This is a genomic window from Rhodococcus sp. NPDC060084 (assembly GCF_042730335.1).
Lineage (GTDB): Bacteria > Actinomycetota > Actinomycetes > Mycobacteriales > Mycobacteriaceae > Rhodococcus.
Genome location: NZ_JBHWWX010000034.1, coordinates 1 through 47,725, shown reverse-complemented (window position 1 = coordinate 47,725; position 47,725 = coordinate 1). Strand labels below are relative to the sequence as shown.

Annotated in this window: 45 protein-coding genes and 1 tRNA gene; 29 read left to right on the top strand and 17 right to left on the bottom strand. The window is 67.5% G+C overall.

Features of this window, described 5'->3' with window-relative positions; translation table 11 throughout:
- The first annotated feature begins 67 nt into the window (after window positions 1-67).
- Both ACFWBU_RS16485 and ACFWBU_RS16480 read left to right on the top strand, forming a co-directional pair.
- The gene (locus tag ACFWBU_RS16485) at window positions 68-499 is read left to right on the top strand and encodes an SRPBCC family protein (RefSeq protein WP_169621130.1); all 432 of its coding nucleotides are present in this window, start codon (window positions 68-70) and stop codon (window positions 497-499) included.
- Between the two features lie 340 nt (window positions 500-839).
- The gene (locus ACFWBU_RS16480) at window positions 840-1,697 is read left to right on the top strand and encodes an aldo/keto reductase (RefSeq protein ID WP_296549412.1); all 858 of its coding nucleotides are present in this window, start codon (window positions 840-842) and stop codon (window positions 1,695-1,697) included.
- Window positions 1,698-1,735: 38 nt separating this feature from the next.
- Here the strand turns inward: ACFWBU_RS16480 and ACFWBU_RS16475 are convergent, their stop codons facing one another.
- Both ACFWBU_RS16475 and ACFWBU_RS16470 read right to left on the bottom strand, forming a co-directional pair.
- Window positions 1,736-3,913 carry a molybdopterin-dependent oxidoreductase gene (locus ACFWBU_RS16475; RefSeq protein WP_378528750.1) on the bottom strand — a complete coding sequence of 726 codons (2,178 nt, stop codon included), beginning with the start codon at window positions 3,911-3,913 and terminating at the stop codon, window positions 1,736-1,738.
- A gap of 98 nt (window positions 3,914-4,011) precedes the next feature.
- Window positions 4,012-4,632: a TetR/AcrR family transcriptional regulator gene (locus ACFWBU_RS16470; protein WP_169651870.1), complete on the bottom strand. Its 621-nt coding sequence runs from the start codon at window positions 4,630-4,632 to the stop codon at window positions 4,012-4,014.
- A 92-nt stretch (window positions 4,633-4,724) separates the two neighbouring features.
- Here ACFWBU_RS16470 and ACFWBU_RS16465 point away from each other — a divergent pair, with 92 nt between their 5' ends.
- The 9 genes from ACFWBU_RS16465 to ACFWBU_RS16425 all read left to right on the top strand — a co-directional run bounded on the left by ACFWBU_RS16465 (window position 4,725) and on the right by ACFWBU_RS16425 (window position 14,847).
- Window positions 4,725-6,080 carry a cytochrome P450 gene (locus tag ACFWBU_RS16465; protein WP_378528749.1) on the top strand — a complete coding sequence of 452 codons (1,356 nt, stop codon included), beginning with the start codon at window positions 4,725-4,727 and terminating at the stop codon, window positions 6,078-6,080.
- A 50-nt stretch (window positions 6,081-6,130) separates the two neighbouring features.
- Complete coding sequence (locus tag ACFWBU_RS16460) at window positions 6,131-8,410, top strand: ATP-dependent DNA ligase (protein WP_296549409.1); 2,280 nt, start codon at window positions 6,131-6,133, stop codon at window positions 8,408-8,410.
- Between the two features lie 45 nt (window positions 8,411-8,455).
- The gene (locus tag ACFWBU_RS16455) at window positions 8,456-9,133 is read left to right on the top strand and encodes a response regulator transcription factor (RefSeq protein WP_169651867.1); all 678 of its coding nucleotides are present in this window, start codon (window positions 8,456-8,458) and stop codon (window positions 9,131-9,133) included.
- The gene (locus tag ACFWBU_RS16450) at window positions 9,114-10,319 is read left to right on the top strand and encodes a sensor histidine kinase (RefSeq protein WP_378528748.1); all 1,206 of its coding nucleotides are present in this window, start codon (window positions 9,114-9,116) and stop codon (window positions 10,317-10,319) included. Before ACFWBU_RS16455 ends, ACFWBU_RS16450 begins: the two co-directional genes overlap by 20 nt.
- Window positions 10,316-11,383 (top strand): hypothetical protein, encoded by a 1,068-nt coding sequence (locus ACFWBU_RS16445; protein WP_378528747.1) that lies wholly within the window; start codon window positions 10,316-10,318, stop codon window positions 11,381-11,383. The genes ACFWBU_RS16450 and ACFWBU_RS16445 overlap by 4 nt, the downstream gene beginning before the upstream one ends.
- A gap of 134 nt (window positions 11,384-11,517) precedes the next feature.
- Window positions 11,518-11,778 carry a LuxR C-terminal-related transcriptional regulator gene (locus tag ACFWBU_RS16440; RefSeq protein ID WP_169621123.1) on the top strand — a complete coding sequence of 87 codons (261 nt, stop codon included), beginning with the start codon at window positions 11,518-11,520 and terminating at the stop codon, window positions 11,776-11,778.
- A gap of 66 nt (window positions 11,779-11,844) precedes the next feature.
- Window positions 11,845-12,174, top strand: a complete 330-nt coding sequence (locus ACFWBU_RS16435) for a YnfA family protein (protein WP_072701618.1) — start codon at window positions 11,845-11,847, stop codon at window positions 12,172-12,174.
- Between the two features lie 118 nt (window positions 12,175-12,292).
- On the top strand, window positions 12,293-14,062 hold the full coding sequence (locus ACFWBU_RS16430; protein ID WP_378528746.1) for a thiamine pyrophosphate-requiring protein: 1,770 nt from the start codon (window positions 12,293-12,295) through the stop codon (window positions 14,060-14,062).
- A gap of 41 nt (window positions 14,063-14,103) precedes the next feature.
- The gene (locus ACFWBU_RS16425) at window positions 14,104-14,847 is read left to right on the top strand and encodes an MBL fold metallo-hydrolase (protein WP_296549407.1); all 744 of its coding nucleotides are present in this window, start codon (window positions 14,104-14,106) and stop codon (window positions 14,845-14,847) included.
- A 22-nt stretch (window positions 14,848-14,869) separates the two neighbouring features.
- Here ACFWBU_RS16425 and ACFWBU_RS16420 read toward each other — a convergent pair whose 3' ends face one another.
- On the bottom strand, window positions 14,870-15,457 hold the full coding sequence (locus tag ACFWBU_RS16420; protein WP_169651864.1) for a TetR family transcriptional regulator: 588 nt from the start codon (window positions 15,455-15,457) through the stop codon (window positions 14,870-14,872).
- A 141-nt stretch (window positions 15,458-15,598) separates the two neighbouring features.
- Here ACFWBU_RS16420 and ACFWBU_RS16415 point away from each other — a divergent pair, with 141 nt between their 5' ends.
- The 3 genes from ACFWBU_RS16415 to ACFWBU_RS16405 all read left to right on the top strand — a co-directional run bounded on the left by ACFWBU_RS16415 (window position 15,599) and on the right by ACFWBU_RS16405 (window position 18,047).
- Window positions 15,599-15,841: a ferredoxin gene (locus ACFWBU_RS16415; protein WP_169621118.1), complete on the top strand. Its 243-nt coding sequence runs from the start codon at window positions 15,599-15,601 to the stop codon at window positions 15,839-15,841.
- A gap of 4 nt (window positions 15,842-15,845) precedes the next feature.
- A complete protein-coding gene (locus tag ACFWBU_RS16410) occupies window positions 15,846-17,126 on the top strand; it encodes a cytochrome P450 (RefSeq protein ID WP_378528745.1) in 1,281 nt (426 codons plus the stop codon).
- A gap of 81 nt (window positions 17,127-17,207) precedes the next feature.
- A complete protein-coding gene (locus ACFWBU_RS16405) occupies window positions 17,208-18,047 on the top strand; it encodes a mycofactocin-coupled SDR family oxidoreductase (RefSeq protein WP_378528744.1) in 840 nt (279 codons plus the stop codon).
- A gap of 76 nt (window positions 18,048-18,123) precedes the next feature.
- On the opposite strand, the gene ACFWBU_RS16400 is transcribed toward ACFWBU_RS16405, so the two are convergent.
- Window positions 18,124-18,196: transfer RNA gene (locus ACFWBU_RS16400), tRNA-Arg, on the bottom strand.
- Between the two features lie 247 nt (window positions 18,197-18,443).
- On the opposite strand from ACFWBU_RS16400, the gene ACFWBU_RS16395 reads away from it, so the two are divergent.
- Entirely contained in the window at window positions 18,444-19,253 is an 810-nt protein-coding gene (locus tag ACFWBU_RS16395; protein ID WP_378528752.1) for a M23 family metallopeptidase, read from the top strand.
- Between the two features lie 75 nt (window positions 19,254-19,328).
- Window positions 19,329-20,837: a glutamate-cysteine ligase family protein gene (locus ACFWBU_RS16390; RefSeq protein WP_378528743.1), complete on the top strand. Its 1,509-nt coding sequence runs from the start codon at window positions 19,329-19,331 to the stop codon at window positions 20,835-20,837.
- Between the two features lie 41 nt (window positions 20,838-20,878).
- Here the strand turns inward: ACFWBU_RS16390 and ACFWBU_RS16385 are convergent, their stop codons facing one another.
- Window positions 20,879-23,164 carry a M28 family peptidase gene (locus tag ACFWBU_RS16385; protein ID WP_378528742.1) on the bottom strand — a complete coding sequence of 762 codons (2,286 nt, stop codon included), beginning with the start codon at window positions 23,162-23,164 and terminating at the stop codon, window positions 20,879-20,881.
- Window positions 23,165-23,306: 142 nt separating this feature from the next.
- Entirely contained in the window at window positions 23,307-23,885 is a 579-nt protein-coding gene (locus tag ACFWBU_RS16380) for an SLC13 family permease (RefSeq protein WP_346765306.1), read from the bottom strand.
- A gap of 275 nt (window positions 23,886-24,160) precedes the next feature.
- On the opposite strand from ACFWBU_RS16380, the gene mgtA reads away from it, so the two are divergent.
- Window positions 24,161-26,869: a magnesium-translocating P-type ATPase gene (gene mgtA / locus ACFWBU_RS16375; RefSeq protein WP_378528751.1), complete on the top strand. Its 2,709-nt coding sequence runs from the start codon at window positions 24,161-24,163 to the stop codon at window positions 26,867-26,869.
- A 19-nt stretch (window positions 26,870-26,888) separates the two neighbouring features.
- Here the strand turns inward: mgtA and ACFWBU_RS16370 are convergent, their stop codons facing one another.
- Together ACFWBU_RS16370 and ACFWBU_RS16365 are read right to left on the bottom strand one after the other, a co-directional pair.
- Window positions 26,889-28,112 (bottom strand): globin domain-containing protein, encoded by a 1,224-nt coding sequence (locus tag ACFWBU_RS16370; protein WP_378528741.1) that lies wholly within the window; start codon window positions 28,110-28,112, stop codon window positions 26,889-26,891.
- Between the two features lie 9 nt (window positions 28,113-28,121).
- Window positions 28,122-28,580 carry an Rrf2 family transcriptional regulator gene (locus tag ACFWBU_RS16365; protein ID WP_169621111.1) on the bottom strand — a complete coding sequence of 153 codons (459 nt, stop codon included), beginning with the start codon at window positions 28,578-28,580 and terminating at the stop codon, window positions 28,122-28,124.
- A 145-nt stretch (window positions 28,581-28,725) separates the two neighbouring features.
- Between ACFWBU_RS16365 and ACFWBU_RS16360 the strand changes: the two genes are divergently transcribed.
- The 3 genes from ACFWBU_RS16360 (at window position 28,726) to ACFWBU_RS16350 (ending at window position 31,694) form a co-directional block, all read left to right on the top strand.
- The gene (locus tag ACFWBU_RS16360) at window positions 28,726-29,652 is read left to right on the top strand and encodes a universal stress protein (protein WP_169621110.1); all 927 of its coding nucleotides are present in this window, start codon (window positions 28,726-28,728) and stop codon (window positions 29,650-29,652) included.
- Window positions 29,653-29,722: 70 nt separating this feature from the next.
- Window positions 29,723-30,763 carry an LLM class F420-dependent oxidoreductase gene (locus ACFWBU_RS16355; protein ID WP_296550577.1) on the top strand — a complete coding sequence of 347 codons (1,041 nt, stop codon included), beginning with the start codon at window positions 29,723-29,725 and terminating at the stop codon, window positions 30,761-30,763.
- A gap of 28 nt (window positions 30,764-30,791) precedes the next feature.
- Window positions 30,792-31,694 carry a universal stress protein gene (locus ACFWBU_RS16350; RefSeq protein ID WP_378528740.1) on the top strand — a complete coding sequence of 301 codons (903 nt, stop codon included), beginning with the start codon at window positions 30,792-30,794 and terminating at the stop codon, window positions 31,692-31,694.
- Between the two features lie 37 nt (window positions 31,695-31,731).
- On the opposite strand, the gene ACFWBU_RS16345 is transcribed toward ACFWBU_RS16350, so the two are convergent.
- Window positions 31,732-31,995, bottom strand: a complete 264-nt coding sequence (locus ACFWBU_RS16345; RefSeq protein WP_378528739.1) for a hypothetical protein — start codon at window positions 31,993-31,995, stop codon at window positions 31,732-31,734.
- A gap of 78 nt (window positions 31,996-32,073) precedes the next feature.
- The gene (locus tag ACFWBU_RS16340; protein ID WP_296550579.1) at window positions 32,074-32,997 is read right to left on the bottom strand and encodes a nitroreductase family protein; all 924 of its coding nucleotides are present in this window, start codon (window positions 32,995-32,997) and stop codon (window positions 32,074-32,076) included.
- A gap of 194 nt (window positions 32,998-33,191) precedes the next feature.
- On the opposite strand from ACFWBU_RS16340, the gene ACFWBU_RS16335 reads away from it, so the two are divergent.
- The gene (locus tag ACFWBU_RS16335) at window positions 33,192-33,839 is read left to right on the top strand and encodes a response regulator transcription factor (protein ID WP_169621105.1); all 648 of its coding nucleotides are present in this window, start codon (window positions 33,192-33,194) and stop codon (window positions 33,837-33,839) included.
- Window positions 33,840-33,854: 15 nt separating this feature from the next.
- Here ACFWBU_RS16335 and ACFWBU_RS16330 read toward each other — a convergent pair whose 3' ends face one another.
- From ACFWBU_RS16330 to ACFWBU_RS16320, 3 genes are read right to left on the bottom strand one after another with little or no spacing between them, the layout of a single operon-like run.
- Window positions 33,855-35,510: a GAF domain-containing sensor histidine kinase gene (locus ACFWBU_RS16330; protein ID WP_169621104.1), complete on the bottom strand. Its 1,656-nt coding sequence runs from the start codon at window positions 35,508-35,510 to the stop codon at window positions 33,855-33,857.
- On the bottom strand, window positions 35,507-36,169 hold the full coding sequence (locus ACFWBU_RS16325; protein ID WP_378528738.1) for an alpha/beta family hydrolase: 663 nt from the start codon (window positions 36,167-36,169) through the stop codon (window positions 35,507-35,509). Before ACFWBU_RS16325 ends, ACFWBU_RS16330 begins: the two co-directional genes overlap by 4 nt.
- Before the next feature lie 54 nt (window positions 36,170-36,223).
- The gene (locus tag ACFWBU_RS16320; protein WP_169621103.1) at window positions 36,224-36,634 is read right to left on the bottom strand and encodes a RidA family protein; all 411 of its coding nucleotides are present in this window, start codon (window positions 36,632-36,634) and stop codon (window positions 36,224-36,226) included.
- Between the two features lie 71 nt (window positions 36,635-36,705).
- Between ACFWBU_RS16320 and ACFWBU_RS16315 the strand changes: the two genes are divergently transcribed.
- Entirely contained in the window at window positions 36,706-37,320 is a 615-nt protein-coding gene (locus ACFWBU_RS16315) for a TetR/AcrR family transcriptional regulator (RefSeq protein ID WP_169621102.1), read from the top strand.
- Here the strand turns inward: ACFWBU_RS16315 and ACFWBU_RS16310 are convergent.
- Window positions 37,313-38,179, bottom strand: coding sequence for an Fpg/Nei family DNA glycosylase (locus ACFWBU_RS16310; RefSeq protein WP_169621101.1), 867 nt, complete (start codon window positions 38,177-38,179; stop codon window positions 37,313-37,315). The genes ACFWBU_RS16315 and ACFWBU_RS16310 overlap by 8 nt on opposite strands.
- Window positions 38,180-38,260: 81 nt before the next feature.
- Here ACFWBU_RS16310 and ACFWBU_RS16305 point away from each other — a divergent pair, with 81 nt between their 5' ends.
- The 3 genes from ACFWBU_RS16305 to ACFWBU_RS16295 are packed head-to-tail and all read left to right on the top strand — an operon-like array spanning window position 38,261 to window position 39,910.
- Entirely contained in the window at window positions 38,261-39,061 is an 801-nt protein-coding gene (locus ACFWBU_RS16305) for a thymidylate synthase (protein WP_169621100.1), read from the top strand.
- A complete protein-coding gene (locus tag ACFWBU_RS16300; protein ID WP_169621099.1) occupies window positions 39,061-39,549 on the top strand; it encodes a dihydrofolate reductase in 489 nt (162 codons plus the stop codon). Before ACFWBU_RS16305 ends, ACFWBU_RS16300 begins: the two co-directional genes overlap by 1 nt.
- A gap of 34 nt (window positions 39,550-39,583) precedes the next feature.
- Window positions 39,584-39,910 (top strand): cupin domain-containing protein, encoded by a 327-nt coding sequence (locus ACFWBU_RS16295; protein ID WP_169621098.1) that lies wholly within the window; start codon window positions 39,584-39,586, stop codon window positions 39,908-39,910.
- On the opposite strand, the gene ACFWBU_RS16290 is transcribed toward ACFWBU_RS16295, so the two are convergent.
- Window positions 39,894-41,429, bottom strand: coding sequence for a carboxylesterase/lipase family protein (locus ACFWBU_RS16290; protein WP_296550583.1), 1,536 nt, complete (start codon window positions 41,427-41,429; stop codon window positions 39,894-39,896). The two genes, ACFWBU_RS16295 and ACFWBU_RS16290, sit on opposite strands and share 17 nt — an antisense overlap.
- 54 nt (window positions 41,430-41,483) lie before the next feature.
- On the bottom strand, window positions 41,484-42,353 hold the full coding sequence (locus tag ACFWBU_RS16285; RefSeq protein ID WP_378528736.1) for an NAD(P)H-binding protein: 870 nt from the start codon (window positions 42,351-42,353) through the stop codon (window positions 41,484-41,486).
- Window positions 42,354-42,443: 90 nt separating this feature from the next.
- Between ACFWBU_RS16285 and ACFWBU_RS16280 the strand changes: the two genes are divergently transcribed.
- Window positions 42,444-43,217, top strand: a complete 774-nt coding sequence (locus tag ACFWBU_RS16280; protein WP_378528735.1) for a helix-turn-helix transcriptional regulator — start codon at window positions 42,444-42,446, stop codon at window positions 43,215-43,217.
- Here the strand turns inward: ACFWBU_RS16280 and ACFWBU_RS16275 are convergent.
- Window positions 43,208-44,431 carry a hypothetical protein gene (locus tag ACFWBU_RS16275; RefSeq protein WP_296550585.1) on the bottom strand — a complete coding sequence of 408 codons (1,224 nt, stop codon included), beginning with the start codon at window positions 44,429-44,431 and terminating at the stop codon, window positions 43,208-43,210. The two genes, ACFWBU_RS16280 and ACFWBU_RS16275, sit on opposite strands and share 10 nt — an antisense overlap.
- Before the next feature lie 74 nt (window positions 44,432-44,505).
- Here ACFWBU_RS16275 and ACFWBU_RS16270 point away from each other — a divergent pair, with 74 nt between their 5' ends.
- The 3 genes from ACFWBU_RS16270 (at window position 44,506) to ACFWBU_RS16260 (ending at window position 47,576) form a co-directional block, all read left to right on the top strand.
- Entirely contained in the window at window positions 44,506-45,102 is a 597-nt protein-coding gene (locus ACFWBU_RS16270) for a TetR/AcrR family transcriptional regulator (RefSeq protein ID WP_169651846.1), read from the top strand.
- Window positions 45,099-46,721 (top strand): acyl-CoA dehydrogenase family protein, encoded by a 1,623-nt coding sequence (locus tag ACFWBU_RS16265; RefSeq protein ID WP_378528734.1) that lies wholly within the window; start codon window positions 45,099-45,101, stop codon window positions 46,719-46,721. The genes ACFWBU_RS16270 and ACFWBU_RS16265 overlap by 4 nt, the downstream gene beginning before the upstream one ends.
- 72 nt (window positions 46,722-46,793) lie before the next feature.
- Window positions 46,794-47,576 carry an FAD:protein FMN transferase gene (locus ACFWBU_RS16260; protein WP_169621092.1) on the top strand — a complete coding sequence of 261 codons (783 nt, stop codon included), beginning with the start codon at window positions 46,794-46,796 and terminating at the stop codon, window positions 47,574-47,576.
- Window positions 47,577-47,725: the final 149 nt, after the last annotated feature.

Genomic DNA, 47,725 nt, shown 5'->3' with positions numbered 1-47,725 from the left:
CCCCGAAAGGGGCGGGCCTTCGGTCGCGTACGGCCCGCCACAGTGCCGGTCGTCTAGGCTGCCGCTCATGGCAAAACTCGAGGTGTCGACCGAACTCCCCATGGACCCGCACCGTGCGTGGGAGAAGGCATCCCGGCTGCAGAGCTTCGACGAGTGGCTGACCATCCACGACGGCTGGCGCAGCGAACTCCCGGACACCCTCACCGCGGGCACGACACTGCAATCGGTGGTCTCGGTCAAGGGCCTGCGCAACCGCGTCACGTGGACGGTCGTGGAACTCGACGCACCGCACCACGTGGTGCTCCGCGGGACGGGCAAGGCCGGGACGAAGTTCTCGATGCGGCTCGCCGTCACCGCCGCCGGCGAAGGGTCTCGTCTGACGATGAAGATCGACCTCGGGGGAGCGCCGCTGTTCGGACCCATAGGGTCGGGAGTCGCTCGCGCGCTTCAGGGCGACCTGCAGGCGTCGCTCGACACGTTCGCGCGACTCTACGGCTGACCGGGCACGCTCCCGCCATTCTTCTGCGCCGCATTTTTTGCGCCGCACCCGCCTTCTTTCGCCGCTCCCGCCGTGGTGGTGCCTCGTCGCCGGTCATGATCGCTACGTCTGCAGCCCCGTTGTTCTTCGCCGATCGTGCATACCACGCCCTCCGTGCGGGGAAGCTTGATAGTGCGGGAGTACAGGCAGAGTCCGGCGCATGCCCCCGTGACGCGCACGGCGCCCGAGCGGATTCGTGGTTCCCGCACGTCGCTGTCAGCAGGCGGCGAGAACGGCAGCCGATGGCTCCGACCGCTACCGACGAGGTGTACGGCGGGCTGTCGAGGAACGGAGCGAGAACATGAGCATCCTGAACGAGACCTACACGCTTTCGAACGGCGTAACCATCCCCAAGCTCGGCCTGGGCACCTGGTTCATCGACAACGACAAGGCCGCCGACGCGGTGCGAGCCGCACTCGAGATCGGCTACCGCAACATCGACACCGCGCAGGCCTACGGGAACGAGCGCGGCGTCGGTGAGGGCGTCCGCACCTCCGGAATCGGACGCGAGGAACTGTTCGTCTCGACCAAACTGGCGGCAGAGATCAAGGACTACGACGCTGCCGCGGCCGCGATCGACGGCTCGCTGGATGCGCTCGGTCTCGAACGCATCGACCTGATGCTGATCCACAGCCCGCAACCCTGGAAAGACTTCCGCGGCGGCGACTACACCGACGGCAACCGCCAAGCATGGCGCGCGCTGGAGGACGCCCATCGGGCAGGCAAGCTCCGGGCGATCGGCGTCTCGAACTTCCTGCAGGAAGACCTGGAAAAGCTCCTGGAGGGTAGTGCTTCCGTCCCGCACGCGAACCAGGTACTGGTGCACGCGGGCAACACGCCGAGCGAGTTGATGGCGTATTGCGCCAACAGGAACATCCTCGTCGAGGCGTACTCGCCGATCGCACACGGCGAGATCCTGCGCAATCCGGATGTACAGGCGATGGCCGGCAAGTACGGCGTTTCTGTGCCGCAGCTGTGTATCCGGTACACGCTGCAGCTGGGCGCCGTGTCACTGCCGAAGACCGAGAACCCCGACCACATGCGCTCCAACGCCGACGTCGACTTCGTGATCGCAGAATCGGACATGATTGCGCTCCGGGAACTTCGTGCCCGGGACTACGGCGCGTCGAGCGTGTTCCCGATATACGGCGGCAGCTAGGAACGACGCCGTGACGACGTACCAGCCGTCACGACGCACTACAAGGCTCTTGACGTCCCAGGAGAAGCCGTCGCGGCGACGTTCACCATCGTCGCGTTCACCGCGGCATTGCCGGTGAACGTATCGGTGACCGCCGGGTCGTGCAGCAGGTTGACGTTGGCGCCGGGATGCGCGGCGGCGGTGAACCAGCCGACACCCTTCTCAGCGTGACCCCACCCGTGCGGGATGGCGACCGTGCCGGCCCGGATTTCGTCGCTGACCTCGACGGGCACCACGATGCTCCCGATTCGGGAGCGCACTGTCACCGGCTGACCGTGCACGAGCGACCGGGACGCCGCGTCGTCGGGATGCATCAGGACCGTGCACCGGTCTCGGCCCTTCACCATGGTCGGAACGTTGTGCAACCACGAGTTGTTCGATCGCAGGTGGCGTCGCCCGACCAGCCGGAGATCGAATTCCTCTTCCCGGGAGCCGTTCTCGGCGTCGGTGAGCAGGCGACGTGTCTCCTCTACGAACTCCGGCGGCGCCACGTGCACGCGGCGATCCCGCGTAGCCACCAGGGACCGGAGCCGTGGTTGCAGCGGCCCGAGGTCGATTCCGCCGCGGGCGCGCCGGATCCGCCCGAGTGTCAATCCTCGACGCCCGCGACGCAGGACTCCGTGCGGTCCTGCCAGGACGCCGAACGCGCTCAGCCGTAGTGGGCTGAGTCGGCCGAGCAGAGCGCGGAAAGGACGAGCCGACCAGCTGCGGAAGGGAAGCGGAAGTACCTCGAGGGTCAGGCGCGACATGATCTGCCAGTCCTCGAGCGCGTCGGCCGCAGGTTCGAACACCCGTGCGCTGAACCGTGCGTTGTTCCGGACGGAGAAGACCGGGAACAGGAAATCGAACTCGTCCCGTTCGAGGTGGGATACCGGCGGAAGGATCAGGTCGGCGTGCCTGGATGTCTCGGTGAGGTACATGTCGACCGCGACGAAGAAGTCGAGGCTGTCGAGGGCCTCGTCGAGACGGCCGCCGTGCGGGGTGGACAGCACCGGGTTTCCGGCGTAGGTGACCAGAGCGCGTACCGGACCGGCGGAATCCTGTGCCTCACCGAGGATCTCGTCCGCCAAGCCCACCACCGGCAGTTCCGTGCGGAACGACTTGTGCTCGCCGGTGCGGTTGCTCCACATGCCGTATCCGGAACCGAGTCGCCGCAGAAGACGCGCCGCGTCGATCGGAGGTGAGGAAAACATCTGACCGCCCGGCCGGTCGAGATTTCCGGTCACGGCGTTGAGGGTGTTCACCAGCCAGTGGGTGAGGGTGCCGGTGACCTGATGGCAGACACCGATGCGGGCGTATGCGACCGCGGACCGTGCCGAAGCCTGGTCGCGGGCGAGTCGTCGGATCGTGTCCGCGTCCACCCCGGCGCGCGGCGCCATCTTCTCGGGTGTGCAGGCCGCGACCAGCTGGGCCAATTCCTCCGTGCCGGCCAGGGGCACGGTGCCGGGGGCCTGGCGGATACCGTCGGCGAAGATCGTGTGCAGCATTCCGAGCAGCAGGTACGGATCGCCGCCCGGAGATACCGCGACGTGTTCGTCTGCGAGCCGCGCGGTCTCGGTGCGCCGCGGGTCGACGACGACCACCGAGCCGCCGCGGCGACGGATCGCGGCGATGCGTCCGCGGGCGTCGGGCATGGTGGTGACCGAGCCGTTGGACACCGCGGGGTTGGCCCCCAGGATCAGGAGGCGGTCGGTGCGATCGACGTCTGCGATCGGCATCAATACGTTCGAGCCGAACATCTTCCACGCTGCGAACTCCTGCGGGAATTGATCGATCGAGGACGCCGAGTAGAACTTCCTGGTGAGGAGGGCGATACGCAGGGCGATCCCGTAGAGGACAGAGGAGCTGTGTGCCGCGGGGTTGCCCAGGTACATCGCGATCGCGTCGCGGCCGTGCCGTCGCTGGACGGTACGCAACCGGTTTCCTGCGAGGGCGAACGCCTCGTCCCAGCCGATCTCTTCGAAGCTGTCGCCGACCCGCCGTATCGGGCGACGCAGCCGGTCCGGGTCGTAGTGCAGATCCGCGAGCGCGGTCGCTTTCGGGCAGATGTACCCGTGTGAGAGCACGTCGTCGGGATCCCCCTCGATGCGGGTGACCCTGTCGTCGTCGACGGTGACGAGGATTCCGCAGTGCGCTTCGCACAGGGTGCATTGGCGAGCGACAGTACGTGTGGACACGGCGGCTCCCTCCGCGGTCGTGTGCGCAACGTAGCACTGTCGCGAGTCGCTTGTGAACGATCGCGGCGGAGGGCAACAACCCCAGGAGCCGGGCTATGTCAGCGATGGGCCGTGGACGTGAACTGGTGAGTCGCCGCGTCGACGATTTCTTCGGGAGTAATCGCGATTTCGTCGTTCAGCCACGCGGTCACCAGTTCGGCCAGGCCGCCGACGAACAGCAGTCCGTTGATCTCGCCCTGGTGCGGGGGCCACGCGCGGTCCCCGTACATCAGCGTCGCTTCGTCCGCGACCATCTGGGCGAACCCGCGCAGTGCCGCGCGTCGATGCGAGCGCAGAGGCTCGAACGCTGCGGACTGGATCATCGCGACCCGTCCCTTGCGCGGATCGTCGGTGAGGATGGTGACGAACGCCGTGATCGCGTTGCGCACGCGCTGCTCGAGCGTTCCGGTGCTCGTCCGCAGTGCACTCAGGCCGGCGTCGCGGATCTCGTCGGCGATCCGGTCCAGCACCGCCTGTAGCAATTCGTCTCTGCTGGTGAAGCTTTCGTAGAAGTAGCGCTCGGTCAGTTTGGCCTGCGCGCAGATGGCGGTCATGGTGGCGCCGCTCTGCCCGGCGGCCGCAAACACCTCCAGCCCTGCCTCGAGCAGGCTCTCGCGCCGTGATGCCGCGCGCTGCTCGCCGGTCAGGCCCGCATACCGGCGGGGCGTAGGAGATGTCATACCCCGATCTTGACAGACGGGATCGGTGTGACACACACTACAAACATCTGACAGAGCGTCCTGTCAGATCAATTCGGGAATGAGGGTTCATCGTGACGAAGATCCTGGCCGCTCCACCCGCCGACTCGCAGTTGCAGCCGATCCCGGGCCACGCGGGTCCGCCCCTCGTCGGCCACGCGCTCGAGTACATCCGCGATCCGCTGACGATGATGCAGAAGCGGTGGGACGCCTACGGCGAGGTTTCGTGGTTCACGATGATCGGCCGGCGCTGGGTTGCCGTCCTCGGTCCCGACGCGTGCCAGGAAGTGCTCCAGAACAAGGATCGGGCCTTTGTGAACAGCGACGGGTGGTCGGCGCTGATCGGCCCCTTCTTCCACGGCGGCCTCATGCTGCTCGACTCGGACGAACACCTGCGGCACCGCCGGATCATGCAGCAGGCGTTCACTCGCTCACGCCTCGAGAAGACGGTCGACGCCCTCCACCCGGCCATCGGTGCCGCACTCGACACGTGGGTGCCCACCGACGGGCTCCGTGCCTACACCGAACTCAAGACACTCACGCTCGATCTCGCCACGGACATCTTCATGGGCGGGGCGGAAGGCAGTACCGAGCGTGAGATCGACGCAATCAAGAAGGCTTTCGTCGACTGCGTCCAAGCGGCGACCTCGGTGATCCGCTATCCCGTCCCCGGCACGCGGTGGAAGCGGGGACTCGACGGCCGCCGTCTCCTCGAAGAGTTCTTCCGCCGGTACCTCCCGGCGCGCCGCACCCACGAGACCGACGACCTGTTCTCCGTGCTCTGCCACATCGAATCCGAAGCAGGACAACGCTTCAGCGACGACGAGGTCGTCGACCACATGATCTTCCTGCTCATGGCCGCGCACGACACGTCCACGATCACCCTCTCCACGATGATGCAGTACCTCGGTCAGCATCCGCAGTGGCGGGAGAGGTGCCGGGCGGAGTCGCTCGCACTGGGCACATCGACACCCGGTTACGGGGACCTCGACGGTCTGGTCGGTCTCGATCTGGTCATGAAGGAGTGCCTCCGTATCGTTGCCCCCGTGCCGGTCATGGCGCGCCGGGCGGTGCGCGACACCGAGGTGCAGGGGCATTTCGTGCCCGCGGGAACGTACGCCGCAGTGGCGCCGCACTTCACTCACCACATGCCGCAGTACTGGCCGGACCCCGAACGATTCGACCCCGAACGCTTTGCGGAGCACCGGCGCGAAGACAAGGTGCATCGGTACGCCTGGGAGCCCTTCGGCGGAGGTGTGCACAAATGCCTGGGAATGCACTTCGCCGGCGCCGAGATCAAAGCGATCATGCATCACCTGCTGCTGCGCTTCGACTGGGATGTCGACCCCGGCTACGTCGCGCCACTGAATTTCACGTCCCTGCCGTTCCCCTCCGACGGCCAGCCCGTGGATCTGCGCGTACGGGACTGAACTCGTCCGCAATCCGGCCGATCCGGGCACGGGCACGGCATTATGAGGTGATGCCGACACGCACGGTCGACGGGCACCGCATCACGCTCACCAATACCGACAAAGTGCTGTATCCGCGGACCGGCACGACGAAGGGCGACGTCATCGCCTACTACGAGGCCGTCGCCGACGCGATGCTTCCGCACGTGGTGGGCCGGGCCGGTACCCGGAAACGCTGGCCCAACGGCGTCGACGAACCGGCGTTCTTCGAGAAGAACCTCGCCGAGCACGCCCCGGTATGGATCGACCGCCGCACGCTGCACCACAAGCAACGCCGGGTCACGTACCCGCTCTTCGATTCGGCTGCGAGCCTCGTCTGGCTCGGGCAACAGGCCGCGCTCGAACTGCACGTTCCGCAATGGCGCTTCGACGACGACCACGCCGGTCCCGCCACCCGGATCGTGTTCGACCTCGACCCGGGGCCCGGAGCGGGCCTACCCGAATGCGCGGTCGTGGCCCGGTACGTCCGCGACACCGTGGCCGAACTGGGCTGGACGGCGTATCCGGTCACGAGCGGCAGCAAGGGGATTCACCTGTATGTCCCGCTCGATCGGATACTGAGCACCTCCGGGGCCTCGACCGTCGCCAAGCAGGTCGCGACCAACCTCGCGTCCGCGTACCCCGACCTGGTGACCGCCACGATGTCGAAGTCGGTGCGGCCCGGAAAGGTGTTCGTCGACTGGAGCCAGAACAACGGGGCGAAGACCACCGTCGCACCGTATTCGCTGCGTGGACGCGAGGAGCCGTGGGTCGCGGCGCCGCGCGCGTGGGACGAACTCGACGACCCGGACCTGCGGCACCTGCGGTTCGACGAGGTGCTCGACCGCCTCGGCGAATACGGCGACCTGCTCGAAGGCCTCGATCCGCCACTCGATACCCGGGGTTCCTCCGACGCGCTCGAGGCGTACCGGAGCAAACGCGACGCGTCGCGCACTCCCGAACCCGTGCCGCGCGGTATTGCGGGGGACGGCTCCGGCGACCGGTTCGTCATCCAGGAACACCATGCCCGGCGACTGCACTTCGATCTGAGGCTCGAGCGCGACGGGGTCCTCGCATCCTGGGCCGTCCCGAAGAACCTGCCCGACAGTCCTGGTCGCAATCATCTCGCCGTCCACACCGAGGACCACCCGATCGAATACCTCACCTTCCACGGCACGATCCCGAAGGGCGAATACGGCGGCGGGACCATGACCATCTGGGACACCGGCACCTACGAGACCGAGAAGTGGCGCGACGACGAGGTGATCGTCCACCTGCACGGAACCCGGATAGACGGACGGTACGCACTGATCCGTACCGAGAAGGACCAGTGGCTGGCACACCGTATGAAGGAACAGTCGTCGGGTGCCCGCGCGTCCGCGTTTCCGCGCGACATCGCTCCGATGCTCGCGACTCCCGGCGAGGTAGCCGGCTTGGACGCCGAACACTGGGCCTTCGAAGGCAAGTGGGACGGTTATCGTGCGATTGCCGAGGTCTGCGACGGCACATTGCGCCTTCACAGCAGATCGGGACGCGACATCACGGGGGAATACCCTCCGCTCGCCGAGTTGGCGACGATCCTCGAAGGCCACGACGCGGTGCTCGACGGTGAGATCGTGGCCGTCGATCCCCAAGGCGTCACCAGCTTTTCGCGCCTGCAGCAAGGGGTGAAAGCGGAGTACCGGGTTTTCGACGTGCTCTACCTGGACGGGGTGTCACTGCTGCGCAAGACGTACGACGACCGGCGCCGGGTGCTCGGCGCGCTCGCCGCCGCGACCGACGGGCTGCTCGTCCCCGACCAGTTGCCCGGTGACGGGGCAGAGGCACTCCGTCGCAGCCGGGACGCGCGCTGGGAAGGTGTGATCGCCAAGCGTCGCGACTCGGTGTATCTGCCGGGAAAGCGGGGGAGCGCCTGGATCAAGGAGAAGAACTGGCTCACCCGATCGGTTCTCGTCGGCGGCTACCAGCCGGGAAAAGGCAATCGCTCCGCGACTTTCGGATCTTTGCTGCTCGGGGTGTACGACGACGACCGTCTCGTGTACGTGGGAAAGGTCGGCACCGGATTCGACGAGCACACCCTCACCGAATTGACGACCGCGATGCGGAGGCTGGTGCGGAAGTCGAGCCCGTTCTCCGACGAGGTGCCGCGGGCGGAGAGCCGAGACGCGGTCTGGCTACGTCCCGAACTGGTGGGTGAAGTGCGGTTTCAGGGGTGGACGGACGGTGGCCGACTGCGGCACACGAGTTGGCAGGGGCTGCGCGACGATCTCGACCCGGCGTCCGTGCGCAGAGAAGGAACCGACGCGGGCTGATACCGTTCGTTCTGCATACGACATCAGGCAATCGGGAGGGCTGTCATGGCCGAAAGTTCTGCTCCCGTCCGCCGGATCGGGCTTGTCGAAGACCACGAGTCGGTGGCTCTGGGACTGGCGGCGATGCTCGCCGACCAGCCGGATCTCGATCTCGTCTGTGCGGCTCCGACAGTGGCCGCACTGCTCGCACAACACACCGACCTCGATCTCGCCGTGCTGGACCTGCGGCTGGCCGACGGGTCGTCGCCGAAGGACAATGTCGAACAGTTGCGGGCGGTAGGACTCGAAACCCTCATCTTCACCGGTGCCGAGAACCCTTTTCTGTTGCGGTCCGCGGCGCGCGCGGGAGTTCTCGGCGTGGTCCGCAAGTCGGAACCCGCCGCGGTGGTGGTCGCGGCGATCCGGGTCGCGGCGAATGGTGGGCAGATCGCGAGCACCGAGTGGGCCGCTGCGATCGACGGTGATCCCGAACTCGGCGATGTCGGCCTCAGTCCCCGGCAGCTCGAGGTGCTCGAACTGTACGCATCGGGGGAGAAGCTGGATCGTGTCGCGCGGTTGACCGGGCTCGCCCCGCAAACCGTCAACGACTATCTGCAACGGATTCGGGCGAAGTATGCCGAAGCCGGCCGGCCCGCTCCCACCAAGACCGACCTGTACAAGCGTGCGATCGAGGACGGGTGGCTGCCGATTCCGGAGCGCCACGATGCCCGTCGTCGTGGCTGACCGGATCTCCGGCGCTGGGACCGCGGCCGCCGATCGCCTCGTGCGAATGTTCGCGCGCTTCATCGCAATCGGATACGTCTGCTATCTCTTGCTGGTCTTCGGCGAGGTGATCGGGCAGGCGGATCTGACCGCCGCGTGGTGGACTCCGGTGGCCGTGACGTTGATCTTCGGGTCGAGCGCAGCGTTCGGTTTCTCCGCGTCGTGGAGCGGTGCTCACCGCATGAAGCAGTTCGCGGCGGCGAACGCGATCCTCTACCTCGTGGCGCTGGCTCTGTGGTTCCCCGCCTGGAACGGATCGGTTGTCCCGCAGGACCACACCCTGTGGTTCAGTTCTTTCCCCGGACTCGCCTCGTTCGCGGCCGCGGTGGCCTGGCGGCCGCCCTGGGCGTTCCTGCACATGGTGTGTGCGATCCTGCTCGCACAGGGCGCCGATCACACCGTCCGAGATGCTCCGTTCGTACAGAACCTTCTCCCCGACGTCGCGTTCGGACTCGTTTTCTGCACCGTCTTTCTCGCGGCGGCCGTGGTGGGTCTCGGCACCGGGCGCACGCTCGACGAGACTGTTGCCGCGACCCACGCCGAAGTGGCAGCCACCGCCGCGCTGGAGGCTCGGAACCGCGAACGTGAACGGTTCGCTGCACTCGTCCACGATCGGGTGATGTCGACGCTGCTCGCGGCGGCCCGTCGTGCACCCGACGAATCCGTCGTTCCCCAGGCGGCACGAGCGCTGGCCGAACTCGACAATCTCCGACGCCGTGGCGACGACGACGAGATGATGGCCGCGCACGTGGCCGTGTCCCGACTGCGCACCGCTGCCGTCGAATCGGACGAGGAAGTCGCTGTCTCCTCGTGCATCTCGCCCGGCGACGAGAAGGCGCTGTTTCCGGCGCAACCGGTCCGCGTCATCGCTGCGGCGCTCGGGGAAGCCGTCCGCAACAGCGTGCGGCACGCCGGACCGGACGCGACGCGGTCGGTGGTGATCGACGCCGGGCCGGGCAGGCTGGACGTCCGTGTCGTCGACGACGGCTGCGGTTTCGACCCGGATGTCGTGGCGCAGAACCGCCTCGGGGTCAGTGTCAGTATCCGTGCGCGGATGAACCAGCTTCCCGGTGGAACCGCGGACGTGCGCACGGTGCCCGGGGCCGGAACCATGGTGTCCCTGTCGTGGCGGGAGGAGACGACGTGACCGGTGCGAATGCGACCGTCTCGGACCTTCTGCACATGCACAGCACGCCGGCGCGCGCGCTCGCGGGACTGTATGCGGTGACCTGCGTCGTGCTCGCCGCGTACAACGTCGACCGTGTCGAGTCCGTCTGGCCGATGGCCGTTGCGGTGCTGGTGTGCGTGGCGGCGGCTTTCGTGCTCGTGAGGGTCGAAGGGGACCCGTTGCCGCTGCGCCCGGCGCTGGCACTCATGTGTACCGGAGCGGTGTCGTGCGGTGCTCTCTTCTCGGTGGTCCCGCCGGGCCCCACGGAGCAGCCCGTGCACCTGTGGACCTTCGGGATGTCCGCAGCGATCCTGGTGTTCATGTGTGTGCGAGGGCGCACGCTCCTCGCGTGGATCGGGTTGATTCTGATGCTCCTCACCGCGGCGGTGTGGGGAGCGACGGAAGGACCGGGAGCGGCCTACGCCCTGGGCGTGTCTGTCATCAATGCCGGACCGGTGCTCATGGGCACGGTGTTCGCGTACACGATCCGGCCGCTGGCGCGCTCCATCTACGTCCTTCGAGAGCAGTCCACGCGCCGGGTCGCACGGGAATCCGCCACCGCCGCCCTTCTCGAGGAACGCGACGCGCAACTCGACCGGCTCGATGCTCTGGCCCGGCCGATGCTCGCGCTCCTCGCGTCCGGAGAGGCGCTCAGGGACGAGGACCGAACGAAGTGTGCGCTCCTCGAAGCACGTCTGCGAGACATGCTGCGGGCGCCCGCGCTGCAGGATCCCGCGGTCGTGGAAGCCGCGCAGGCGGCGCGCCTGCGGGGAGTGGAAGTGGTCATGCTGGACGACAAGGGAATGGACGACACGCCCGCGTCGGTGCGTCATCGGGTGCATCGTGCGGTGGCGGACTGCCTGGACACCGTATGGACCGGATCGGCGACCGTGCGGGTTCTTCCGCCGGGACGTACTGCGCTGGTGACCGTGCTGCTGCGAGGCGACGCCGAGGTACGCCGGATCGAACTCGACCGTGAGGGCCGCTCGGTGTCCCTCGGCGCCCTGGTGTCCACCGGAGGACCATCGACTACGCGGAACTGACGATGCCCCTCGTTTCATGGGCAGGAGAACATGGGGCTGGGGGCGACCGGTATCTCGCTGTAGCGTTCTCCCGACCGAGAAGGATTCGTCGGGGGATCGTGCTCGGTCGATCGTTGCCTACAGAGGGATACGCCATGACCAGCATGCTCGACAAGACCCCGACCTACCGGAAGCCGGCACTGACGGCCCGTGAAATCGAGATCCTTCGCGAGTGGCTGGTGTGTGAATCCAAGTCCGAGGCCGCCTCGCGCCTGTACGTCACTGCCGCCACCGTGAGCACTCACATCGTGCGCATTCGCGAGAAGTACGCACGCGTGGGCCGCGCCGCGCCCACGAAGACCTCGCTCCTGGCCCGCGCGCTGCAGGACGGCGTGGTCTCCATCGACGAACTGTGACCGACGCACCCTGATTCCGGTCACGGCGGAGACTCGCCGGGTACCGGCGAGCATTAGGGTGTCGCCGTGACGATCCTGAAGTCCCTGCTGCTCTTCGCTGTCGCCGCGCTGTTCGAAATCGGCGGCGCCTGGCTCGTGTGGCAAGGAGTGCGTGAGCACCGGGGATGGATCTGGGTCGGCGCGGGTGTGATCGCACTGGGTGCATACGGATTCGTGGCGACCCTGCAACCGGACGCGAACTTCGGACGCATTCTCGCGGCGTACGGCGGTGTGTTCGTCGCCGGTTCCCTGGCCTGGGGCATGGTCGTGGACGGATTCCGGCCGGACCGGTGGGATGTGTCCGGCGCGCTCGTCTGTCTGGTGGGCGTTGCGATGATCATGTACAGCCCGCGGTAATCCCGCGCGCCTCCGCCTTCTCGGCTTCTCGGACAGGACGGGTGGTGAGGTTTCGGTGCTGTTGCACCGGGAACCCGAACCGCGATCCGCTCGCCCGACCGCAGAACAGGAGACGCGTATGCCCAATGTGGCCGACGGAATCGTTGACCGGCTGAAGGACTGGGGAGTGCGCCGGGTCTTCGGGTACGCCGGGGACGGGATCGACCCCGTCCTCGCCGCGCTCGACCGCGCATCCGACCACATCGAGTTGGTCACGGCACGCCATGAGGAGATGGCGGCGTTCATGGCCACCGGCCACGCCAAATACACCGGTGAGGTGGGGGTGTGCCTCGCGACCCAGGGTCCCGGCGCAATCCATCTCCTCACCGGCCTCTACGACGCGAAGCTCGACAGCAAACCGGTGGTCGCGATCGTCGGCCAGGTGGTCACCTCCGCACAGGGGAGCGGCTACCAGCAGGAGGTGGAACTGCCCACCTTGTTCAAGGACGTCTGCGCCCAGTACGTGCAGAGCATCGACAGTCCCGAGCAGCTCGGGCCCGCGCTCGACAATGCGTTCCGCACCGCCCGAGCCACCTCCAGCCCCACCTGTGTCATCGTGCCGCACGACATCCAGCAGGCGGACGAACCGGAACGCGAACACGCGCACGGGTTCGTTCCCAGCACCGCCGCCTTCGCTTCGCCACGCGTGATTCCCGCCGAGACCGATCTCGACAGGGCCGCGGACGTACTCAACGCCGGTGAGAAGGTGGCGTTGCTCGTCGGTCAGGGCGCTTACGGTGCCGCGGCCGAAATTGCGGAGGCGGCAGAGCGACTCGGTGCCGGCGTCACCACATCGCTGCTCGGTAAGCCGGTGGTGGACGAGACCGAGCCGTGGGCCTGCGGGGTGATGGGTCACCTCGGTACCACCGCATCCGCCGACCTGATGGCGGGGTGCGACACCCTGCTCATCGTGGGCAGCAACGACCCGTGGACCGAGTTCTACCCCGCGCCCGGGCAGGCCCGGGCCGTCCAAATCGATATCGAGTCCAGGAATCTCGGTGCGAAATATCCCATCGAGGTGGCGCTTCCCGGTGACGCGACCGAGACGTTGCGGGCATTGCTTCCGCGACTCGAGCAGAGCCGGCGTCCGTGGCGCGACGAAGTCGCGAACATGGTGCAGGACTGGCGGCAGATCGCGGCGGCGCGCTGCGCCGAGAAGCCGGAGCGGCTCAATCCGCAGGCTGTCGTCGCCGCGCTGTCCGACCACCTGCCGTCGGACGCTCAGGTCGCTGTCGACGTCGGTTCGGTCGTGTACTGGTATGCGCGGATGCTGCGGCTGCCCCGGGGCGTGCCGGCGCACCTGTCCAGCACACTGGCGTCGATGGGGTCCGCGCTTCCCTACGGGCTCGCTGCCAAGCTCGCCCGGCCGGATCGACCCGTGATCGCGCTCGCGGGCGACGGTGCAATGCAGATGAGCGGCAACTCCGAACTCGTGACGGTGGCCCACCACTGGCGCAACTGGGCCGACCCGAGGTTCGTCGTCCTCGTGCTCGACAACGGAGACCTTGCCGAGGTGTCGTGGGAGCAAAGAGAAATGGAGGGAGACGCCCGCATCCCGGCCTCACAGGACGTACCGGTGTTTCCGTATGCCGACTATGCCCGGCTGCTCGGCCTCGAAGGCATTCGCATCGAGCGGCCCGAGGACATCGACGACGCGTGGCGCGCGGCGCTCGCCGCCGATCGTCCCGTGGTGATCCAGGCGGTGACCGATCCCGCGACACCGTTGCTGCCGCCGCGGGCTCCGGGTGCCAAGGTGGACAAGATGTTCGGCGCGCTCGATCAGGAGGGTGCCGGCGACGCCGCGCGGCAACTGCGTGGACAACGGGCGCAGGAGAATCCCGAGGACTGACGCCCGCACGTGTACGACACCCGTCCGACCGAGGAGGACCCATGTTCGAACGTAATGTGGCCGACGGCGTGCACAGGATCGAGCACGCTCACGTCAACGTGTATCTGGTCGAGGACGACGACGGTGTCACCTTGGTGGACACGGGTTTTCCCGCGACCTTCCGCCACATCGAATCCGCCCTGCGGGAGATCGGACGCTCGCCGCAGGACGTGCGTGCGATCGTGCTGACGCATGCGCACTTCGACCACGTCGGTTCGGCGCGTCGTGCGCACCGCGCGTGGCGGGTTCCGGTGTGGGCACATCGGCGGGAGCAGTATCTCGCCGCGCATCCGTACCGGTACAAGCCGGAGCGTGCGCGCCTGCTCTATCCCTTCCGCTACCCGAAATCACTCCTGGTCCTCGGCCGGATGACGGCAGCGGGGGCGTTGGGGGTCCGGGGCCTCCCGGATACGACCCCGTTCGAGACCGGCGCTCGGCTCGATGTTCCCGGTGGGCCTCGAGCGGTCTTCACGCCCGGTCATACATTCGGGCATTGTGCCCTCCACCTCCCGGACCGGAATACCGTGATCTCGGGCGACGCCCTCGTCACCCTCGACCCGTACACCTGTAAAACAGGACCGCACGTGGTCGCGGGCGCCGCGACGACCGACAGCGCTCAGGCTCTGGCGTCGCTGTCGGCTCTCGCGGAGACCGCTGCCGGCACCGTTCTGCCGGGCCACGGTGAACCCTGGTTCGACGGGGTGGACTCGGCGGTCGAGCAAGCACTACTGGCCGGCCCGTCCTGACGTTCGAGAGACCGCGCCGCGCTCACGACTCGCTGCCCCTGAGCGTCGCTTCGTACCCGGTGGTGAGCCAGAAGACCGTCCGGTCGATGGTGGGCATGATGTCGTGGATGGCGATGTCGCCGTCGCGGCAGCGTCCGACCAGACCGTAGACAACGCTCGACAGGATGGACCTCAGTTCGGCGACGAAGCCGGGGTCGACGTCGGACAGGACCGCCATGCCTACAGGGACGACCGGATCGAAGCCCCGCATGTGCAGTCCTTCGCCGCCAGGTGCGGCTCTCACCTGGAAGTAGGCGAGAAGCATGTGCGGGTGCTTCTCCCACGGCTCGAAGATCGCGCGCAGGACTCTCATCATGGCCGGGTGCAACGGCTCGTCCGCGTGCCGGGTCTGCGGAACGAGGGCCGAGTGGTTGCTCTCCATCCAGCGCTCGATCGCGGCAAGAATGAGGACGTCGCGGGTGGCGTAGTGCTTGTAGACGGTCGACAGCGATATGCGTGCGCGGCGGGCCACCTCGCGTAGCTGGACCGCCTCGAATCCTCCCTCGTCGAGCAGTTCTACGACGCTGTCGAGAAGTCGGTCCTCGCCGTCGCGCAAAATGGTGTTCTCCATTTCTACCAATTCCCTTGCCGTCCTCGGATAACAGAGTTACCGTGACGCCGGTAACACCGTTACTCACCGTACATCGGACGGCATTCACGCCGAATGCGTGCTCTCGCCGTCCGGGCCCGACTTCACCCTTTGGAGCGCCCGATGACGGGACCACCGAAGCACCTGCACATCGATCGCGATATGTGCGAGGCCCACGCGTTGTGTGTCGAGATCGCCCCCGAGATCTTCGAACTCGCCGACGACGACATCGCGACGTGCAACGAGACACCACCGGAAGCTTTGTGGCCCAAGGCGCACTCGGCCGTGAGTGCATGCCCGCGCCAGGCCATCGGTATCCGCGAGGACTCCTCCACCACCTCCACTCGTTCACCGAAAGGTCAGTGAACCGATGACCGATCTCGCCTCAGCCGACTACTTCTCCGACGGCGACCTGGCGCAAAACCCCTTCGACTATTTCGACCACCTCCGAAGCCGGAATCCCGTGTTCCGCGAGCCGAACTACGGCGTCGTGGTGGTCACCGGCTATCCGGAGGTTGTCGAGGGCTTCAAGAACTCCGAGGCGCTCTCCGCGGTCAACGCGATCGGCGGGCCGTTTCCGCCGTTGCCGTTCGAACCCGAGGGCGACGACATCACGGACCAGATCGCGGCGCACCGTCACCTCTTTCCGATCTCGGAGCACATGGTCGTGATGGACCCTCCCGATCACACGCGTGCACGCTCGTTGCTGGGCCGGCTCCTCACGCCGAAGCGGCTGAAGGAAAACGAGGAGTACCTGTGGTCGCTCGCGGACCAGGTGCTCGACGAATTCTTCGACGACGAGCACTGCGAGTTCCTCGGGCAGTACGCCAAACCGTTTGCCACTCTGGCGATCACGGACCTTCTGGGAGTTCCGGAGGGGGACCGCGAAGAGTTCCGTTTCGCGCTCGGTGCCGCCGAGCGATCCGGTATCCCGGTGGGGGCACTCGACCACAGAACGGTCGCGGTCAATCCGCTCGAGTACCTCGACGACCGCTTCTCCGGTTACCTCGCCGAGCGGCGACGTGAACCCCGCGGGGACATTCTCAGTGGTCTGGCAGCGGCAACGTATCCGGACGGGACCACGCCGGAACTGCTCGAGCTCGTCCGGCCGGCGACCTTCCTGTTCGCCGCCGGCCAGGAAACGGTGACGAAGCTACTCAGTTCGGCGCTGCGGGTGCTCTGCGAACGACCGGAATACCAGAAGATCTTGCGCGAGGATCGCAGCCTCGTAAAACCCTTCATGGAAGAGTCGCTGCGATTCGACAGTCCGACCAAGGTCGACTTCCGCCTGGTGAAGAAGAACACCACCATCGGCGACGTCGAGGTCCGCGCGGGGACCGTGGTCATGCTGAGCCTTGCAGCGGCCAACCGTGATCCGCGAAAGTTCGAGAACCCGAACGAATTCCGGCTCGACCGCAAGAACGCGCACGATCACATCGCATTCGGGCGGGGCCTGCACACGTGCGCAGGCGCGCCGCTTGCCCGCATCGAAGGCCACGTCACGCTCAACAAGTTGCTCGACCGCATGAGCGACATCCGCATCAGCGACAGCGCACACGGCCCGGAAGACGACCGGAAGTTCCTCTACGAGCCCACCTTCCTGCTCCGCGGACTCGTCGAGCTGAACATCGAGTACACCAGAAATCCCTGATACCCGAACACAATTCGACTGAAGCAGTCCCACGGTTACCGCGCCGGGTCATCACCCGGGGCGCAATGAGAGAGGGAGTTCATGGCGGGAAGAGTTGAAGGCAAGGTCGCGTTCGTCACCGGTGCCGCGCGCGGTCAGGGACGTAGTCACGCGGTGCGATTGGCGCAAGAGGGCGCGGACATCATCGCCCTGGACATCTGCGGCCCCATCAGGGACAACGCACTGATCGAACCGGCCACTCCGGAGGACATGGCCGAGACCGTCGAGGTGGTCAAGGGCCTGAACCGGCGGATCGTGACGGTGCAAGCCGACGTCCGCGATTTCGACGCGGTCAAGGCCGCCGTCGACGACGGGGTCGCACAACTGGGGCGGCTCGACATCATCGTCGCCAACGCCGGGATCGGAACGGGCGGAACCCCGCTTCACCAGACCGACGAGTTCGACTGGCAGGAAATGCAGGACATCAACCTGTCGGGAGTCTGGAAGACGGTGAAGGCAGCCGTACCCCACATCATCGGGGGCGGGCAGGGTGGTTCGATCATCCTGACGAGTTCGGTGGGCGGACTCAAGGCCTATCCGAATACGGGCCCGTACATCGCGGCCAAGCACGGTGTCGTCGGTTTGATGCGCTCGTTCGCAGTCGAGCTGGGTGAACACTTCATCCGCGTCAATACGGTGCACCCCACCAATGTGAACACCCCGATGTTCATGAACGAGGGCGCCATGAAGATGTTCCGCCCCGACCTCGAGAATCCGGGACCGGACGACCTGAAGGTGGCGGCACAGTTCATGCACGTGCTGCCGATCGGCTGGGTGGAACCCGAAGACATCAGCAACGCTGTGCTCTTCCTGGCGTCGGACGAATCCCGGTATGTCACGGGCCTGACTCTCACAATCGACGCCGGCAGCACACTCAAGTAGGCAAGACCGTACGAAGCGATCCGTCGCCCGTCCGAGCTTCGCGAAAGCCGGTACCGGGCGACGGATCGTTCTTCTGTGCCCCCGGCAGGATTCGAACCTGCGACACCCGCTTTAGGAGAGCGGTGCTCTATCCCCTGAGCTACGAGGGCGCGCGCGTGAGGCGGCGGACCGGATCATGGCGCGCTGTGAGTGTAGCGGGCGGCAGGTGCCGAGGGCGAAGCGAACGGCTCTCGGCGTCGGTCCGGTGGGGGTCGAATCGGCCGTTGTCCCGCACCCTGAGATTAAGAGATGATCACGCTGGCGCATCCCTATATCGTTTTGTTACCTTGGGTCGCCAGGAACGACGGGCCACCGGAGGCTCAGCTCGAAATCGGGACGACGAACGGGAAAATGACTGTGGGACGGCACCAGCTCGCACGTGAAGAAAATGCTTTCGATATCGACTTTTCCTTTTCCCCGTCCAATAAGGGCCGTCACCGCGTGGAGCCCACCGGTACGTCCGCGCCGGTGAAGGCTGCGACCGTCGCCGCAGCCACCGGTGCCTTCTTTGCCGTCGGCGCCCAGTTCACCGCGGGCACCGCCGCCGCACATCCCGGTCACGAGGCTCCGGCCCACACGGAGGCTCCGACCACCGGCACCCTCCCGTTCGAGCTTCCCGAAGGCCTGCTGCCCGCCGGTGTCGAGATCCCCGGTGTGACCACGCAGGACGCGCCGCAGCTTCCGGCCGAGGTCACCCAGTTCGTCGACCAGTTCGCCGGTGGAAACAACTGGCTGGACAGTCTGAACCCGATCAAGCCGAGCACCGTGCAACCCGTCTCCGGCACGCTCACCTCCGATTTCGGTGCTCGCTGGGGCGCCCACCACGGCGGCATCGACATCGCCGCCCCGATCGGCACCCCGATCTCCTCCGCATCCGACGGCACCGTGCTCGACGCCGGTGCGGCCTCCGGATACGGACAGTGGGTGCGCGTGCTCAACGACGACGGCACCACCGCCGTCTACGGTCACGTCGACACCTACCAGGTTTCCGCCGGTGAGCGTGTCACCGCCGGACAGCAGATCGCGACCGTCGGCAACCTCGGCTGGTCCACCGGTCCGCACCTCCACTTCGAGGTCTGGGATCAGAACGGCACGAAGGTCGACCCCAACGCGTGGCTCAGCAACCGCGGTGTCGTCGCCGACTGGGACAACTTCCGCTCGGTCTGATCGCCTGTCTCCTGCGGGCTGCCGTGCGAGCGTTAGGCTTGTTCCGAGACAGACGTCAGCGCGACCGGGGGTTCCATGGGCACCGAGATTTCGGCACGTTCGTTCACCGGCGCGGACCGGCGAGCGTTCCGTCGCAAGGTACGCGACTGCATCGGCGCGCTCGAACGGATGCTGCGCGAGGACGTGTTCGTGGACGTGCACTCGTCGCCGGAACCGCAACTCGGCATGGAGATCGAGTTCAACCTCGTCCAGGACGACATGGCTCCCGCGATGTCGAATATCGAGGTGCTGCAGGCGATCGACGATCACGCCGTCTTCCAGACCGAACTCGGCCAGTTCAACGTCGAGATGAACGTCGAGCCGGGTCCGCTGACCGGTGACGCGACCCTCGAGCTCGAAGAGTCTCTCCGGTCTTCGTTGCGGCGCGCCGCCGACCGGATGCACCGGCACAATGCCCAGCTCGTGATGATCGGGATGCTCCCCACTCTCGAACTCGACCACCTCGGACGGGACCGCATCACCGCCAATCCGCGCTACGAGGCTCTCAACGAGCAGATTTTCGCGGCCCGCGGAGAAGACCTCGAACTGGACCTGGACGGCGTACCGCTTCCGGGGACCGACGAAGTGGAATCTCTTCGCGAGGACATGAATTCGGTCGTCCCCGAGGCGGCGTGCACCTCGTTGCAGTTGCACCTGCGGGTCGCACCCGAGGACTTCGCACCGCACTGGAATGCGGCTCAGTGTCTCGCCGGCGTCCAGGTTGCCCTCGGCGCCAACTCACCGTTCTTCGCAGGCAAGTCGCTGTGGCACGAGAGCCGGATCCCGTTGTTCGCACAGGCCACCGACACTCGCCCGTTCGAGTTGAAGAACCAGGGCGTGCGGCCCCGAGTGTGGTTCGGTGAGCGCTGGATCGAATCTCCCCTCGACCTCTTCGAGGAGAACTCCCGCTACTTCACGGCGCTGCTGCCCGAGGTGAGCGATTCGGATCCGATGACCGAACTCGATGCCGGCCGGATTCCCGAACTGCGGGAACTCCAGATGCACAACGGCACGATCTATCGCTGGAACCGTCCGGTGTACGACATCAGCGACGGGCAAGCGCACCTCCGCGTCGAAAACCGTGTGCTGCCCGCCGGGCCGACGGTGCTCGACACGATGGCGAACGCGGCGTTCTACTACGGCGCCCTTCGCGCGCTCGTCGACGCCGAAGAACCGCTGTGGCGTCAGATGAGTTTCGATGCGGCCGAGAAGAATCTGGTCCTCTGTGCGAAGTTCGGTCTCGACGCCAGACTGTACTGGCCGAAGATCGGCTGGGTGGGTGCCGACGAACTCGTCCTGCGGTGTCTGCTGCCCTTGGCCGACAAGGGACTCGAGGCGTTCGGCCTCTCGTCGAAAGCCCGCGATCGGTACCTCGGGATCATCGAGGGCCGGTGCGGCAACCGGAGGACCGGCGCGGCGTGGCAGCGCGAGCACGTCGCCAAGCGGGAAGCGTCGGGCGAAGACCGGCGTACCGCGCTCCGAGGGATGATGGGTGAGTACGTGGGGAACATGCTCGAGGGCAACCCCGTTCACCAGTGGGATTGATCCGGTAGGCAGACCCCACCGCGCTCAGATCTCCAGGGCACTCAGATCTCCAGTGCGCGCGTGACCACCACACTGGGCTGCACGACCACCCGATCGGTCGGCGGCTCGTAGCCGGGCACCACCGACAGGTCGCCCGAAAGATCGCTCACCCGGACACCGAGCCGATCGCTGAGCACACTCAGCGTGAGTGTGACCTCGATGCCGTTCGGGCCCGGCGCCCAGAACATGAATCCGAAGTCCGAAGACGGCTCGGCTCGTTGCCCATCGACTGTCGCGCCGTGGACGGTGGCTGTCGCGCCGTCGACCCACAACCCCACCGCGGGAGCACCTCTGGGCGATGACAAACGGAGCCGCAGCTCCCGGGCGCCACCGGCACTCGTGTCCTCGAGGACCTCCACGTCGGGTGGGACAAGGTCGGCCACGGGTGCCGCACCATGGGACAGCGACTCGTCCGCTCGCCACGGAAACAGTTCCGGAAGCGGGGTCGCGGACGCGGTGAGAAGGGCCTCGCTCCATGCGGACCGCGGTCCGTGCGGCGATGCCCACGTCGCACTGCCGTTGTCGGTGTCGAGCGCGTACCAGAGGTATTCCTGACGTGGATCCGTCGCCCCGTCGCGGTTGACGACGCCGGCCGCCACCGTGCACACCGCGACGAGGAGCAGCGCGCCGAGTGCGGACCACCGGATGCTCGTCTCGCGCAGGATCGGCTCCCAGAGCGGAAGCGTCGCGGCGAACGTGAGGGCGACGAAGATGCCGGCGCCCGGTGCGCCCGCGACCAATCCCGCGTCGAACGAGACGAGTATGGCGCGCACCCCGAGCACCGCCCCGGGCAGTGCGCCGAGTGTGAGTACGGCGAGTCGCCGGTTGACGGCGTCGGCGGGTAGCAGCAGCGTGACGAGAACGGCGACCACTGCGGGGAGGACGGGGAGCACGAGCGTCGACGCGGCACCCGGAAAGGGAGTGCCTAGCAGCGCGAGCAGTGCGACGGCAAGGAAGGCACCACAGGTGAGGGCGGGTCCGGGCACGCGCCGGCGGAGCGCCGCGGCGACGACGAACAGCAGGCCCAGTGCCGCAACGACCGCCGCGATCTGGAACGGGCCCGGGCGGTAGGGCTCCTCGGCGACCGGTGCTGCCATCCCCGGCGACACCTGTTGCGCGAGCCACCACGGGAGCCAGGCAAGGGCAGCGGCGAGCGCACCCGCGACGACCGTGAGGGCGCCGGTTGCCAGGATCTGGAGAGGCGTAGCGTCTCTGCGCCGGACACGGACAACCACCAGTAGGGCCACCGCCACGAGGAGGAGGACGGCACCGGCGATTTCCACCCACCGCGGATAATGCAGCAGGCCCCACGGCACCAGTGAGACGACCTCGTCTCCGCCGTCGTCCAGCGTCATCAAGTCGGTGTCCGCCAGGATCCGGGCGGTGGACAGGGAGGTATCGCCCATCTGCTGGAGCGACTCCCGGCTCAGCCGGTCCGGGGTGTCGAGCGGGCTGTGGTAGTACGCGGCACCTGCCGCGATCGCGGTGTCGAACCCGGAGAAGCCCGCTTCGGTGAAGTTCCGGAAATCGGTGTCGTTGGGGAGCGCCTCGAATGCCAGCTGGGTGAGGGAGTCCGCCTCCGCCCACGGCGATCGGGTGAGTGCGTCGAGCAGAGCGCCGTTGGGGAAGGTCATCCGGAAAGTCATCGGGATTCCCGCATTGCCGCGGGCCTCGTGGTTGAGGACGACCGTCGGGCCGAGTGCGGGTGAACGCGACCGGGTGAACACCTGGGAGCCGAGCAGTCCGTTCTCCTCACCGTCGGTGAGCAGCACCATGATGTCGTTGCGCGGCGCGGGACCGACACCGAGGGCCCGTGCCGTTTCCAGTGCGGTGCTCACCCCGATCCCGTCGTCGCCCGCGCCGGGTGATCCGACCACCGTGTCGTAATGAGCGGCGAGCACTACGGTTCCGGTGGGATCGGAACCGGGGACCATCGCGATGATGTTCCCGACCCGGGCGCCGCGTTGTTCGGGTGGATCGTCGTTCGTCGTCCATCCGACGCCGGACTGAACCGTGGTGCGCCATCCGAGTTCCTGGAGGGTGGCGACGAGGTAGTCGCGCGCTGCGGTGTGCTCGGGCGTGCCCGGAACACGGGGCGTCGTGGCGATCGCGTCGATATGGGTGGCGGCGCGTCCGGCGCTGAAGACCTCGGGCGGAGCACCGGCATCGAGCGGTTCGGGAAAAGACGGGAACACTGCTACGGCGAAGCCGATGAGCAGGATGCTCAGCAGTGCGAGCAGGCTCCCGCCTCGGGGCAGGCTCGGTGCTCGGTCGACGCCCGTATCCATGGGCGCGAGCGTAGCCGGGCAAACGGCACATTGTGCGCCGGACAGCGGTCTTTGGTCCGTGCGGCCGCGCCGGACACTCCCGACCACACGACCGATCTCACGTCTCCTGGCTGGAGGGTTGGTGCTGTGTGGGGCAAAGGATTCAGGGACGGCTACCGGCGGTGCCGCGTCGGCGGCGGGTGACGACCCACCGCCACAGCATCGTCGCCGGCGAGCCGGTGTAGGTGAGGTTCGGCCCGAGATTCACCCCGAGCAGCATCGACGGGCATGAGGGTCGAGGCGGAGTTTGCCGGATGCGCAGACGCATAACTCGCCGGACGACGTGAAATGCCCATGGAGAGGCAGCGGCGAGCACAGCGGGAGTGAGCAGAACTACCGTCGCATCGACGCTCAGTACCGCGGTCGTGGTGGCACATGCGGCGAAGACCCACACGAGCAACCGGACGGGACTTCCCCGTGCGCTGTGCCGCAGCATCGAGGCCATCCACCGGAACACTCCGTGAGCGTCCGTCGCGTGCGCCAGAACCAGGATCGCGGCGAGGAAACCGACCGTCGGAAGGAGTGCCCGCACCTGATCGAGCGCCTGTTCGGGCGTCAACGCCCCGATCACGGTCAACAGAATCGCAGCGGGTCCGGCCACCGCCACCTCGGGCAATCCGTGCGGTCGCACGACGGCGGCGACGAGCACCAGCACGATCAGCGCAACCACGACGACGATCACCGCGCCATCATCTCTCCTGACGGCGGGGACCGGAGAACGAACATTCGACAGCATTCCCGCGCGGACGCTGCGATGATTACGGGTGCGCCTGTCCGCCGAAACCACACGGTTGACGCGGAAATACCCCGCTCGACGCGGAAGAACCCCGCTTGACGTCACGGCTTCGAGACGAGCGAGATCATGCCGACCTCACCGAACAAGACGACAGCGATTGCGGCCGAATGCGCCTGCGAGGGCGAGACGGTGGCAGACGCCGGGACGATCCGTCCGGCGACATGATCGCCGGAGGTGCGCAGCGGACACAGCACAAGGCGGGTTCTCCCGGCCTGGCGATCGGCGACGCCGCCGCGAGCCCGGTCGCCGAGGTGCTGTCACGCCTCGGATCCTCGTCGTCCGGGCTGAGCGCCACGGAGGCCGCAGAGCGACTCGAGAGTGTCGGACCGAACGCCGTCCGGAGTTACGGGGTGCGGGTGTGGGCAGTCCTCGCGCGACAGTTGCGGAGCGCACTGCTGCTCCTGCTGGCCGTCACCGCAATCGCGTCGTTCTTTCTCGGGAATCGGAGCGACGCCGTCGTCATCGGGATCATTCTCGTCGCCAGTGTCGGCCTCGGATTCGTCAACGAGTACCGAGCCGAACGTGCGACCGCTGCGCTGCACTCGAACGTGCGGCACACGACCGTCGTTCTGCGGGACGGCGCGGCCGCGCGGGTCGATGTCACCGAACTCGTACCCGGCGACGTGGTGCGCCTGGTGCTCGGGGACGTCGTGCCGGCCGACATCCGACTGCTGGACGTCGTCGATCTCGAATGCGACGAGAGCGTGCTCACCGGAGAATCCGAACCCGCTGTCAAGACCACCGATGCCGTCCCGGAGGGTGCGGCGACGGCGGACCTGACGGATTGCGCTTTCATGGGCACGATCGTCCACGGGGGGACCGGCACGGGCGTGGTGGTCTCGACAGGAGTGAACGCGGAATTCGGGCGCATCGCTCGCGGACTCGGTGACAGGGAACCGGAAACGGACTTCCAGCGCGGACTGCGAAGCTTTTCGGTGCTGCTGCTGCAGGTAGCACTGGTTCTGACATCGCTGATCGTCCTGATCAATCTGCTGCTCGACCGCCCGCTCATCGAGTCGCTGCTGTTCGCGCTCGCGATCGCGGTGGGTATCACGCCCCAGTTGCTTCCCGCAGTGGTCAGCACCGCTCTGGCGTCCGGATCCCGCCGTTTGGCAGCGCAGAAGGTGCTGGTCAAACGACTCGTGTGCATCGAAGACCTCGGCGATGTGGACTTCCTGATCACGGACAAGACCGGCACCCTCACCACCGGGCGGATCGCATTCGTCGAAGCCGTACCTCTCGACGGCAACAGCGCCGAACACACCGTGCTGCACGGATTGCTCGCGACCGAGACGGAAACCGCCGGTTCCGGGCAACGGATCGCGGCCAACGCGATGGACACGGCACTGTGGGAGTCGGCGGGGGAGATCGGCGGGCAGGCCGACCGGTACCGGCGTATCGACGGCGTACCGTTCGACCACAGTCGTCGCATGGCCTCGGCGCTGACCGCTGATCCGGACGGTGACGCGACATTTCTGGTGGTCAAGGGCGCACCCGAATCGGTGCTGGCGCGTTGTGTGGAGGCGAGTGCCGACGCGCGCGAGCGGCTGGCACAGCTGTTCGACGAGGGGCGCCGCGTCGTCGCGGTGGCGACGAAGAATCTCGACGGGTCGCGGACCCGGGTCGGAGCCGACGACGAGCACGACCTCCACTTGACGGGATTCCTCGTGTTCTCGGACGAGCCGAAGGAGTCGGCACGACACTCGCTGGACCGGCTTGCTCGACTGGGCATCACCGTCAAGGTCGCGACCGGCGACAACGCCCAGGTGGCGGAGCGGGTCTGCGCCGAGTTGGGTCTCGGCTCGGCTGGCAGCGTGACAGGCGCCGAACTCGGACGTCTCGACGACGATCAGTTCGCTGAAATCGCCCAGCGTGCAACTGTGTTCGCACGGGTGTCCCCGGAACAGAAGGCGCGGTTGGTGCGGGCGCTACGCGGGCATGGGCGCGCGGTCGGGTTTCTCGGGGACGGTGTCAACGACGCGCTCGCGCTCCATGCCGCCGACGTCGGAATCTCCGTCGATTCGGGCACGGATGTGGCGAAAGACGCCGCGGACGTGGTTCTTCTGGAAAAGGATCTCGGTGTGCTCGCCGACGGCGTCACCGAGGGCCGTCGGACCTTCGCCAACACCATCAAATACGTCTTGATGAGCACGTCGAGCAATTTCGGCAACATGTTCAGTGCCGCTGCCGCATCGGCTGTGCTCACCTTCCTGCCGATGTTGCCCAGCCAGATCCTGCTCAACAACCTGCTCTACGACTCGAGTCAGCTGGCGCTCCCGGGCGACCGGGTCGACCCGGAGGAACTGCGTGCGCCGTCGCATTGGGACATCGGGTTCATCCGCCGGTTCATGCTGTTCTTCGGCCCGCTGAGTTCATTGTTCGACTTCGTGACGTTCGGGCTCATGCTCGGGGTGTTCCATGCCGGACCGGAACTGTTCCGTACGGGATGGTTCGTCGAGTCGCTGGCCACCCAGATTCTGATCGTCTTCGCGATCCGCACGCGCCGTACGCCTTTCATCCGCAGCCGGCCGAGCCGCACCCTGATCGTGACGGTCGCGGTGGTCCTCGCCGTGGGTATCGGCGTGACCTACTCCCCGTTCGCCGACGACCTCGGTTTCACGAGCCTGCCGCTCGGGTTCTTCGCCATGCTCGTCGTGCTGATCGTCGGCTACCTGGTTCTGATCGAGTTCGCCAAACGGTTGTTCTACGCCGAGCCGCTGCACCATCCTCCACCCTCACCGCGACGCGGACGACGGCGTCGACTGCATCGGCGCGCAGCGCACTTCGGCACCGGCGCGAGGCTTCCGGTGGTCGTTGCGCGCGTGGCGAATTCCGCGTCGGGCCATGCGGCGAGCAAGGGTGGAGGATGAGCGACGACGACTCCTGTCGTCAGGACGCGGGGCTCCAGCTGTCCGGACCGAACACCTCGTAACGGATGTTCTCGGCCGGCACGTTCCGGGCGATGAGCGCCTCACGCAGCGAGAGCATGAACGGCAACGGACCGCACAGGAATGCCCGCGTGGTCGGATCGAGTGGGAGATCGGAAATGTCGGCCCGGCCGACGCGCATGGTCTCCAGCGGTTGCCGTGCGCCGAGGTCCTCGTACCACCGGTACACGTCGGCCGACGGGATCCGTTCGACCAGTGTTTCGAGTTCGCGCCGGTGCGCGTGGCTCGCGGGAGATCGGTCCGCGTGGAGAATCGAGATGCGCCGTGCGTCGCCGGATTCCGCCAGGTGGTCGAGCATGCCGATCATCGGTGTGCACCCGATCCCGGCCGAGGCGAGAAAGATCGGCTTGTCGTCCTCAGGGAGCACCAGATCACCGAACGGAGTCGTGACATCGAGGTCGTCACCTTCGAAGACGTTGTCGAACAGGAAGTTCGAGACCTCACCTGCGGGATGGGTTGTCCCGTCGGCGCCGGTGGCCGGGAGGACGCGCTTGACCGTGATGCGCCAGTCGCCCTTCGACGGAGCGTTGGACAAGCTGTACTGGCGGATCTGGCGCGCGCCGTCGGGAAGCCGAACGCCGACCGAAAGGTACTGTCCCGGGCGGAAAGTGGGCAGAACCGAGCCGTCCTTCGATGCCAGTGTGAAGGACACGGTGTCGGCGGACTGGTGCGTCCTGCCGACGACACGCACGGTGCGCCACACGTCACCCGTCTCGACGCCTGCGGCGGCATAGAGGTCGGCTTCGAGGGCGATCAGGGTGTTCGCCATCAGCCAGTACAGTTCGTCCCACGCCGCCGCGACCTCGGGAGTGACGGCCTCGCCGAGAACTTCCACGATGGCCTCGAACAGGTGCTTGTGGACGATCCAGTACTCGTCGGGCTTGATTCCCAGCGATGCGTGCTTGTGCGCGATACGGGAGAGGATCGACTCGACGCGCGCCGGGTCCGGATCGAGCTGAAGGGTCGCGAACGCCGCGATGGAACCGGCGAGCGCCTTCTGCTGCTCACCTTGCTTCTGGTTGCCGCGGTTGAACAGGTCCCGTTCGAGTTCGGGGTGAGCGTCGAACATCTTCCGGTAGAACAACGGCGTGATGTCGCCGATGGCCGCACCGACTGCGGGCAGCGTCGCTGCGATCACGTCTTCGGATCCGGGCGAGAGCGGCATGGGTTCTCCTCATGGGTGGGTGGGAGGCGAGATTCGCGGGGGCACGGGAAAAGGCAGTTCGGCAGTGTTCCCGCGGGTCGCCAGATCTGCGACGGTGAGTGTGTCGAGCGCGGAGTAGAAGGCTTCCCGAGCTGTGCGCAGGGCAACGCGAAGAGTGCAATTGCCGCGGAGGGGACATGGTTTCGGTCCGTCGCAGTCCACGACCTCGCCTTCACCCTCGAGCTGGCGCGTGAGCCACCCGATCGTGGCGGTTCGGCCGAGTTCGGTGATGGCCAGACCACCTCCGCGCCCGCGCCGGGTGATGACGACGCCGAGCTCCCCGAGTCGCGCAACGACCTTGACGGTGTGTGCGTACGACAGTCCGAGTTGTTCGGCGACCGTAGCGGTGTTCGGCAGGTCTGCCGCCGGGGCGGCGGCCAGATGCGTGACAACTCGCAGTCCGAGATCGGTGAACCGAGTGAGTTGCATGCCCAGGACGATATAAACAGGTATCCGAAATGACAATTAAATTGTGATGTGCATCGCCGCTGGAATCCGTTGTCCTGACTAATTTCTCGAATCGGTGGGACCAAAGTCCCCGACGGTGACCTGCGATTGCGGCTACCCTCGATTTGTGACGACTCCGAGCGCAGAACCCCACGACCGCCGTCGGGTGACGGTGGGTGTCGACGGTTCCCCTCCGTCCGAACGCGCTGTTCGATGGGCGGCGGCGACTGCGGCGGGGCGCGGCCTCACGCTCCATCTCGTCCACGCAGTCGATTTCGCCCCGGCGTCGTTGCTCACGCCGACGCCCTCGGCGGAGCTTCCGTTCTTCCGGCCCTCCCAGGTGTTCGAATGGGCCGAGGAGGACGCCACCGCTCTGCTGTCGGACGCCGAGGAGATCGCTCGTGCCACCGAGCCCGACGTCCGGGTCACGACCGAGATCGCACTGACGGGTAGCGCGAAATGGCTGGTAGAGCTGTCGCGCCGGTCTGCGATGGTGGTGCTCGGCGCGACCGGCAGTACCCGGCTCGGTGAGTTGCTCCTGGGATCGACGCCCGTCGCGGTCGTCGGTCACGCGGCATGTCCGGTCGTCGTCGCACGCGGCGCCGCACCACCCGTTCCGGACAACCGGCCGGTCGTGGTCGGGCTCGACGGCAGCGCACTGAGCGAAGTGGCCGTCGAAGCGGCTTTCGAGGAGGCGTCGTGGCGCCGGGTCGATCTGGTCGCGGTGCACGTCTGGAGCGACATGCGGCCGGGTGAGATCGCAGCGTCGCCGCACTGGTTCGATCCGGTGGCGTTCGAGGAGAGCGAGCACGCCCTCGTGTCCGAATGTCTCGCCGGTTTCGGCGACCGGTTCCCGGACGTCACGGTGCACCGCAAGATCTACGTCGACGGTCCGCGGGTTCACCTGACGGCCTGGAGTGAGAAGGCCCAGCTCGTGGTGGTCGGTAGCCGTGGTCGTGGAGGATTCGCCGGCCTCCTGATGGGCTCGACGAGCAACACGCTCCTGCGGGAGGCGGCCTGCCCCGTGATGGTCGTGCGACCCGGAGCATCGTGACGGCGGTAGTGTGCGTTGCACTATCGACGACCACGTCCGCGCGGGTGCGCGGCAGGAGTGAGGGTGGCGCATGCGCATCGGAATGGGACTGAACTACAGCGGTGGATTCGCCGAGACCGCCGCCGAGGTCGCTGACCTCGAACAGGCCGGACTCGACATCGTGTTCGTACCCGAGGCCTATTCGTTCGATGCGGTGAGCCAGATCGGTTACCTGGCGGCCAAGACCAGCCGTGTCGAACTCGCGTCCGGCATCCTGCAGTTGTTCACCCGTACCCCCACGCTCACGGCGATGACGGCGGCGGGCCTCGACTACGTCTCCGACGGCCGGTTCGTGCTCGGGATCGGCGCGTCGGGTCCGCAGGTGATGGAGGGCTTCCACGGCGTCCCCTACAACGCGCCGCTCGGCCGCACCCGCGAGATCGTCGACATCTGCCGCCAGGTGTGGCGCCGCGAGAAGGTCGAGCACCAGGGCAAGTACTACCAGATTCCGCTGCCCGCGGATCAGGGCACCGGTCTCGGTAAGCCGCTCAAGCTCATCAACGAGCCTGTGCGCGAACGGATTCCGATCATCATCGCGTCGCTCGGACCCAAGAACGTCGAGATGACGGCGGAGATCGCAGAGGGCTGGCAGCCGCTCTTCTACTTCCCGGAGAAAGCCGCGGGAGTGTGGGGAGACTCCATCGCCAAGGGCAAGGCCAAGCGCGACCCGGCCCTCGGAGATCTGCAGATCTACGCCCAGGTTCCGCTCGCCATCGGCGACGACGTGGAGCACATGCTCGACTGGGTCCGGCCGATGGTCGCTCTCTACGTCGGCGGCATGGGCGCCAAGGGCAAGAATTTCTACAACGACCTCGCGGTCCGCTACGGGTACGAGAAGGAAGCGGAGAACATCCAGGATCTGTACCTGTCCGGCAAGAAGGAAGAAGCCGCGGCCGCGGTACCCGTCGAACTGATCCGCGCGGTGTCGCTGATCGGGTCGGAGGGCTTCGTGCGCGAACGGGTGGCCGCATTCGCCGAGTCGGGCGTCACGACCCTCAACGTCACACCGTTCGCGCCCGACACCGCCGGTCGCGTGCGATTGATCGAACAGCTGCGGCACATCTGCGGCTGACACAACCCGAGAAAGGTTCCCGCCACCGATGAGCGAACCCAAGCCGATCGTCGTCGCCGTCGACGGATCCGAGGCATCCACCCACGCGATGATCTGGGCGGCACGATCCGCGGCGGCGCGCGCGCTGCCGTTGCACATCGTCACCGTCGTCCACATCCCCGCGTTCTACTACTCGGAGCCGTACCTCGCGCAGAGCTTCCACGAGGAGATGAAGGCGACGGCGCGCGATCGGCTCGACAGCGCCGCCATGATGGCCCGGCAGATCGTCGACGACTCCGGACGGGTCGAGGTCACCACCGAGCAACTCGAGGGCAAGGTGGCGTCCACCCTGGTCGCGGTGTCGGCGAAGGCCGATCGCCTCGTGGTGGGCTCCCGCGGACTCGGGGAGGTCAAGGGGCTGCTCGCAGGTTCGGTGTCCACCGCGGTGGCGTCCCATGCCGTGGCCCCGGTGGTCGTGGTCCGCGGCCGCACCCTCGACGGCGCCCCGCCGGCCGAAGGTCCCGTCGTGGTGGGCGTCGACGGATCGGAGTCGTGCCGGGCCGCAGTCGAGGTGGCGTTCGCCGAAGCTTCCTCACGTGGCGCGACCCTCGTGGCCGTCAACGTGTGGAGCGATGTGAGCGTGCAGCCGTCGCTCGGCGCGGTGCCCGAAGACCCGCACTGGAGTCGCATCCAGACCGGCGAGGAAATCGTCCTGGCGGAACGGCTCGCGGGATATCGGGAACGCTATCCGGACGTCGTGGTGGAACGGGTCGTCGCACGCGACCGGCCGGTGCGTGTGCTCAGCGAGTACGCCGAACAGGCACAGTTGCTCGTGGTGGGAACTCGTGGCCGGGGCGGCTTCAAGGGGCTGCTGCTCGGTTCCACGAGCAACGCGCTGATCCAGACCGCGGACTGCCCGGTCATGGTCGTCCGGTCCGAAGTCGAGGACTGAGCGCGCGGCGCAGAACAGCTATTACGCGAGCAGGGTGTCAGCCGAATTCGTCGACGCCCTGCTCGCGTAGTTCGTTCCAGGCGTCGGCGGGATGGACGCCGCGGGCGATGGCGCCGTTCTCGATGAGGACGCCGAGCATCTGAGACATGAGGAACGCGACGTCGTCGAACCTGCCACAGCTGTACCGGGACGCGAGCCAGCCGGAGACGTTCCCCGCCTTCGCTGCCTGTGCCATGTCCAGCGCCGCGTGGAAAAGTTCCGTCGTGGGGGCCTGAACCGGGTCGTCCGTGGGTGCGCTCACTGCCTCCTCCTGTCTGCGTCGTGGTACCGGAAGGAATCACGGTCTAACAGATTGCACTGTAATCGCCTGTCGCACACATCAAAAGCCGATCCGCATGATGAGCTGGGGTGGCGCCGGCAGATCGAGTAGTTCGGCGAGCCGGGACGCCGAGTCCCCGATACGCAGCGGATGCGTGAGCACCGATGCCGACAGTCGCGCGTCGACCGCTGCGAGCCACGCTCGCTGGGCCGCCATTCCCACACGCACCAGGTCTTCCGGTTCGGAGGAGTCGGGCACGAACAGCAGAACGGTTTCTCGCGCGATGGAATCGGAGAGCGCAGCCGGGTCGGGGACGCCCGTGGTGATCAGTGCTGCGCCCGCGGCACCTCGCTCATCGAGACCGGTGTTCCACGTCGTGACCACCTCGGCGTTCCCGTCGGGTTGCCAGTGCGAGGTCCACGAGAACATCTCGCGCTGGTAGTGCTGGTGCCGGCGCTTGGCTTCGGCCGCATAGGTGAGGGTGCCGGCCAGGGCGCTCGCCTCGTCGGGGGCCAGCAGCATGACGTGGATTCCGGGCACTTCGGCAGCCGCGGAGATCACGTCGGCGATGGTCTCGGCAGGTACCGGGACGCCGGCGAAGGATTCGCGGTGGCTGCGCCGGTGGGATATTGCGGCGTAGAGGCGAAGGTCCCAGTTCGACGGTGCGGCCGCCTCGACCGCGTCGACCCGTGCGACCAGCGCAGAGCGATCGGGATCGGGGAACAGAGCGGTCCGGGTCCGGTACCCCAGCACGCGCACGGCCAGTTCCAGGTTCGCGACGGCTGTGCCGCACGAGATCGTCCGGTCGGGGCGGAGCGGATCGCCGCCGGGCTCGGCGAATTCGGTGCGTTCCTCGAGTTCGGCCGACTGTCCGGGGAGGTACAGGTTCCACGGCTGGGTGTCGTGAACGCTCGGGGCCGCGACCACGGCCCGTGCGATGATGTCCGTGCCCCCGGCGTTCCAGGTTTCGAAATCGACTGACACGGTCGCCTCCTCGCTCAGGGTCACCGTTTCCGGACGCGGTGTAGGCACACACGCCCGCATAGGTAGCGTTGCTCACGAGACACCTGTCGCGCGTGGGGCGAAGGTCCCGGACCTGCCGTCGAACGGCCCGGAGCCGGGTCACGAGGGTGACGGCTGGGACAATGGGGACCGATGCCCAACGAAAGGTGCGTGACATGCCCCGCGTATTCCTCGTCGACGACCACGAGATCGTCAGACGCGGCCTGGTCGACCTGCTGAGCAGCGTCGCGGACTTCACCGTGGTCGGAGAGGCCGCATCGGTGGGGGAGGCGCTCGCCCGGGTACCCGGCAGCGACGCCGACGTCGTGGTGCTCGACGTGCGACTCCCCGACGGGAACGGGGTGGAATTGTGCCGTGAACTGCGCAACCGCATGCCAGAACTCCGGGCGCTGATGCTCACGTCGTACGCCGACGACGAAGCGCTCTTCGACGCCATCATGGCGGGCGCGTCCGGATTCGTGCTCAAGCAGATCCTCGGCACCGACCTGGTCTCCGCGATCCGCACGGTGGGAGAGGGCGGTTCGCTGCTCGACAGCCGTGCGACCGCGGCGCTGATGGAACGGATCCGGGCCTCGCGCAACGCAGACCCGCTCGCCGAACTGTCCGAGCAGGAGCGCGCGGTCTTCGAGCTGATCGGTGAGGGCATGACCAACCGGGAGATCGCCGAGCGGCTGTTCCTTGCGGAGAAGACCGTCAAGAACTACGTCTCGCGGCTGCTGTCGAAGCTCGGAATGCAGCGACGCACCCAGGCCGCTGTGCTCGCCACCGAACTCCGCAAGGAACGCGGGCACGACAACACCTGACGGGGTCCGGCGGAGTCAGAGCGGGGCGCACCAGACCAGCCGCGTGCCCCTGCTCTCGTTGGATTCGACGCGGAACGACCCGCCGCACTGCTCGGCGCGTCGTTCCAGATTGATCAGACCGCTGCGCCGCACGGTGGCGGGCAACCCGGTTCCGTCGTCGACGATCTCGATCCGGAAGTCCTCGAGGGCCGAGACCGAGACGGAGATGTTCTCGGACTGGGAGTGCCGGAGTGCGTTGCTCAGCCCTTCCCGCAACACCGCTTCCGCTTGTGGATGGATGCGGGCGGGCACGAGGGTGTCGATCGGGCCCCGGAACTGGATGTTCGGCGACACGGCCGAGTGGACGCTCAGATCCCCGACCACGTCGAGCAGTCGCCGCCGCAGGCTCGTCGACGCTGCGGCGCCGGTGGTGTGCAGGTCGAAGATGGTCGTGCGGATCTCGCGGACGGTCCGGTCGAGTTGTTCGACCGCGTGCTGCACCACCTCCGCCATCCGGTCGTTGCCGACGCCCGAGGCCATGGTGCTCTGCAAGCTCATCCCGGTGGCGAACAACCGCTGAATCACGTTGTCGTGCAAGTCCTGTGCGATTCGGTCGCGGTCGGCGAGCACATCGAGCAGTCGCTGCTTGCGTTGTTGCTCTGCGAACTCGAGGGCGACGGCCGCGAGATTCGCCATCGATTCGAGACGGAGGACGTCTTCGTCGCCCCACGGTTCGCTACCCGCTGCCCGTGTCGCGACGAGCGCACCGGTGATCGCGGAGGTGGCGGAGAGTGGGAGTACCACCGCGTGACCCGGTCCGCTCGAATCCGCCGACGGGAGAAGCCATGTCGTACGGGTGTGTACCGGCTTCCGGGTTCTGAGGGCGCGCATGATCGGTGACCCGGTGAGGTCGACGCGCGTCGAAGTCAAGGAGGGCTCCGCGGGGGCCGCCGCCCGGACCGAGCCCTGTACGCCGTCGGCGAGGACGACGTACACCTCGGAACACACGGCGAGTTCCCGAACCTGGCCGACGAGCAGCGAGAGGGTGTCGTCGACCGAGCCGCCGACGAGCAACCGGGCGTTGATCGATGCCATTGCGGTGAGCCACCGCTCGCGGGTGAGGGAACCCTCGAACAGCCATGCGTTCTCGACGGCCATGCCGGCCGAGGTCGCCAGGACTTTCAGGAGGATCTCGTCTTCCTCGGTGAACTCGGGTGCGCCGATTTTCTCGGTGAGATAGATGCTGCCGAACACCTTGCCGCGCACCATGATCGGAGTCCCGAGGAAACTTCCCATCGGGGGATGGTTGGCAGGGAAGCCGATCGAGCCGGGGTGCTGGGACAGGTCGGCGAGACGCACCGGCCGGGGGTCGTTGACGAGCAGGCCGAGAAGGCCGCGACCCTCGGGGAGGTGTCCCATGACCTCCCGCTGCGTGGGGTCGATGCCCACGTAGACGAATTCCGAGAGTCCGCCGTCCGAGGCGCGCACACCGAGAGCGCCGTACCGGGCCCCGAGCAGCGACGTCGCTGCCGAGACGATGCGCTGCAGCATCGAATCGAGTTCGAGGCCGGACCCTACGACGAGCACGGCCTCGAGCAGTCCACGGAGCGTCGCGGGGGTGACCGTCTCGTCCAGGCGCTCGCGCATTTCGGACAGCAACGTGTCGATGACACCGTCGGTGAGCTCGCTCATCGGGCCTGGCCGTCCACAAGTGCCAGGACCGCGCGGACCGCGATCTCGGACGGGTCTGCTTTCGCGCGACCCAGGTCGTGTGCGGCGCCCTCCACCGGGACCAGCGTCGTCGGGGCCGGCACGAGCGCGAGGGCGTGCCGCAGTTCGTCGAGCGTGCCGAAGGGGTCCCGGTCTCCGTGCACGAACACCGACGGCGCGGTGAGGGCAGGCAGATGTTTGGTCCGCGGCTTGTCGGGCTGGCCCGGCGGGTGCAGCGGGTACGACATCAGCAACAGTCCGTCCGCGATCCCGGGTCGTTCGGCGGCGAGCATGGTCACCTGGCGCCCGCCGTACGACACTCCGCCGAGAATGAGCGGCCCGTCGGAATATTCCCTGGTGGCGGCTGCGACCGCGGCGACACCCTCGCGGTCCTCGCCGGCACGCGACGGCTGCGGCGGCCCTTTGGGGCGGCGCCGGCGGAACGGGAGGTCGTACCGCAGCGCCACGAAACCGTGCGCGGCGAAACGGGTGCACATGAGCTGGAGGATCTTCGCGTTGCAATTGCCTCCGGCTCCGTGTGTGAGCGCGACGACGCCGCGCGGGGAGCCCGAAGCGGAGTGCAGATAGCCGGACAGGGCCTCGGTGTCCACGTGTTCGGCGTCTTCGGGTGCGGGCGTCACACGGATACGGTAACCGCATCTCCGAGGTGGCCCTCGGAGATGCGGCCCGGGGCGTCAGTCGACGACCGCGGTGGCCTCGACTTCGAGAAGAAGTCCCTCACCCGCGAGGGCGGCCACTCCGATGCCGGTGAAGGGCGGGAGCGGCTTGTCGATCCCGAGGCGCGCGGCGGCGCGGGCCACGCCCTCGACGAACGGTTCCATCTTGTCGGGCGACCAGTCGACGACGTAGACGGTCAATTTCGCGACATCGTCGAATGTCGCGCCGGCCTCGGCCAGGGCGGTGGCGACGTTGAGATAGCACTGCTCGGCTTGGGCCGCGATATCGCCCGCGCCCACCAGGGTGCCCTGCGCATCGACCGAGACCTGACCGGCCGTGAACACGAGCTTCGAGCCGGTCGCGACCGACACCTGGCGGTAGAGATCGACCTCGGGCAACGCTTCGGGGTTCATCAAGGTGACGGGCACCGGTACTCCTCTGGGTTGATCGGACTGGCAGGCGCTTAATATAGCAACACAATGTTATGTATTGTTCAGGCATGGTGAGGTCCAAAGATCCGGCGGTGCGCGCACTGCTTCTCGAACGGGCGGCCCACATGCTCCGTACCCGTGAACCGATCACTCTGCGTGCACTCGTGGCGGGCACCGGCGTCTCCACGATGGCCGTCTACACCTACTTCGGCGGCATGGACGGGTTGTGGATGGCCCTCCGGCAGGAGGGCTTCACCAGGCTGGAAGCCAGGTTTGCGACCGTGGCGCTCACGGACGATCCGGTCCGGGACCTGACCGCACTCGTCGCGGCGTATCTCGGGAACGCACTCGAGCAGCCGGACCTGTACCGGGTGATGTTCGACGCGAGCGTCGACCTCGAAGACCTCTCGGCTGCCGATGCCACCCTCGAGTATCTGGTGCGGGCGGTGCGCCGGGCCGAGGGCGAAGGCCGCTTCACCGGAATCGAGCCCCTGGACCTGGCGATCCAGAGTTGGGCGATCGGCCACGGGTTGGTGTCGCTCGTCGCGAACGGGCCGTTGCCCGAGGACACGCTCGAACACTGTGTACCGATGCTCACGGCGCTGTTCGTCGGAGCAGGCGACGACATCACGCGGTGCCGCGCGTCGGTGGCACACGGCTGGAGTCGGCCTACGGCTACTTGAGCAGCCTGGACAGCCGGCGGTCGGCGAGCACCTTCCCGCCCGTCTGGCACGTCGGGCAGTACTGGAAGGAACGTTCCGCGTAGGAGACTTCGCGGACGGTGTCTCCGCACACCGGGCACGGTTGACCGGTGCGGGCGTGCACCCGCATGCCGGAGCGCTTCTCGCCCTTGAGCCGGGCTGCGTCCTGCCCGACGGATCGCGCGACGGCGTCCTCGAGCACGGAGCGCATCGCGCCGTACAGTGCCGAGACCGAGGCGTCGTCGAGCCGTCCGGCCGTGGCGAACGGTGACAGTCGCGCCACGTGGAGGATCTCGTCCGAGTAGGCATTCCCGATTCCTGCGAGCACGGACTGATCGGTGAGGAACGTCTTCAGCCGGGAGGTACTCCCGGCGACCAGTGCGGCGAACTCGTCGGCGGTGAGCTCGAGGGCGTCCGGTCCGAGGCGCGCGACACCGGGGATCTTCTTCGGGTCGTCGACGACCCAGACCGCGAGCCGCTTCTTGGTGCCCGCTTCCGTGAGATCGAACGCCGGCGTCGTCGCGTCGGGCGCGAACAGGTGGACCCGCAGAGCCAGCGGTCCCTTCCCCAGCTTCGGCGGAGACTGCGACGGTTCGTCGAGCCACCGCAGCCACCCCGCGCGGGAGAGGTGTGTGACCATCTGCAGGTCCGAACACTCGATGGCGAGGAACTTGCCGTACCGGGCGGCGCCCGTGATGTCCCGCCCCTGCAATGCGGTGATCGGCGGATCTGCCGTCTGCAGCACGCTCAACGCGGCCACGTCGATCCGCCCCACCACGGATCCGACAGCATGCTCACGCAGGAATACGGCGAGTGCTTCCACCTCGGGCAGCTCGGGCATGGCTCCCAGGCTACGACTCGGGCGCGATCACCGGGGCTCGGCGGACGAACCGGTGTCGGGACGACGCCGTAGACTGCCCTCGTGACTGTGCCGACCCCCTACGAAGATCTCTTGCGACTCGTCCTCGAGACCGGTGCCGAGAAGAACGACCGTACCGGGACGGGCACGCGGAGCCTGTTCGGTCACCAGATGCGCTTCGATCTCTCCGAGGGCTTTCCGCTCGTCACCACCAAGAAGGTGCATCTGAAGTCCATCGTCTACGAGTTGCTGTGGTTCCTGCGCGGCGACTCGAACGTCCAGTGGCTCCGCGACCACGGCGTGACGATCTGGGACGAGTGGGCGCAGCCGGACGGCGATCTCGGTCCCGTCTACGGGGTCCAGTGGCGTTCGTGGCCGACTCCCGACGGACGGCACATCGACCAGATCTCGCAGGTGCTCGAGACGCTGCGCAGCAATCCCGACTCGCGCCGGATGATCGTCTCCGCGTGGAACGTCGCCGACCTGGACAAGATGGCGCTGATGCCGTGCCACGCGTTCTTCCAGTTCTACGTCGCCGACGGCAAGCTCAGCTGCCAGCTGTACCAGCGCAGCGCCGACCTCTTCCTCGGGGTGCCGTTCAACATCGCCAGCTACGCGCTGCTCACCCACATGGTGGCGCAGCAGGTCGGGCTCGAGCCCGGCGAGTTCATCTGGACCGGCGGCGACTGCCACATCTACTCCAATCACATCGAGCAGGTCACCGAGCAGCTCACGCGCGCGCCGTACCCGTACCCGACCTTGCAGTTGCAGCGCCGGGACTCGCTCTTCGACTACACCTTCGACGACGTGAAGATCGTCGGCTACCGGCACCATCCGGCGATCAAGGCGCCCGTGGCCGTCTGATGGGTGAGATCAGCCTGATCTGGGCACAGGCCCGCAACGGCGTCATCGGGCGCGACAACACGATTCCCTGGCACATCCCGGAAGACCTGGCGTTCTTCAAGGACGCCACGATGGGCAAGCCGGTGGTCATGGGGCGTCTCACGTGGGATTCGCTGCCGCCGAAGTTCCGGCCGCTCCCGGGCCGCCGCAACGTGGTCGTCACCCGCGACCCGGAATGGTCGGCCGACGGTGCTCACGCCGCATCCGGTCTCGACGAGGCGTTCCGGCTCGCGGGCGACGGCGATGTCGTGGTCATCGGTGGCGGCCAGATCTACGCGCAGGCGATGCCGCGAGCGACCCGTCTGCTGGTCACCGAGGTGGACCTCGACATCGACGGGGACGCGACGGCTCCGGAGATCGGGCCCGAATGGTCGGCGACCGAGACCGGAGAGTGGCGGTCGTCGGCGAAGGGGATCAGGTTTCGCTGGGTCCGGTATTCGCGAAGCTGAGTGTCGTGTCGGTGAGTACGCCATACTGCGCTACATGGACAAGCTCTCCCTGACCGCGCTGGCCCGGCAGCAGCTGAAACTGGCGGCGACGTCGAGCAGTGGCCGTAGTTCGCAGACGGTTTTCGGCGGGCACGCCAAGCATCTGCGGCAGACCATGGTGGCGCTGCTGGCCGGGCACGAACTCGGTGAGCACGACAGTCCCGGCGAGGCGACCCTGCAGATCCTTCAGGGGCAACTCCAGCTGGTCGCAGGCGACGACCTGTGGAAAGGGTCGGCGGGGGATCTGATCGTCATTCCGCCGGCGCGGCACAGCGTCCGGGCGATCGAGGACGTCGCGTTTCTCCTCACGGTCGTGAAGTAGCAGGCGCGTCGCTCGTGTAGCCGCGATAGCCCTCCCACGCGATCCGCCGCTCTCGGCGCGGATCGTCCTCCACTCGCTGGGGAACATCGAAAATCATGGTCGCGCGGTCTATTTCGTCATAAGCGGGCCACGAAGGCAGTGGTTCGCCGTGCCTCGCGAAATGTGTCCACTGCCGCTGTACCGATGCCGCGACGGTGCGCAGCCCGCGCCGTCCGCCCGCGGTGGTGAGGATCCGGCCGATCGGCTCGTCGGCCTGATCGAACACTGCCAGCAGATCGACCGCGTGCGTCGCGTCGAACCCGGTCCACTTGAGGAGACGCGGCGCGTAGTCGAACCGGTACATGTACGTCGGTGCGAAGCGTGCGTGCGCCTGTGCGATCTGGAGTGCGGGATACCAGAACGTGAAGTCGCCGCCGAGATCGATGGCGGCCTTCTCGTCCGGATATCCGGGGTACGCCGCGGTCACCCGGCTCTTCGCGTCCGGGTCGGTCGCAGCGAACATGCGGTCGATGCGGTCGGGACTGGTAGGCAGGCCGTCGAGGAACTTCGGGAACAGCGCGCCTTCCCGGTCGTTGGTGCCGATGACGAGGGGGACCGGATGAGCCGCTCCGGTCTCGAAGGCATCGAGCGGAGCGATCGGGACGACATCGCCGTCGACAACCGGCCCGAACGGGTGGAGGCCGGGAGTGTCCCTCAGAGTGTGGGCGCCCAGACGCGCACCCGCGCGTCCCAGGTCCGCGGGAGAACCGCCGGTGAGTGCCGCGACAGCCGATTCCGAGTCGGCGCCGAGCAGTTCGAGGAACACGCGACTCCACCGGGCGGAGTTGTCGGCGGTGTTCACCAGGTTCGGGGCGGGACTCTGCGCGATCGCCCCGGAGAACAGCCCGCGCGCCGCGGGCGTCGCGAGCAGCGTCGTGACCGAGGTACCCCCGGCCGATTCACCGAAGATCGTCACGTTGCCCGGATCGCCGCCGAAAGCAGCGATATTGCGCTGCACCCACTCGAGGGCCGCGACCTGGTCCCGGAGACCCAGATTGGAGTCGAATTGTGTGGTGCCGTCGGAGAACTCGCGGAAATCGAGATATCCGAGCGCGCCGAGCCGGTAGTTGACCGACACGTACACCACATCGCCGCGCCGTACGAGCGACTCACCCCCGTACAGGGAGAGGGCAGTGGTGCCGAGAGTGAATGCGCCGCCGTGGATGAACACCATCACCGGCCGCGGACTGTGCACCCGGCCCGCGGGCGCAAGGACGTTGAGCGTGAGACAGTCCTCGGCGGGGCGCACCCGGACGCCGCGGCGTCCCGTGGCGACTCCTCGCGGGTGCTGGGATGCCGCATTGCCGAACTGCGTGGCGTCCCGCTCGCCCGTCCAGGGTTCGACGGGCTGGGGAGCGCGCAGGCGCAGCGCGCCCACGGGTGGTGCCGCGTAGGGAATGCCGCGCCACGTGAGCAGGTCGCCGGTTCGGACACCGCGAACAGCGCCGTCCGCATATGTGACGAGGGTCTCGGACGTCATTCTTGGCACTGTACGGGACGAGTCACCACGATCGGCGAGTCCCGCGCAGGGGCGTCACAGTTGCGGGCGCAGCACGTCGTACGCCCACGCCGCCAGGGTCGTCGGCGTCGTGGACCGTATCGAGCGTGATTGTTCCGGAACGAATCCGTCGCGGAGGCCGGTGGACATGCCCGTCATCGCGTCGACCTGCGCGTCGGACAGGCCGGCGGCCTGTAACCCCCGGCGCATCTCGTCGTCGGCGATCTGTTCGGCGCGCAGCGGCAGGTCCGTCGCAGCGGAGACGATCTCCGCGACCTGTGTCCACGTGAGATCGGACGGCCCGTGGACGGCCTGCACGTGACGGCCGCTCCACTCGGTCGAGAGCAGTCGTGTGGCCGCGACCTCGGCGATGTCGCGGGGCGCGACCCACGGCATCGGATGGTCGACCGGCACGATCACCTGCACGGTGCCGGAGGCGATCATGTCGAGTTGGTACTCCAGGTTGCTGAAGAAGTACCCGCACCGCATGTGCGTGACGTCGGCATCCGTGTCGTCCAGTGCGAGTTCGGTGGCGGCCAGGCCGTCGATTTCGCCTGCGCCGCGGCGCTTCTCGGCCCCGACGCTGCTCTGGAAGACCACCCGCCCGATGCCGTTTTTCGTGACCGCCCGGGCGATACTCGTGGCTGCGCGGCGGTACTCGGCGAGAGGGTCGTCGCCGGAAGGTGGCGGGTCCACCCAGTAGATCGTGTCGACCCCGGCGGTTGCCTCGACGACCGCATCCGAATCGAACTGGTCGACTGCGACGGTGTCGACCTCCGCACGCAGCCGAGCAGGCAGCTTCTCGGGACGGCGCGCCAGGACCAGGGGGCGCACCCCGGCACGGACCAGGATGGGAACGAGATGGCGGCCGACGTGTCCGGTGGGAGTAGTGACGGCGATACGCATGTATGGATCTCCTCTCGTCGAGTGCTCCGGCGTCACCGTATCGAGAGATACGGCCCGATCCTGTCCGCCATTTCGGTCACCATGGATTTCATGACGAGCGACCCGACGACACGCGCGCTCGAACTCCTGTCGGTTCTCCAGCGGGGAGGGGAGTGGACGGCAGCCGTGCTCGCCGCGCGCCTGGGGGTCAGCACACGTACGGTCCGCCGCGATGTCGAGCGGCTGCGCCGTCTGGGGTATCGGGTCTACAGCCGGCCCGGCCCGTCGAGTGCGTACCGGCTCAGGGCGGGCCGGTCCGTCCCGCCGCTGCTCTTCACCGCCGACGAGGTCGCGATCCTGGTCGCCGGAGTGCGGCTGATCGCGCCTCGCCTCGCGAGCGCGGAGAGTGCGGGCGGCGCGGACAGGGCGGACGATGCGGACAGTGCACTGGCGAAACTCGAGAACGTACTCTCGCCGGCGCTGCGGCAACGTTCCCACGCGATGGACCTCGCCACCGAGGTGCTCGACGACGCGCACGGCGTCAGCGTGCAGGTGGTCGGGGCGCTGGCCGATGCGGTCGCGGAGTCCGGACGGGTCCGCTTCGGCTACCGCGACCGCAACGATGCAGCGTCCGTCCGGACGGTGGATCCGTATCGCCATGTATATCGGGCCGGCCACTGGTATCTCGTCGGGTTCGATCTCGACAGAGACGAGTGGCGCACCTACCGCATGGACCGGATCGGCTCCGTGGAACGTATCCCCGGCACGTATCGTCGGCGCGACCTGCCCGGCGAGTCGCTCGGCCGCTGGTTCGACACCGACTTCGGGAGAGGCCGGGACTCGAGGCACCAGGACGCGGGCCACCGGGACCCGGGTCACCAGTAGGTGGCGTGCAGACCTCTCTCGGCGAGTTCTGCGTCGATGAACGCGCGCAGCGTCCGGGTGTCGGGGAATCGATCTTCGTCGAGGGCGACGAGCGCGAGCGTGTATCGATCGTCCCGGCTGCACAGGTAGGTCGACAGGCGTGTCGAGGTCGTGGCGTCCCTCGTGCCGAGGCCGGGATGCATGGCGCGCATCGCCACCCCGGCGGTGCGGTGCGGACCGAACGCATCGAGCACGGCCGGGACGCGACCGATATTGGAGCACAGCATGTCTCGCTCGCCGGCGCCTCTGGCGAGGCGGGCCGCGACACGGTCGGGTACGAGTTGCACGATCTCTGCGGGGATACCGTGCGGCGCGCCCTCGCGAGGCTGCCGGTACGCGTGCGTGGCCTTGGCCCTGATCGTCGCCACCGTGTCGTCCGCGTCGACGGTGATACCTGTCATCGATACCCCGTTGGACGTGGTGCCGGAACCGCGATCGTCCACCGGAATGGAGATCTTCAGGGGGAAGGGGATGCCTGCGCGGCGGGCGATCCCGGTCGCGATCGCCAGCATCAGCGAATTCGCGGTGCCCTCTCCGATGCCGGCAGCGGCGTCCCACTCGTCGCTCGGCACGTCGATCAGGGCGGTACGGGGACGCAACCGCACCGACAGCGGGACCGGCGGTTTTTCACGCGGACCGGAACGGCGCACGCCCCGGAGACCGCGCGCGACCGTACGGACGACATGCAGCGCGTCGCGGACGTCGGAGGTGTGGGACTCGTCGGGTGGCTCGGCGTGACCGGCGAGAGCCTCGGCCACAGCATCGATCAGTCCCCGCGCGTCGGTCAGTACGTGGGAGCAGACGAGGGAGACGAGAGTGCCGCCGCCGGCGAGATGTGCTGCGACCAGTGACCACCCGGGTCCGTGTTCGGGATCGAGGTCGACTTCGGTCTGGGCATCGGCCCATTCGAGGATCGCGTCGTCCGCCACTTTCTCCGCGGGGTAGCGCAGCGGGTACGAGTGCGTGCTCGCGACGAATCGGGGGCGGGCGCCGGGTATGCGGGGCCGAACAACCCGGCGGCCGAGGGGGCCTTGCGACAACGCGTCGTGCAGGGAGATGAGGAGGGGAGCGTGCACGGTGTCGTCGGTGCGCCACAGTCCCTGCATCACCGACGGAAGCCCGGAACCGCGGTGTCGGTGCAGGAACATTTCGTCCACCACGCTCAATCGACTCATGCGTTAGACCGTAGCCCGGACCGCGGGCGGAAAGCCTGTTGACCAAAGGTTTGAACCGGGGTTCAATTCTTGGTATGCCGTACCGGCGGACCCCCGCGGTCCAACAACGTCTCGACGACCAGCGCGACGCGATTGCGGCCGCAGCGGTGGCGCTCGTCGCCGAACGTGGATACCGGGAGATGTCGATCGCGGCCGTCGCCGAACGCGCCGGAGTCGCGACCGGCAGCGTCTACCGGCATTTTGCCGACAAGTCGGATCTGATGGTGCAGATCTTCCGGGACCTGTGCGGCCGAGAAGTCGAGGCCGTCGTGTCGGCGGCCGCGACGGGATCGGCGGCCGGGCGGATCTCGGCCGTCGTGGAAACCTTCGCGTTCCGGGCGCTGCGCAATCCCGTGCTGGCCTACGCCCTGCTCGCGGAACCCGTCGACGCGGCTGTGGACGCCGAGCGACTGGTGCTGCGCAGAGCGTTCGCCGCCGCATTCGCCGGCGCGATCCGGTACGGCATCACCACGGGCGAATTCGCAGACCAGGACCCGGATCTCGCTGCCGCCGCTCTCGTCGGAGCGGTCGGGGAGGTACTCACCGGACCCTTGCGGGCCGGTGCGGCTTCGGCAGACACGGTGCCTGCCCTCGTGGCATTGTCCCTTCGCGCGTTAGGAGCGCCCTCATGACATTTCCCGCGACGCACATCGTGTCCAACCAGGCGCCCGACCTCGTGCCCTACAGCGCTGCGGACGATCGCGCATTGATCGAAGGACTGCACCGCGAAGGCGGAAGCTGGGCAGAGGACGAGGTACACGAACTCGGGGCGCTCGCGGGAGGGGCCCGGGCACAGGAGTGGGGCAGGCTCGCCAACGAATATCCGCCCGTCCTGCGCACCCACGACCGGTACGGCAACCGCATCGACGAGGTCGAGTTCCACCCGCATTGGCACGACCTGATGACGGTCGCGGTCGAACACGGACTGCACGGTGCGCCGTGGCGCGACCCGCGCCCAGGAGCGCACGTGGCCCGGGCCGCCAAGTTCTACGTGTGGGGTCAGGCCGACGCCGGCCACATGTGCCCCATTTCGATGACGTACGCGGCGATTCCGGCGCTCCGCCACAATCCGGCACTCGCGGCGGAATACGAACCGCTATTGGCGGCGCCGCACTACGACTTCGGTCTGCGGACACCGGCGAGCAAACGCGGTCTCATCGCCGGGATGTCGATGACCGAGAAGCAGGGCGGCTCCGACGTCCGCGCCAACACCACCACCGCGACACAGAACGCCGACGGCACGTACACGATCGTCGGGCACAAATGGTTCACGTCCGCGCCGATGTCCGACGTGTTCCTGACCCTCGCGAACACCGGCGCCGGGCCCACGTGTTTCCTCCTGCCGCGCGTCCTGCCCGACGGCGCCCGCAACCGCATCCGGATCCAGCGGCTGAAGGACAAACTGGGGAACAAATCCAACGCGTCGTCGGAGATCGAGTACGAGGGCGCCGTGGGATGGATCGTCGGACCCGAGGGACGCGGTGTCTCCACGATCATCGACATGGTCAACATGACTCGGCTCGACTGCGTGATCGGGTCCGCGACGGGGATGCGGATGGCAACACTCCGCGCGGTCCACCACGCACGGCACCGCGCGGCATTCGGTGCGCTCCTCGTCGACCAACCACTCATGCGCAACGTTCTCGCCGATCTCGTCGTCGAGTCCGAGGCGTCGACCACCATGATGATGCGGCTCGCCGGCGCGACCGACCGCGCGCAGGGCGACCCGCAGGAAGCGGCGCTGCGGCGGATCGCACTGGCGGTCACCAAATACTGGGTGTGCAAGCGGGCGCCCGCCCACGCCGCGGAAGCGCTCGAATGCCTCGGTGGCAACGGCTACGCCGAAGAGTCCGAGATGCCGAGGCTCTACCGCGAAGCACCGCTGATGTCGATCTGGGAGGGTTCCGGGAACGTCGCTGCTCTCGATGCGCTGCGCGCCATGGTCAAGCAACCCGACACCGTCGAGGCCTTCTTCACCGAGGTGCAGCGTGCGCAGGGCGCGGATTCGCGGTTGGACCACGCCATCACCCGCGTGGGCAAGGAACTCGCAGACCTGGAGAACATCGAATACCGCGCCCGGCGGATCGTGGAACTGATGGCGCTCGTTCTGCAGGGCGCCCAACTCGTGCGGCACGGCCACCACGCCGTTGCCGACGCGTTCTGCGCGAGCAGGCTCGACGACGACTGGGGGATCGCCATGGGTACGTTGCCCACCGGGGTGGACACCGAGGCGATCTTGACCCGCATCTGAGACGGGCTGCCGCGGAGAGCCCCGGGCATACTGGAAAGGGTCGGTGAATCCCGCACACGAGGGGAGACCGCCATGATCGACACGAGCCGGTGGCGGGGGTTCGGGCGGCACGTCGTGCTCGCGGTGACCGAACCCCGTGCGCTGGGGCAGGCCGAGGAGATCGTGCGCTCGACGATCGACGTGTCCGAGGCAGCGTGTGATCTCCGGCGCGGTGATGCAGAACTGCACGCCGTCAATCTCGGGCAAGGCGTCCCCGTGCGGGTGAGCCCGCGCCTGTCCACGCTGCTCGAGTCCGCCCTGCGGGCTGCCCGGATGACCGACGGTGCCGTCACGCCGGTCGACAACCGCCTCGACACCGAGTCGATTCCCCCGGTCCACCCGGTGCCCAGCTACCTCGACGTCCGGATCGAGGGCGACACCGTTCACGCGCCGTGGGGCGCGGGTCTCGACCTCGAGGAGACGGCGCGCGCCGATACCGCCGACTACGGGGCGGCACTCGCCGCGGAGGGGCTCGACTGCGGCGTGCTGGTGCGTATCGGCGACACGGCGGCCACCGCGGGCGCGCGCCCGGACGGCGGATGGCAGGTGGCGTTGCCCGGCCGGAACGACATCGATTTGCCCGCAGGCACCGCGATCGCCTCGCGTAGGGCAGGGGACCGGGCCGACGACCGGTGGCGCGTCGTCACGGTGGTCGCGCCCGATGCGGTCTGGGCCGACGCCGCGGCGCAGACGGCTCTGCACTGCGAGGTCGGTGCGATCGCGTGGCTCGAGCAGTACGAACTCGCGGCGCGGCTCGTCGACCGCCGGGGGCGGGTACACACCACGGCCGCGTGGCCGGATTCTCGCGCTGCGTAACGGTTTCGGGCGTCGGGGAGAGATGTCAGTCCGAGTCGCGCATTCGGCGGTACGTGCGGATCAGGTTGTCCGTAGACGCATCACCCGACTCCGGCTCACCCACACCCCCCAACACCGGCGCCAACACCGACGCCTGCTCCTTCCCCAAC

Excerpts from the sequence above, each read along its gene's own strand:
- ACFWBU_RS16440 (WP_169621123.1), top strand. The coding sequence starts at position 11,518 with ATGACCAGCATGCTCGACAAGACCCCGACCTACCGGAAGCCGGCACTG.
- ACFWBU_RS16295 (WP_169621098.1), top strand. The coding sequence starts at position 39,584 with ATGGACAAGCTCTCCCTGACCGCGCTGGCCCGGCAGCAGCTGAAACTG.
- ACFWBU_RS16405 (WP_378528744.1), top strand. The coding sequence starts at position 17,208 with ATGGCGGGAAGAGTTGAAGGCAAGGTCGCGTTCGTCACCGGTGCCGCG.
- ACFWBU_RS16450 (WP_378528748.1), top strand. The coding sequence starts at position 9,114 with ATGCCCGTCGTCGTGGCTGACCGGATCTCCGGCGCTGGGACCGCGGCC.
- ACFWBU_RS16370 (WP_378528741.1), bottom strand. The coding sequence starts at position 28,112 with ATGCCGCTCTCGCCCGGATCCGAAGACGTGATCGCAGCGACGCTGCCC.
- mgtA (WP_378528751.1), top strand. The coding sequence starts at position 24,161 with ATGATCGCCGGAGGTGCGCAGCGGACACAGCACAAGGCGGGTTCTCCC.
- ACFWBU_RS16260 (WP_169621092.1), top strand. The coding sequence starts at position 46,794 with ATGATCGACACGAGCCGGTGGCGGGGGTTCGGGCGGCACGTCGTGCTC.
- ACFWBU_RS16430 (WP_378528746.1), top strand. The coding sequence starts at position 12,293 with ATGCCCAATGTGGCCGACGGAATCGTTGACCGGCTGAAGGACTGGGGA.
- ACFWBU_RS16425 (WP_296549407.1), top strand. The coding sequence starts at position 14,104 with ATGTTCGAACGTAATGTGGCCGACGGCGTGCACAGGATCGAGCACGCT.
- ACFWBU_RS16290 (WP_296550583.1), bottom strand. The coding sequence starts at position 41,429 with ATGACGTCCGAGACCCTCGTCACATATGCGGACGGCGCTGTTCGCGGT.
- ACFWBU_RS16390 (WP_378528743.1), top strand. The coding sequence starts at position 19,329 with ATGGGCACCGAGATTTCGGCACGTTCGTTCACCGGCGCGGACCGGCGA.
- ACFWBU_RS16350 (WP_378528740.1), top strand. The coding sequence starts at position 30,792 with ATGAGCGAACCCAAGCCGATCGTCGTCGCCGTCGACGGATCCGAGGCA.
- ACFWBU_RS16265 (WP_378528734.1), top strand. The coding sequence starts at position 45,099 with ATGACATTTCCCGCGACGCACATCGTGTCCAACCAGGCGCCCGACCTC.
- ACFWBU_RS16315 (WP_169621102.1), top strand. The coding sequence starts at position 36,706 with ATGGTGAGGTCCAAAGATCCGGCGGTGCGCGCACTGCTTCTCGAACGG.
- ACFWBU_RS16310 (WP_169621101.1), bottom strand. The coding sequence starts at position 38,179 with ATGCCCGAGCTGCCCGAGGTGGAAGCACTCGCCGTATTCCTGCGTGAG.
- ACFWBU_RS16480 (WP_296549412.1), top strand. The coding sequence starts at position 840 with ATGAGCATCCTGAACGAGACCTACACGCTTTCGAACGGCGTAACCATC.
- ACFWBU_RS16285 (WP_378528736.1), bottom strand. The coding sequence starts at position 42,353 with ATGCGTATCGCCGTCACTACTCCCACCGGACACGTCGGCCGCCATCTC.
- ACFWBU_RS16270 (WP_169651846.1), top strand. The coding sequence starts at position 44,506 with ATGCCGTACCGGCGGACCCCCGCGGTCCAACAACGTCTCGACGACCAG.
- ACFWBU_RS16455 (WP_169651867.1), top strand. The coding sequence starts at position 8,456 with ATGGCCGAAAGTTCTGCTCCCGTCCGCCGGATCGGGCTTGTCGAAGAC.
- ACFWBU_RS16275 (WP_296550585.1), bottom strand. The coding sequence starts at position 44,431 with ATGAGTCGATTGAGCGTGGTGGACGAAATGTTCCTGCACCGACACCGC.
- ACFWBU_RS16470 (WP_169651870.1), bottom strand. The coding sequence starts at position 4,632 with ATGACATCTCCTACGCCCCGCCGGTATGCGGGCCTGACCGGCGAGCAG.
- ACFWBU_RS16420 (WP_169651864.1), bottom strand. The coding sequence starts at position 15,457 with ATGGAGAACACCATTTTGCGCGACGGCGAGGACCGACTTCTCGACAGC.
- ACFWBU_RS16355 (WP_296550577.1), top strand. The coding sequence starts at position 29,723 with ATGCGCATCGGAATGGGACTGAACTACAGCGGTGGATTCGCCGAGACC.
- ACFWBU_RS16365 (WP_169621111.1), bottom strand. The coding sequence starts at position 28,580 with ATGCAACTCACTCGGTTCACCGATCTCGGACTGCGAGTTGTCACGCAT.
- ACFWBU_RS16410 (WP_378528745.1), top strand. The coding sequence starts at position 15,846 with ATGACCGATCTCGCCTCAGCCGACTACTTCTCCGACGGCGACCTGGCG.
- ACFWBU_RS16460 (WP_296549409.1), top strand. The coding sequence starts at position 6,131 with ATGCCGACACGCACGGTCGACGGGCACCGCATCACGCTCACCAATACC.
- ACFWBU_RS16415 (WP_169621118.1), top strand. The coding sequence starts at position 15,599 with ATGACGGGACCACCGAAGCACCTGCACATCGATCGCGATATGTGCGAG.
- ACFWBU_RS16330 (WP_169621104.1), bottom strand. The coding sequence starts at position 35,510 with ATGAGCGAGCTCACCGACGGTGTCATCGACACGTTGCTGTCCGAAATG.
- ACFWBU_RS16335 (WP_169621105.1), top strand. The coding sequence starts at position 33,192 with ATGCCCCGCGTATTCCTCGTCGACGACCACGAGATCGTCAGACGCGGC.
- ACFWBU_RS16280 (WP_378528735.1), top strand. The coding sequence starts at position 42,444 with ATGACGAGCGACCCGACGACACGCGCGCTCGAACTCCTGTCGGTTCTC.
- ACFWBU_RS16300 (WP_169621099.1), top strand. The coding sequence starts at position 39,061 with ATGGGTGAGATCAGCCTGATCTGGGCACAGGCCCGCAACGGCGTCATC.
- ACFWBU_RS16485 (WP_169621130.1), top strand. The coding sequence starts at position 68 with ATGGCAAAACTCGAGGTGTCGACCGAACTCCCCATGGACCCGCACCGT.
- ACFWBU_RS16385 (WP_378528742.1), bottom strand. The coding sequence starts at position 23,164 with ATGGATACGGGCGTCGACCGAGCACCGAGCCTGCCCCGAGGCGGGAGC.